The 57,671-nt window shown below is 67.7% G+C and carries 45 protein-coding genes and 2 tRNA genes (2 of these 47 running past the window's edge); 27 read left to right on the forward strand and 20 right to left on the reverse strand.

The genetic code is table 11. From position 1 onward, the window contains the following. Positions 1–29, reverse strand: the 5' portion of a protein-coding gene (locus AACH00_RS02360) for a DUF1841 family protein (protein ID WP_341397331.1). The gene continues 403 nt to the left of window position 1, outside the view; the window shows 29 of its 432 coding nt (coding positions 1–29); it begins with the start codon at positions 27–29; its stop codon lies off the left edge, out of view. Between the two features lie 18 nt (positions 30–47). Between AACH00_RS02360 and AACH00_RS02365 the strand changes: the two genes are divergently transcribed. Then, entirely contained in the window at positions 48–800 is a 753-nt protein-coding gene (locus AACH00_RS02365; protein WP_341397332.1) for a sulfite exporter TauE/SafE family protein, read from the forward strand. Here the strand turns inward: AACH00_RS02365 and AACH00_RS02370 are convergent. Continuing rightward, on the reverse strand, positions 772–1,656 hold the full coding sequence (locus AACH00_RS02370) for an amidohydrolase family protein (RefSeq protein WP_341397333.1): 885 nt from the start codon (positions 1,654–1,656) through the stop codon (positions 772–774). The two genes, AACH00_RS02365 and AACH00_RS02370, sit on opposite strands and share 29 nt — an antisense overlap. Positions 1,657–1,872: 216 nt before the next feature. Between AACH00_RS02370 and AACH00_RS02375 the strand changes: the two genes are divergently transcribed. The 10 genes from AACH00_RS02375 to AACH00_RS02420 all read left to right on the forward strand — a co-directional run bounded on the left by AACH00_RS02375 (position 1,873) and on the right by AACH00_RS02420 (position 14,325). After that, on the forward strand, positions 1,873–2,694 hold the full coding sequence (locus AACH00_RS02375) for a crotonase/enoyl-CoA hydratase family protein (protein WP_341397334.1): 822 nt from the start codon (positions 1,873–1,875) through the stop codon (positions 2,692–2,694). Continuing rightward, complete coding sequence (locus tag AACH00_RS02380; protein WP_341397335.1) at positions 2,691–4,568, forward strand: feruloyl-CoA synthase; 1,878 nt, start codon at positions 2,691–2,693, stop codon at positions 4,566–4,568. Before AACH00_RS02375 ends, AACH00_RS02380 begins: the two co-directional genes overlap by 4 nt. A 16-nt stretch (positions 4,569–4,584) precedes the next feature. Further along, positions 4,585–5,349 carry an SDR family NAD(P)-dependent oxidoreductase gene (locus tag AACH00_RS02385; protein WP_341397336.1) on the forward strand — a complete coding sequence of 255 codons (765 nt, stop codon included), beginning with the start codon at positions 4,585–4,587 and terminating at the stop codon, positions 5,347–5,349. 52 nt (positions 5,350–5,401) lie between these two features. Beyond that, entirely contained in the window at positions 5,402–6,553 is a 1,152-nt protein-coding gene (locus AACH00_RS02390; protein ID WP_341397337.1) for an ABC transporter substrate-binding protein, read from the forward strand. Positions 6,554–6,601: 48 nt separating this feature from the next. After that, complete coding sequence (locus AACH00_RS02395) at positions 6,602–7,639, forward strand: branched-chain amino acid ABC transporter permease (protein WP_341397338.1); 1,038 nt, start codon at positions 6,602–6,604, stop codon at positions 7,637–7,639. Between the two features lies 1 nt (position 7,640). Further along, positions 7,641–9,410 (forward strand): branched-chain amino acid ABC transporter ATP-binding protein/permease, encoded by a 1,770-nt coding sequence (locus AACH00_RS02400; protein ID WP_341397339.1) that lies wholly within the window; start codon positions 7,641–7,643, stop codon positions 9,408–9,410. Position 9,411: 1 nt separating this feature from the next. Beyond that, the gene (locus AACH00_RS02405) at positions 9,412–10,140 is read left to right on the forward strand and encodes an ABC transporter ATP-binding protein (protein ID WP_341397340.1); all 729 of its coding nucleotides are present in this window, start codon (positions 9,412–9,414) and stop codon (positions 10,138–10,140) included. Between the two features lie 53 nt (positions 10,141–10,193). Next, the gene (locus tag AACH00_RS02410) at positions 10,194–11,990 is read left to right on the forward strand and encodes an acyl-CoA dehydrogenase family protein (protein ID WP_341397341.1); all 1,797 of its coding nucleotides are present in this window, start codon (positions 10,194–10,196) and stop codon (positions 11,988–11,990) included. Positions 11,991–12,013: 23 nt separating this feature from the next. After that, positions 12,014–12,529 carry a MarR family winged helix-turn-helix transcriptional regulator gene (locus AACH00_RS02415; RefSeq protein WP_341397342.1) on the forward strand — a complete coding sequence of 172 codons (516 nt, stop codon included), beginning with the start codon at positions 12,014–12,016 and terminating at the stop codon, positions 12,527–12,529. Between the two features lie 320 nt (positions 12,530–12,849). Further along, positions 12,850–14,325 (forward strand): helix-turn-helix transcriptional regulator, encoded by a 1,476-nt coding sequence (locus AACH00_RS02420; RefSeq protein WP_341397343.1) that lies wholly within the window; start codon positions 12,850–12,852, stop codon positions 14,323–14,325. Here AACH00_RS02420 and AACH00_RS02425 read toward each other — a convergent pair. The 6 genes from AACH00_RS02425 to AACH00_RS02450 form a co-directional block, all read right to left on the reverse strand. Further along, positions 14,305–15,207, reverse strand: coding sequence for a hypothetical protein (locus tag AACH00_RS02425; protein WP_341397344.1), 903 nt, complete (start codon positions 15,205–15,207; stop codon positions 14,305–14,307). The two genes, AACH00_RS02420 and AACH00_RS02425, sit on opposite strands and share 21 nt — an antisense overlap. Positions 15,208–15,345: 138 nt before the next feature. Next, the gene (locus tag AACH00_RS02430; protein WP_341397345.1) at positions 15,346–16,971 is read right to left on the reverse strand and encodes a hypothetical protein; all 1,626 of its coding nucleotides are present in this window, start codon (positions 16,969–16,971) and stop codon (positions 15,346–15,348) included. A gap of 105 nt (positions 16,972–17,076) precedes the next feature. Further along, complete coding sequence (locus tag AACH00_RS02435; protein WP_341397346.1) at positions 17,077–18,987, reverse strand: sensor domain-containing diguanylate cyclase; 1,911 nt, start codon at positions 18,985–18,987, stop codon at positions 17,077–17,079. A gap of 120 nt (positions 18,988–19,107) precedes the next feature. Further along, positions 19,108–20,259 (reverse strand): alpha-hydroxy acid oxidase, encoded by a 1,152-nt coding sequence (locus AACH00_RS02440; protein ID WP_341397347.1) that lies wholly within the window; start codon positions 20,257–20,259, stop codon positions 19,108–19,110. A gap of 70 nt (positions 20,260–20,329) precedes the next feature. After that, a complete protein-coding gene (locus tag AACH00_RS02445; protein ID WP_341397348.1) occupies positions 20,330–21,313 on the reverse strand; it encodes a LysR family transcriptional regulator in 984 nt (327 codons plus the stop codon). Positions 21,314–21,328: 15 nt separating this feature from the next. After that, the gene (locus AACH00_RS02450) at positions 21,329–21,766 is read right to left on the reverse strand and encodes a hemerythrin domain-containing protein (RefSeq protein WP_341397349.1); all 438 of its coding nucleotides are present in this window, start codon (positions 21,764–21,766) and stop codon (positions 21,329–21,331) included. 121 nt (positions 21,767–21,887) lie between these two features. On the opposite strand from AACH00_RS02450, the gene AACH00_RS02455 reads away from it, so the two are divergent. Next, entirely contained in the window at positions 21,888–22,307 is a 420-nt protein-coding gene (locus AACH00_RS02455; protein ID WP_341397350.1) for a YbaN family protein, read from the forward strand. A gap of 6 nt (positions 22,308–22,313) precedes the next feature. Here the strand turns inward: AACH00_RS02455 and dinB are convergent, their stop codons facing one another. Next, positions 22,314–23,654, reverse strand: coding sequence for a DNA polymerase IV (gene dinB, locus AACH00_RS02460; RefSeq protein WP_341397351.1), 1,341 nt, complete (start codon positions 23,652–23,654; stop codon positions 22,314–22,316). Positions 23,655–23,891: 237 nt separating this feature from the next. Between dinB and AACH00_RS02465 the strand changes: the two genes are divergently transcribed. The 3 genes from AACH00_RS02465 to AACH00_RS02475 all read left to right on the forward strand — a co-directional run bounded on the left by AACH00_RS02465 (position 23,892) and on the right by AACH00_RS02475 (position 27,358). Beyond that, positions 23,892–25,142 carry a DUF5666 domain-containing protein gene (locus AACH00_RS02465; RefSeq protein ID WP_341397352.1) on the forward strand — a complete coding sequence of 417 codons (1,251 nt, stop codon included), beginning with the start codon at positions 23,892–23,894 and terminating at the stop codon, positions 25,140–25,142. Between the two features lie 91 nt (positions 25,143–25,233). Beyond that, positions 25,234–26,115 carry a DUF6502 family protein gene (locus tag AACH00_RS02470; protein ID WP_341397353.1) on the forward strand — a complete coding sequence of 294 codons (882 nt, stop codon included), beginning with the start codon at positions 25,234–25,236 and terminating at the stop codon, positions 26,113–26,115. Between the two features lies 1 nt (position 26,116). After that, complete coding sequence (locus AACH00_RS02475) at positions 26,117–27,358, forward strand: DUF5666 domain-containing protein (protein WP_341397354.1); 1,242 nt, start codon at positions 26,117–26,119, stop codon at positions 27,356–27,358. 94 nt (positions 27,359–27,452) lie between these two features. Here the strand turns inward: AACH00_RS02475 and argH are convergent, their stop codons facing one another. After that, positions 27,453–28,883, reverse strand: a complete 1,431-nt coding sequence (gene argH, locus AACH00_RS02480; protein WP_341397355.1) for an argininosuccinate lyase — start codon at positions 28,881–28,883, stop codon at positions 27,453–27,455. Between the two features lie 117 nt (positions 28,884–29,000). Between argH and AACH00_RS02485 the strand changes: the two genes are divergently transcribed. From AACH00_RS02485 to AACH00_RS02495, 3 genes are all read left to right on the forward strand, one after another. Then, a complete protein-coding gene (locus AACH00_RS02485) occupies positions 29,001–30,059 on the forward strand; it encodes a sensor histidine kinase (RefSeq protein WP_341397356.1) in 1,059 nt (352 codons plus the stop codon). Positions 30,060–30,069: 10 nt separating this feature from the next. After that, on the forward strand, positions 30,070–30,855 hold the full coding sequence (locus AACH00_RS02490) for a LytR/AlgR family response regulator transcription factor (protein WP_341397357.1): 786 nt from the start codon (positions 30,070–30,072) through the stop codon (positions 30,853–30,855). A gap of 272 nt (positions 30,856–31,127) precedes the next feature. Further along, positions 31,128–32,165: a hypothetical protein gene (locus AACH00_RS02495; protein ID WP_341397358.1), complete on the forward strand. Its 1,038-nt coding sequence runs from the start codon at positions 31,128–31,130 to the stop codon at positions 32,163–32,165. A 72-nt stretch (positions 32,166–32,237) separates the two neighbouring features. Here the strand turns inward: AACH00_RS02495 and ppc are convergent, their stop codons facing one another. Then, positions 32,238–35,084 carry a phosphoenolpyruvate carboxylase gene (ppc, locus tag AACH00_RS02500; protein WP_341397359.1) on the reverse strand — a complete coding sequence of 949 codons (2,847 nt, stop codon included), beginning with the start codon at positions 35,082–35,084 and terminating at the stop codon, positions 32,238–32,240. Positions 35,085–35,163: 79 nt separating this feature from the next. Between ppc and hemC the strand changes: the two genes are divergently transcribed. The 9 genes from hemC to AACH00_RS02545 all read left to right on the forward strand — a co-directional run bounded on the left by hemC (position 35,164) and on the right by AACH00_RS02545 (position 45,736). Next, the gene (hemC, locus tag AACH00_RS02505; protein WP_341397360.1) at positions 35,164–36,138 is read left to right on the forward strand and encodes a hydroxymethylbilane synthase; all 975 of its coding nucleotides are present in this window, start codon (positions 35,164–35,166) and stop codon (positions 36,136–36,138) included. Between the two features lie 25 nt (positions 36,139–36,163). Continuing rightward, a complete protein-coding gene (locus tag AACH00_RS02510; protein ID WP_341397361.1) occupies positions 36,164–37,048 on the forward strand; it encodes a uroporphyrinogen-III synthase in 885 nt (294 codons plus the stop codon). A gap of 37 nt (positions 37,049–37,085) precedes the next feature. Next, positions 37,086–38,321, forward strand: a complete 1,236-nt coding sequence (locus tag AACH00_RS02515) for a uroporphyrinogen-III C-methyltransferase (protein WP_341397362.1) — start codon at positions 37,086–37,088, stop codon at positions 38,319–38,321. A 20-nt stretch (positions 38,322–38,341) separates the two neighbouring features. Further along, positions 38,342–39,592 carry a heme biosynthesis HemY N-terminal domain-containing protein gene (locus tag AACH00_RS02520; RefSeq protein ID WP_341397363.1) on the forward strand — a complete coding sequence of 417 codons (1,251 nt, stop codon included), beginning with the start codon at positions 38,342–38,344 and terminating at the stop codon, positions 39,590–39,592. 69 nt (positions 39,593–39,661) lie between these two features. After that, positions 39,662–39,738, forward strand: a tRNA-Arg gene (locus AACH00_RS02525). 82 nt (positions 39,739–39,820) lie between these two features. Next, positions 39,821–39,897: transfer RNA gene (locus AACH00_RS02530), tRNA-Arg, on the forward strand. Between the two features lie 367 nt (positions 39,898–40,264). Further along, the gene (gene yicI, locus AACH00_RS02535; RefSeq protein WP_341397364.1) at positions 40,265–42,547 is read left to right on the forward strand and encodes an alpha-xylosidase; all 2,283 of its coding nucleotides are present in this window, start codon (positions 40,265–40,267) and stop codon (positions 42,545–42,547) included. Positions 42,548–42,569: 22 nt separating this feature from the next. Then, on the forward strand, positions 42,570–44,459 hold the full coding sequence (locus AACH00_RS02540) for a glycoside hydrolase family 9 protein (protein WP_341397365.1): 1,890 nt from the start codon (positions 42,570–42,572) through the stop codon (positions 44,457–44,459). Next, the gene (locus AACH00_RS02545; protein WP_341397366.1) at positions 44,456–45,736 is read left to right on the forward strand and encodes an MFS transporter; all 1,281 of its coding nucleotides are present in this window, start codon (positions 44,456–44,458) and stop codon (positions 45,734–45,736) included. Before AACH00_RS02540 ends, AACH00_RS02545 begins: the two co-directional genes overlap by 4 nt. Positions 45,737–45,781: 45 nt before the next feature. Here AACH00_RS02545 and mmsB read toward each other — a convergent pair whose 3' ends face one another. The 9 genes from mmsB to AACH00_RS02590 all read right to left on the reverse strand — a co-directional run. Continuing rightward, on the reverse strand, positions 45,782–46,954 hold the full coding sequence (mmsB, locus tag AACH00_RS02550; RefSeq protein WP_341397367.1) for a multiple monosaccharide ABC transporter permease: 1,173 nt from the start codon (positions 46,952–46,954) through the stop codon (positions 45,782–45,784). A 12-nt stretch (positions 46,955–46,966) separates the two neighbouring features. After that, complete coding sequence (locus AACH00_RS02555; RefSeq protein ID WP_341397368.1) at positions 46,967–48,511, reverse strand: ATP-binding cassette domain-containing protein; 1,545 nt, start codon at positions 48,509–48,511, stop codon at positions 46,967–46,969. Further along, positions 48,508–49,578, reverse strand: a complete 1,071-nt coding sequence (gene chvE / locus AACH00_RS02560) for a multiple monosaccharide ABC transporter substrate-binding protein (RefSeq protein WP_341397369.1) — start codon at positions 49,576–49,578, stop codon at positions 48,508–48,510. Before chvE ends, AACH00_RS02555 begins: the two co-directional genes overlap by 4 nt. Positions 49,579–49,613: 35 nt before the next feature. Then, positions 49,614–50,786, reverse strand: coding sequence for a glycoside hydrolase family 5 protein (locus tag AACH00_RS02565; protein ID WP_341397370.1), 1,173 nt, complete (start codon positions 50,784–50,786; stop codon positions 49,614–49,616). Between the two features lie 32 nt (positions 50,787–50,818). Next, positions 50,819–52,393, reverse strand: coding sequence for an alpha-N-arabinofuranosidase (locus AACH00_RS02570; RefSeq protein WP_341397371.1), 1,575 nt, complete (start codon positions 52,391–52,393; stop codon positions 50,819–50,821). Positions 52,394–52,421: 28 nt separating this feature from the next. Further along, positions 52,422–54,014, reverse strand: coding sequence for a GH39 family glycosyl hydrolase (locus AACH00_RS02575; RefSeq protein ID WP_341397372.1), 1,593 nt, complete (start codon positions 54,012–54,014; stop codon positions 52,422–52,424). Positions 54,015–54,058: 44 nt separating this feature from the next. After that, positions 54,059–55,531, reverse strand: coding sequence for an MFS transporter (locus AACH00_RS02580; RefSeq protein WP_341397373.1), 1,473 nt, complete (start codon positions 55,529–55,531; stop codon positions 54,059–54,061). Positions 55,532–55,636: 105 nt separating this feature from the next. Next, positions 55,637–56,725, reverse strand: a complete 1,089-nt coding sequence (locus AACH00_RS02585) for a LacI family DNA-binding transcriptional regulator (protein WP_341397374.1) — start codon at positions 56,723–56,725, stop codon at positions 55,637–55,639. 26 nt (positions 56,726–56,751) lie between these two features. Continuing rightward, positions 56,752–57,671: the 3' portion of a GH1 family beta-glucosidase gene (locus tag AACH00_RS02590; RefSeq protein ID WP_341397375.1), read on the reverse strand. It continues 445 nt past the right edge of the window; the window shows 920 of its 1,365 coding nt (coding positions 446–1,365); its start codon lies beyond the right edge, outside the window — the gene reads right to left on this strand; it ends in the stop codon at positions 56,752–56,754.

The raw sequence follows: 57,671 nt of genomic DNA on the forward strand, positions 1-57,671 counted from the left end.
CGGACGTCGTTTTGTGATGGCTGGAACATTCGAGAATTGTCGCCGCGATGAGCAACTTGATCACTGACCCGGCCTTTTACCTTGTCGCCATCCCGGCGGTGCTGCTGATGGGCATCTCCAAGAGCGGCTTCGGCGCGGGGTTCGGTGCGCTGGCGGTACCGCTGATGGCCCTGGCCGTGCCCGTGCCGCAGGCGGCGGCCGTGATGCTGCCGCTGCTGGCCATCATGGACGCCATGGGCCTGATGGCACTGATCCGCCATGCTGACAGGCCGCTGCTGCGCCTGCTGGTGCCCGCAGGTTTGCTGGGCACCGTCATCGGCACGGTGCTCTTCGGGCTGCTGTCTGCCAAGGTGGTGGCGGGCGTGGTGGGTGCCGTGACGCTGGCTTTCCTGGCGATCCGGCTGGTGTTTCCGCCCCGGGCAGATGCGTCACCGCCGCCGCGCTGGCTCGGTTTTCTGCTGGGCACCACGGCGGGTTTCACCAGCTTCGTGGCCCATGCGGGCGGGCCGCCGGTGGGCTTTTACCTGCTGCCGCAGCGGCTGGCGCCGGTGGTGTTCACGGCCACCACGGCCGTGCTGTTTGCGGTCATCAACGCGTCGAAGTGGGTGCCCTATGCCTGGCTGGGCCTGATCGACACCCGCAACCTGCTCACCTCACTGGTGCTGGCACCGCTGGCGCCGGTCGGGGTGTGGATCGGGCTGAAGGTGGTGCGCCACATCAACCCGGTCTGGTTCTACCGGCTGTTCCACCTCGGCATGGGCCTCACCGGCATCAAGCTGCTGTGGGATGGGCTGCACTGAAGCCCAGCAGGCGCATCGCGTTTTCCTTCAGGATGAGCGGCTTGACCTTGTCCTTGAAGCCGGCCTCGTCGAAGTCCTTCATCCAGCGCTCGGGCGTGATCAGCGGGTAGTCACTGCCGAACAGCATGCGGTCTTTCAGCAGGGTGTTGGCGTACTGCACCAGCTGCTGCGGGAAGTACTTCGGGCTCCAGCCGCTCAGGTCGATCCAGACGTTCGGCTTGTGCAGCGCAAGGCTCAGGGCCTCGTCCTGCCACGGCCAGCTGGGGTGGGCAATCACGATCTGGATGTCGGGGAAGTCGATCGCCACGTCTTCCAGCAGCATCGGATTGCTGTTCTGCAGCCGCAGGCCGCCACCGCAGCGCATGCCTGAGCCGATGCCCGAATGCCCGCTGTGGAAGATGGCGGGCAGCTTGTACTCGGCGATCACCTCATACAGCGGCCAGGCCATGCGGTCGTAGGGCAGGAAGCCCTGCACGGTCGGGTGGAACTTGAAGCCCTTGACGCCGTGTTCCTCGATCAGCCGGCGGGCTTCACGCGCACCCATCTTGCCCTTGTGCGGGTCGATGCTGGCGAAGGCCACCATCATGTCGCTGTTCTTCTGCGCCGCGTCGCAGATCTCTTCGTTCGGGATGCGGCGCCGGCCCAGCTGCGATTCGCTGTCCACCGTGAACATCACCAGGCCGATCTTGCGCTCGCGGTAATAGGCCACCGTTTCCTCGATGGTGGGGCGCAGGCTGGAGCCGAAGTACTTGTCCGCAGCACGGTCGTATTCCTCGCCGTAGCTGTCAAACGGATTGCGGCAGGACACCTCGGCATGGGTGTGGATGTCGATGGCAATGAGCTCAGAGGTGTTCATGGGATCTCGGCTTGCGATGGGTGGGATTTATTTAATTATGAGAACTAAATGACCTGACGGCAAGTGACTGAGGTTGGTGGGGTCATGGCACTTTCCACTCCGCAAATGCAGACCTAGGGTAAGGCCTCATAGGGTTTGTTCTGTCTGTCCGGGAAGGTGGCAATTTAGTTCAATGTAATAAGTAAACAGACACTGCAACCGCCTGAGGTCCCGACCATGTCAGATCACGCCGCCCTGCCTTTTGTTGCCGCCACCGGGGTGCTTGCCACCCTGGACTTGCTGAAGATCGAAACCCAGGGGCCGGTGCTGCACCTGCGCCTGGATCGGCCCGTCAAGCGCAACGCCATCAGCGATAGCCTGATCCAGCAGATCCACACGGCCTTCATCAACCTGCCGGAAGAGATCCGCGCAGTGGTGGTAAGCGGCGAGGGCGCGCACTTCTGCGCCGGCCTCGATCTGTCTGAACTGGTGGAGCGTGACATTGGCGGCGCGGTGCTGCACTCCCGCATGTGGCATGCCGCGTTTGACGCGGTGCAGTTCGGCCGCGTGCCGGTGGTGGCTGTGCTGCACGGCGCGGTGGTGGGCGGCGGCCTGGAGCTGGCCAGCGCCTGCCATGTGCGCGTCGCCGAAGATTCGGCCTACTTCGGTCTGCCCGAAGGCCAGCGCGGCATCTTCGTGGGCGGCGGTGGCTCGGCCCGCATCCCGCGCCTGATCGGCGTGGCTCGCATGAGCGACCTGATGCTGACCGGACGCGTGTTTGACGCCGACGAGGCGCAGCAGATGGCGCTGGTGAACTACCGCACGGCGGATGGCGAAGGCCTGGCCCGTGGCCTGGCGCTGGCGCACCGCATCGCCACCAACGCCCCGATGTCGAATTTCGCCGTGATGCACGCGCTGCCGCGCATCGCTGACCAGTCGCAATCCGAAGGCCTGTTCACCGAGGCCCTGATGGCAGCGGTGGCCGAGAGCACGCCGGAAGCCCAGACCCGCCTGCGCGCCTTCCTGGAAGGCCGCGCGAGCAAGGTGGTGAAGTCATGAGTGCGGCCGTGGATGCGCGCTGGCGCCATGCGCGGGTGGGCGGCTGTGTCGAGGCCGTGCTGGAACGCCGTGCCGATGGCACCCAGGTGCTGCGCTCTGCCGAGCCGCTGGGCTGGTTCCCGGCGCGGCTGACTGACCCGCTGGAGCAATGGGCCGCTGAAGCGCCTGACCGCAGCTTCGTGGCCAAGCGCCACCAGGGCGGCGACTGGCAGCACATCAGCTATGCCCAGATGCTGCAGCGCGCACAGGCCGTGGGCCAGGCGCTGGCCGTGCGCGGCCTGGGGCCGGATCGCCCGGTGGCCATCCTGTCTGACAACGACCTGGAGCACCTCACGCTGGTGCTGGGCGCCTTGTGGGCGGGTGTGCCGGTGGTGCCGGTGTCGCCGGCCTATAGCCTGGTCTCACAAGACTACGGCAAGCTGCGTCACATTCTGGGCACCGTCACGCCGGGCCTCGTGTTTGCAGCCAATGCGGCGTACGGCCGCGCCATTGCTGCGGTGGTGCCTGCCACCACCGAGGTGGTGTTGACCAGCGGCGCGATGGACGACCGCACCATCACCCCGTTTGCCGACCTGCTGGCCACCGTGCCGGGCGAGGCTGGCGCGGCGGCGCATGCGGCCGTGGGCCCTGACACCATCGCCAAGTTCCTGTTCACGTCTGGCTCGACCAAGGCGCCCAAGGGCGTGGTGAACACCCACCGCATGATGTGCGCGAATCTGCAGATGATTCGCCAGACCATGGCCTTCCTGGCCGACGAGCCGCCAGTGCTGGTCGACTGGCTGCCCTGGAACCACACCTTTGGTGGCAACCACAACGTCGGCATCGCGCTCTACAACGGCGGCACGCTGTACATCGACGAGGGCAAGCCCACGCCCAAGGGCATCCAGGAAACGCTGCGCAACCTGCGCGAGATTTCGCCCACCGTGTACTTCAACGTGCCCAAGGGCTTCGAGGAAATCGCGCGGGCCATGTCCACCGACACGGTGCTGCGTGACCGCTTGTTCGCCAACTGCAAGGCCTTCATGTTTGCAGGTGCCGGCCTGAGCCAGGCCGTGTGGGACCAGCTCGATGCCCACGGCGAAGCGGCCACCGGTGAGCGCGTGCGCATCATTACCGGCCTGGGCATGACCGAAACCGCGCCGTCGTGCACCTTCGCGGTGAACACCGATGTGCGCTCGGGCGACATCGGCTTGCCCGCACCAGGCGTGGAAGTGAAGCTGGTGCCCGAAGCCGATGGCGGCCTGCACGGCAAGGTCGAGATCCGCTTCCGTGGCCCGCACGTGATGCCCGGCTACTGGCGCGCGCCGGAAGCCACCGCCGACGCGTTCGACGAAGAAGGCTTCTACAAGACCGGCGATGCGGTGGTGTGGGTCGACCCCGCCAACCCGCAGCGCGGCCTGCGCTTTGATGGCCGGCTGGCCGAAGACTTCAAGCTGTCCACCGGCACCTTCGTGAGCGTGGGGCCGCTGCGCGCCCGCGTGATCGCCGAGGGCGACCCCTGTGTGCAGGACGTGGTGGTGACAGGCCTGAACCGCGACGAGATCGGCCTGCTGATCTTCCCGCGGGCGGACGAATGCCGCCAGCTGGCAGGCCTGCCCGCCGGCACGCCGCTGCCCGAGGTGTTGCACGCCGCACCGGTGCGCGAATTCTTCCAGGGCCTGGCCAACCGCCTCTGGGCGGCTGGCACCGGCAGCGCCAACCGGCCGACCCGCATGCACTTGCTGGCCGAGCCGCCGTCCATCGACCAGGGCGAGGTGACCGACAAGGGCTCGATCAACCAGCGTGCGGTGCTGGCCGTGCGCGCCGCGCTGGTGGAGGCGCTGTACGAGGGCGCTGCCAGCGACCCCTACGTCATCCTGCCGCAAACCCGCTGACCCCGAAGGAACATCCATGAACGTACAAGGACAAGCCGCCCTGGTGACGGGCGGAGGCTCCGGCCTCGGTGAAGCCGTGGCCCGCGAATTGGCCCGCCTGGGCGCACGCGTGGCGGTGCTCGATGTGAATGCGGCCGGTGCGGCGCGCGTGGCTGCAGAGGTCGGTGGCATCGCCTGCACCTGCGACATCACCAACGCCGATGACGTGACTGCGGCGCTGGACGCGGCGGAAGCGGCGCACGGCCCGGCGCGCATCCTGATGAACATCGCTGGCATCGGCACGGCCAAGCGGGTCATTGCCCGTGACGGCTCCCCCGCGCCGCTGGCTGATTTCGAGCGCGTCGTGCGCATCAACCTGGTGGGCACCTACAACGTCATCCGACTGGCCGCGGCCCGCATGGCCCGCCTGGAAGGGCTGGATGATGGCGAGCGTGGCGTGATCATCAACACCGCCTCGGTGGCGGCGTTTGATGGCCAGGTGGGCCAGGAAGCCTATGCCGCCTCGAAGGCCGGCGTGGCCGGCATGACGCTGCCGCTGGCGCGTGACCTGGCCCAGTGGGGCATCCGCGTCAACACCATTGCACCGGGCTTGTTCGCCACGCCGCTGCTGCAAGAGTTGCCCGCCGAGGTGCAACAGTCGCTGGCCTCCTCGATCCCGTTCCCGAAGCGCCTGGGCCTGCCGGCCGAGTTCGCCGCACTGGCCGCCCACATGGTGGCCAACGGCCACCTGAACGGCGAAGTGGTGCGCCTGGATGGCGCCCTGCGCATGGCGCCGCGCTGACCCTGTTTGAGTTCCTTCCCCCGTTCGAGACACAACACGTTTGGAGACTCCCATGACCCGACCCTCCCGTCCGTTTGTTCGCAGCCTGATGACCGCTGCCGTGCTGGGGCTGGCTGCCACGGCCGCCCTGGCTGATCTGACCATCGGCGTCAGCCTGCCGCTGACCGGCCCCGCGTCGGGTCTGGGCCTGCCGGTGCAGAACTACATCAAGCTCTGGCCGACCTCGATCGCCGGCGAGAAGCTCAAGGTCATCGTTCTGGATGACGCCACCGACCCGACGCGCGGCGTGCAGAACGCCCGTCGCTTCGTGACCGAAGACAAGGTCGACGTGATCATGGGCTCGGCCGCCACCCCGGTGGTGATCCCGATGGCCGACGTGGCCTTTGAAACCCAGACGCCGCAGCTGATGATGTCGCCCGGCGTGCTGGTGGCCGGCAAGGACGCCTGGTCGTTCCGCCTGCCCCAGGGCAATGCGGTGATGGCGCATGCGCTGATCGAACACATGAAGAAGCTCAACGTGAAGACGCTGGGCTTCCTGGGCTACACCGATGCCTACGGCGAAAGCTGGCTGAAGGACTTCCAGGACCAATCTGCACTGCTGGGTGGCCCGAAGATCGTGGCCACCGAGCGTTTCGCACGCTCGGACACCAGCGTCACCGCGCAAGCCCTGAAGCTGGTCTCGGCCAACCCGGACGCGATGCTGGTGGTGGCTTCGGGCAGCGGTGCCGCGATGCCGCACAAGGCGCTGATCGAGCGCGGCTACAAGGGCCGCATCTACCAGACGCACGCCGCAGCCTCGCGCGATCTGATGCGCGTGGGTGGCAAGGACGTGGAAGGCTCGTTCGTGGTCTCCGGCCCGGCCGTCGTGCCTGAGCAGCTGGCCGCTGGCCACCCGTCGAAGGCGCTCGCGCAGGACTACGTCAACAAGTACGAAGCCGCGTATGGCAAGGGCAGCCGCAACCAGTTCGGCGCGCATGCCTTTGACGCTGTTGTGGTGCTGGAAAAGGCCGTGCCGATGGCGCTGAAGAAGGCCCGCCCGGGCACCCCGGCGTTCCGTGCTGCGTTGCGTGAGGCGTTCGAAACGATGGGTCGCACGCCGGTATCGCAAGGCGTGCTGAACTACACCAAGGACAACCACTGGGGTTTCACCACCGAAACTGGTGTCATCCTCAAGGTGGTGAATGGCGACTGGAAGGTGGAGTGATCCACCCCCTGAAGCGCCCGTGTTCTTGAACCAGAGGTAGACAGGCCCATGGACTTTTCAATTGCCAGCATCCTGGCCCTGGACGGAGTGACCAACGGTGCGGTGTATGCGCTGCTGGCCCTGGCCACGGTGCTGTTGTTCGCCGTGACGCGGGTGATCTTCATCCCGCAGGGCGAGTTCGTGGCCTTCGGGGCACTCACGCTGGCCATGATGCAGGCCGGCACCGTACCAGGCACCGTGTGGCTGGTGCTGGTGCTGGCCGGCCTGGCCGCGCTGCAGGAGGCGGTGGCGGGCTGGCGCGCACACCGGCCCTTGCGGCACACGCTGCGGGCCGTGCTGGGCGTGCTGGCCTGGCCCGTGGTGGCCGCGCTGGTGGTGCGCTGGGCGGCGCCGCAGCAGTTCCCGCTGGGGGTGCAGGCGGTGCTGACGCTGGCGCTGGTCACCCCGCTGGGTGGCCTGATCTACCGACTGGCCTATGAATCGCTGGCCGACGCCAGCGTGCTGGTGCTGCTCATCGTCTCGGTGGGCGTGCATTTCGTGCTGACCGGTCTGGGCCTGTATGCCTTCGGCGCTGAGGGCTTCCGCAACCCGCCGTTCTGGGACGAGCGCTTCGCCTGGGGCCCGCTCACGCTGTCGGGCCAGACGCTGATCGTCTTCGGCGTCTCGATGGCGCTGATCGTGATGCTGTGGCTGTTCTTCGAGCGCTCGCTCTGGGGCAAGGCCCTGCGCGCCACGGCGGTGAACCGCCTGGGTGCGCGGCTGATGGGCATTTCGTCCACCGGTGCCGGCCGCCTCAGCTTCACGATGGCCGCTTTCATCGGTGCCTTGTCGGGCCTGCTGATCGGACCGACCACCACCATCTTTTATGACTCCGGTTTCCTGATCGGCCTCAAGGGCTTCGTGGCAGCGGTGTTCGCCGGCCTGTCCAGCTACCCGCTGGCGCTGGTGGGCGCACTGGGTGTGGGCCTGCTGGAGAGCTTCGGCTCGTTCTGGGCCAGCGCCTTCAAGGAAGTGATCGTGTTCGGCGCGATCCTGCCGGTGTTGTTGTGGCGCTCGCTGCGCGACCCCCATGTGGAAGAGCACTGAGATGCGCAACCTTTCCAAGTTCATCCTGCCGCTGCTGTGCGCGGCCATGTTGCTGGTGCCGGCCCTGCCGGTGCCCGAGTTCTGGATCACCCAGCTGAACTACATCGGCCTGTATGCGCTGGTGGCGCTGGGCCTGGTGGTGCTGACCGGTGTGGCCGGGCTCACCAGCTTCGGCCAGGCGGCCTTCGTGGGCGTCGGCGCCTACACCACGGCCTGGCTGACCACCGCGATGCAGGTCTCGCCCTGGCTGGCGTTGCTGGTGGGTGTGGCGCTCGCCGTGCTGGTGGCGCTGGTGCTGGGCGTGCTCACGCTGCGCATGTCGGGCCACTACCTGCCGCTGGCCACCATCTGCTGGGGCCTGGCGCTGAACTACACCATGGCCAACATGGAGTTCCTCGGCAAGTACGACGGCATCCTGGGCGTGCCGGCACTGAGCATCGGCGACATGTCGCTGGCCAGCGGCCGATCGATGTATGTGCTGATCTGGGTCACCGCACTTGGCGCGGCCATCGCCGTGATGCATCTGCTGGATTCGCGTCCGGGCCGTGCCATTCGCGCGCTGAAGAACGGCACCACGATGGCCGAGGCCATGGGCATCTCCACCTTCCGCTACAAGATGGTGGCCTTCGTGCTGGCGGCGGTGCTGGCGGCGCTGTCGGGCTGGCTGTTTGCGCACTTCCAGCGCACGGTCAATCCGTCGCCGTTCAGTCTGGCCAAGGGCATCGAGTTCCTGTTCATGGCGGTGGTCGGCGGCGTGGGTCATGTGTGGGGTGCCTTCACCGGTGCGGCCGTGGTCAAGCTGCTGGAAGACCAGTTGCAGGTGATCCTGCCGGCACTGATTGGCAGCAGTGGCAACTTCGAGACCATCGTTTTCGGCCTGGTGCTGATCGGCGTGCTGAAGTACGTGCCGGATGGCCTGTGGACCTTCGTGAAAAGGCTGCTGCCGGCACAACAGCGTGAGCGTGACTGGGTGGGTGCTGCGCCGCTGCCTAGCCGCAGCAAGCCGGTGGCCGGTGAGGTGCTGCTCGACGTCAACAAGGTGCGCAAGCAGTTTGGTGGCCTGGTGGCGGTGAACGACATCAGCTTCACCATCCGCGCGGGCGACATCATGGGCCTGATCGGCCCGAACGGTGCCGGCAAGTCGACCACCTTCAACCTGGTGTCGGGCGTGCTGGGGCTGACGAGCGGGCAGGTGAACTTCCGGGGCCGCAACGTGGCTGGCTGGTCGTCGCGGCAGATTGCCCAGGCGGGCATGAGCCGCACCTTCCAGCACGTGAAGATGATCCCCGAGATGACGGTGCTGGAGAACGTGGCGCTGGGCGGCTACCTGCGCACCTCCAGCGGCACGCTGAAGGCCATGCTGCGCCTGGACCGCGAGGAAGAGCGCCGCCTGTTCGCCGAGGCCGAGGCGCAGCTGCAGCGCATCGGCATGGCCGACAAGTTGCATGAGCTGGCCGGCAACCTGGCGCTCGGGCCGCAACGCCTGATGGAGATTGCGCGCGCGCTGTGCACCGACCCCTCGCTGCTGCTGCTGGACGAGCCCGCCGCCGGCTTGCGCCTGAAGGAAAAGCAGGCACTGGCCGATGTGCTGCGGCAGCTGAAGTCCGAAGGGCTGTCCATCCTGCTGGTGGAGCACGACATGGACTTCGTCATGGGCCTGGTCGATCACATCACCGTGATGGAGTTCGGCACCAAGCTGATCAGCGGCACGCCCGCGCAAGTGCAAGCCAGCCCCGAAGTGCGGGCGGCCTACCTGGGCACGGAACACTGACATGAGCCAATCCATTCTTTCGGTACAGGGCCTGCATGCGGGCTACGGCAAGGCCGAGGTGCTCTCGGGCCTCAGCCTGGAGCTGCCGCGCGGCTCGGTCGTCACCGTCATCGGCCCCAACGGCGCCGGCAAATCCACCACGCTGAATGCGTTGATGGGCGTGCTGCCGTCCCGCGGCCGGGTGATGTTCGACGGCCAGGACATCAGCGACAGCACCCTCGAAGACCGTGTGATGGCGGGCCTGGCGCTGGTGCCTGAAAAGCGCGAGCTGTTCGGCACCATGTCGGTCGAAGACAACCTGGTGCTGGGCGGCTTCAAGCCGATGCGCCAGCGCGTGCCGCAGTGGCGCAGCACGCTCGATGAGGTCTACACCATCTTCCCGCGCCTGAAAGAGCGGCGCGTGCAGTTGGCCGGCACCTTGTCGGGCGGCGAGCGCCAGATGCTGGCCGTGGGTCGCGCCCTGATGAGCCGGCCCAAGGTGCTGATGCTCGATGAGCCCAGCCTGGGCCTGGCGCCGCTGGTGGTGAAGGACATTTTCCGCACCATCACCCAGCTGCGCTCGACCGGCGTGAGCATCCTGCTGATCGAGCAGAACGCGCGGGCCGCGCTCGAAGTGGCCGACCACGGCTACGTGCTGGAGACCGGCGCCGTGGCGCTGGAAGGCCCGGCCAGCGAACTGGCCACCGACTCCCGCGTGATCGACACCTACCTTGGCGCCAAGAAGCACTGAGTTCAGCCACCGGCCTTCGGGCCTGGTGGCCCCCTCCCGAAAGCCCCCTTCCGATGTGGCACTACAGCCCCCCGCTGCGCGATTGGCGCTTCGTGATCGACGACGTGTTGCAGGCGCCCGCCGCCTGGGCCGCGATGCCGGCCTTGGCACACTGCGACGCTGACACGGCCGCGCTGGTGCTGGCCGAAGCCGGCAAGTTCACCGCGGAAGTGCTGGCCCCGCTGAACGGCCCCGGCGATGTGCAGGGTTGCCAGTGGACGGCCGGTGAGGTGCGTACGCCGGACGGTTACGCCCAGGCCTACCAGGCCTTCGTGGACGGGGGCTGGCCCGCACTCGCGGCGCCGGAGGATGCTGGCGGGCAGGGCCTGCCGCACCTGCTGAACGCCGCGCTGAACGAGATGCTGGCCTCGGCCAACCATGGCTGGACCATGTACCCCGGCCTGCTGCAGGGCGCGATGGATTGCCTGTATGCCCACGCCACGGGCACTTTGCGTGAGCGCTACCTGCCGAAGGTGGTGAGCGGCGAATGGCTGTCCACCATGTGCCTGACCGAGCCGCAGGCCGGCAGTGACCTGGGGCTCATCCGCACCCGCGCCGTGCCGCTGCCTGGCACCGCTGGCAGCGCCGAGCCGGCTTACGCGCTCTCAGGCACCAAGATCTTCATCTCGGGTGGCGAGCATGACCTCACGCCGAACATCGTGCACCTGGTGCTGGCCCGGCTGGATAACCCGGCCCACGGCCCGGCGCCGGTGGGCACGCGTGGCCTGACGCTGTTTGTCTGCCCGAAGCTGTTGCCCGACGGCAGCCGCAACGGGGTGCACTGCGACGGCATCGAACACAAGATGGGCATCAAGGGCAGCGCCACCTGCGTGATGCGCTTTGATGGCGCCACCGGCTGGATGCTGGGTGAGCCGCACCGCGGCCTGGCTGCGATGTTCCTGATGATGAACTCGGCGCGCCTGCATGTGGGCCTGCAAGGCCTCGGCCACCTGGAAGTGGCCACCCAGAACGCGCTGCGGTATGCGCAGGAGCGGCTGCAATCGCGGGCGCCCGCACGGCCGGCCGAGGTGCCGGCCGCGGGCGTCGACCCGGTGAGTTTTCACCCGGCCGTGCGCCGCACGCTGTGGCGCCTGAAGGCCCGCACCGAAGCCGGCCGCGTCCTGGCCGCCTGGGCCGCGCAGGCGCTGGACGAGCAGCACGGCCACACCGATGCCGCCGTGCGTGATGAAGCCGGCCACCGCGCCGCGCTGCTCACGCCGATCATCAAGGCGCTGCTCACCGACCTGGGCCACCACGGCGCTGACGAAGCCCTGGGCGTGTGGGGCGGCCATGGTTATCTGCGTGACTGGGGCATCGAGCAGGTGGTGCGCGACAGCCGCGTGTCGATGATCTACGAGGGCACCAACCAGATCCAGGCGCAAGACCTGCTGCTGCGCAAGGTGCTGGTCGACGGCGGCGTGCGGCTGGCCTCGTTGCTGGCATGGGCCTCGGCCCAGTGCGAAGGCAGCGTGCATGCCCCCGCCGCGCGCAGCAGCCTGCAACTGGTGGGCGAGGCGGCAACCCAGCTGAAAGCCGATGCCGCCAACGATGGCGAGTTGCCGTTCCGCGCGGCAGATGCCTGGTTGATGGCCCTGGGCGAAGCGCTGCTGGCCTGCGCCTGGGCCCGCATGGACGCGGTCGCAAGCCAGGTCTTGGCCGCAGGCGAGGGTAACGCTTCCTTGCTGCAGGCCAAGCAGGCCACCGCGCGTTTCCAGTTCACCCACCTGGCCGGTGAGGTGCCACGCTGGCTGAGCGAGGTGGCTGCGGCGCGCCATGCGATCGAGTTCCTGCCCGACGCTGTCGCGGGCTGAGTCGTCTCCTATCATTGCGGCCCATGCCAGCTTCGAAGCCCCTGCCTTCTGCCGCCCCGGTGGCGCCTGCCGCCAAGTCCGCCTCCGCGCCTGCAGCCGCGCTTGATCAGTCCGGCCTGAGCCACCTGGTGGGCTATGCCAGCACGCTGGCCTCGGTGCTGCTGAAAAAAGCCTTCCAGAAACACCTCGGCGCTCTGAAGCTCAAGGCGGTGGAGTTCTCCATCCTGGTGCTGGTGGACACCAACCCCGAGGTCAACCAGAAGCAGCTGGGCGCGGCCATTGACGTGGCGCCGCCCAACCTGGCGATGATCCTCGACCGCATGGTGGAGCAGGGCTGGGTGCGCCGTGAACGCTCGGAGCGCGACCGCCGCGCCCAGCTCATCCGCCTCACGCCCGAGGGCCAGGCTCTGACGACGCGCGCCCGCAAGATCGCGCTCAGCATGGAAGCCGAAGCACTCAAGAACCTCAGCGCGGCCGAGCAGGCCATGTTGCTGGAGTTGCTGCAGCGCGTGGCCCGTGGCCGCGGCGCCGCCCGCTGAGCCGGGTTGCTGCGCCGGCCACGCAGCCGGCAATCTTGAGCCGCCGCACGTAACCGTTGGCACACGCGTCTGGCCGTGATGGCCGGGCTGGGGGCCTGCCCGGCGCCTGCTGTGAACGCCGCCCGACGGGTGCATTTGTGTACTTCGCACATTGGCAAACCGTTACATCAGTGACGAGTCTGCGGCTACTTCTTGCACGGCTCAAAATGAAAAAATCTGCACTGCGGTGAAGTGCGTGCCGGCGAGACAGCGATGTCCCGCCTCCGGGCCTTCCCCGCCCGTCAGCATGAGCCAGCAGAGCCCGGCGACGGCCACAGTCGATGGGACAAGAACCAATGAGTGCAGAGCAGCAGTTGCAGGCTTGGGCGTGCGTGGCGGAGCGGCTTCAGGCCGACGGGTTGGAGGATGCGGCGAAGGCAGAAGACGGCTTGCTGAGCCTGCTGCAGGAAATACGGCAGGAGCGCGGCACCGTGATGCGGGCGCGTGGCCTGCTGGCCGTGTACGGGCGCGTGGCGGGCCTGGTGAGCGCCCCCGCGGCGCTGGATGACCTGCGGCTGGCCCGGCGTGTCTTTCGCAGCAACCAGCGCTGGCAGGAAGAGGCGCGCTGCCTGCAGATGATTGCCGTGGCGCTGCGCGAACGCGGCGCCATGACGGCCTGCGTGGCCGTGGTGCGCCACACGCTGATGATGGGGCTGCTGTCGATGTCGGAACGGGCGGATGTGGCCCACACCGGCGTGCAGGCCCAGATGGCCCTGCTGCAGTTCGACGATGCCGACATCTGGGCCCAGCGCTACATCCGCCCCTACCTGACCGGCGCGGCGCAGGCCACCGACCGCCAGTGCGAGTTGTGGCTGGGCTTGTGCCAGCTGCACCTGCAGCAGTACGAGCGGGCGCTGGCGCGCCGCAGCGTCTACACCCTGGATCTGTCGGCCGACCACCCGCCCGACACGGTGCTGGCGGGCCTTTGCCTGGACAAGGCCCGGCAGAGCCTGACCGCAGCCGCGGCCTGCGCGCAGAGCATGCTGGCGCGCCAGCAGGTGCAGATGCTCGACATGGTGATGAAGGGCCGCGACGGCGACCTGGCCAGTGCGCGCGCCGTGTTCGACGAACTGCGGCTGTCCTGGGCGGGGGCGCCCGCCGCCTTCCAGGTCGCCCTGCAATGGCACTTCGCCGGCGTGCTGCGGGACCAGGGCGTGCCGGAGGCTGCCCTGCGCGTGCTGGGCCAGGGCCTGGAGCTGGCGCGCCGCCACCAGGCCGACCACTGGTTGCCCGTGCTGCTGTTCACCATGGCGCAGCTGGCCCAGGAGCAGGGCCGCGCCCCCCAGGCGGCCGAGTGCTACGAAGCCTTCATCCAGCTGCATGCCTCGGCCCTGCGCAATTCGGTGTCGTGGTTCACCGATGCGGAAGACCTGGCCACCTTCGGCCCGCCGCCTGACCCGGTGGCGATGCAGCCGGCGCCGTTGACCGCGCGGCCAGGCTTTCTGCAGCGCGCGCTGGACCTGCTGGCCGCCAACGACTTCCGGCCGATGGACGTGGACAGCGTGGCTCGCAGCGTGCACGTCAGTCGCCGCACGCTGGAGCAGGCGGTGCGCAAGTTCGAGGACAAGAGCCTGCTGGAGCTGATGCGTGACCGCCGCATGGGCATCGCCATGCACCGGGTGCGCACCACCGACCTGCCGCTGCAGGAACTGGCTCACGCGCTGGGCTACCAGAGCGGCGGCTCCTTCGCCCGGGATTTCAAGAAGGTGTTTGGCCTGGCGCCGAGCGCCGTGCGCTCAGGGCTGGACAGCCGCTGAGCTTGCGGGCGGTGCCGCCACGGGTTCCGCCCGCAGCGGCCGCCACGCCATGGCCACCACCCCGGCCACGCTCAGCGCCACCAGCGCCCGGCCGAAGCGCCGAAGCAGCGAAAAATGCTCGGCTGGCGTCCGCCGGAACTCCCAGCCCTGCTGAACGGCCGCCACGATGCGTGACGTGGCCCAGCCGGTGCTGTTCTGCTCCGCCAGCACGCTGCGGTTGTCAGCGCCGATCTGGCGCGGCGAGGGCAACGCACTGACAAAGGCAATGCCCGCGCGCCGCACCTGCGCCAGCTCATTCACGCTGGTCACCTGGCTGCCGATCATCAGAACGCCCATGCGCCGCGACAGTTCTTCCAGCGCGCGCCACTGAGCCTCGAACAGCGGGTCGTCCACCCGTTGCACCAGCGCGCAATGCAGGTCGATGTGGTGCGGCTTGAACACCATCATCAGCGCCTTGATGGCCGACAGATCATCGGCCTGCCGGAACGACAGGCCGAGCTCGAAACCGCATTCCTCGCAGCGCTGCCCGAACGCCAGCACCGACACGAGGTCATTGCAATGCACGACATGGTGCAGCTCGATCACCACGCGGCGCGCCAGCACGCGCGCGGCCAGCAGTTCCACCACGTCTTCGTCATCGGCATGGGCGATGCTGCGTGCGTCCAGCGCGATGATGAGCCGGCGCACGCTGGCCCGTCTCGGCAACCGTTTCGACAGTCGTTCTCGCCAGGGAAGCCCGAGCGGCAGGGCGCAGAGCTGGCTGTCCTCCAGGTTGTCCCGGATGATCACGCCGGTGATCCGGGTGGCGTGCAGGCTGTCATCGGCCGTGTTGAGCACGGGATGACTGGCGATGCGGTGGGGGTCGAGAGTGATGCGTGGCACGGCGTTTCCTGGAAGCGCTCTCAGCATGCCTCGCGCGTGCGCGCGCCAGCCGCTCGATGGCGGGCGGCGCTGCGGATGTGTGCGGAAACGGTGTGACCGTTGCGGAATTGGCGTGGGTGGCCGGGGCCGACCGGTCGCTCAGTCGAGCCGGACGCGGATGTCGGTGTGCTCGTGCATGCCGATGGCCTGGAACAGCAGGTCGATCAGGCGGTGAACCTGGGTGAAGGCGAGGTCACGCCCGGCCTGGCGCTGGGCCACCACCCAGTTCAGCAGGTCGCTGCCCGCCACGAAGTCGACCCGCACCAGCATGTCGCAACGCAGCTCCACCATTTCCGCACGTTCCACACGTATCGACATGTCATCGAGCATGCGCTGCTGATCGCCCACCAGCTGGCCCGACAAGGCCAGCGTGACGAGCATCGGCGCGCCGGCTTCCATCGAGGTGGCGGCCATGGTGCTCTGGGCGTCGCCGAGGATGGACAGGGTGGCGGCCTCGGTGTGGTGACCGTCGTTCAGCTCGCGGATGCTGCACTGCGGCTCCGGCCAGGCCGGTGGTGACAACTCGTAAGTCACGCAGTAATCAATGCCCAGGGTATCCAGCAGGTCGGCTCGCTTGAGCAGGTGCAGCACCCGCAGCTGGGCCAGCCAGAACACCGGGTCGACGTCGGCCACGCCCACCGGGGCGATGTCATTGAGCACCCGCAGCAGGTGCTGGGTGGCCAGCCAATGCATCGGCACCGCCTGCTCCGCCCACTGGTTGAGCAGACGCAGCAGCGCAGCCGCGCCTTCGGCGTCGACCGTCAGCAGCGGCGACCAGTCGATCAGCCACGGCGGCGGCAACTGCACGGCATGCGAGGCCAGGTGGGCCACGGCGTTGGGGTCGAGCGATGGCGGGCAGATCCAGCCGACGGCCTGGCCGTCCGGGCGCAGCTCCGGGCGCACCTGCTGTTCGGCGATCAGGCCTGGCAGCGAGCGCCAGTCGGGCGGTGATTCGCCGAAGCGGTGGGCGAAGGCCTCGGCGCGCTGCTCGAAGCGCTGCTGCTGGCCGGTGGCCCGGTAGAAGTCGAGCAGGATGGCCCAGGTGTCGGCCTGGCCCTCACGCGGGCCGCCCGGCTCCAGCAGATGCAGAAGGGCTTGCTCGCAGGCGCCAAATTCGGCATTGGCAAACGCCATGACTGGCAGCGACAGCTCGGCGTCCATCGGCCGCTCATGCGCTTGCAGGGCGCTGCTGCGGGCGCCCCAATCGGTGGCGGGCACGCTGCTGGCTTCGCCGGCCGACGAAGGGGACGGGGCGGGGCGGAAGGCCTGGCGAAAGGCGGCGGCGCGGCGCTCGCCACGCAGCTTCATCGGCACCGTGTTGGCAAAGGCCGCTGCCGGTGCTTGGGCTTGTGACAGGCCCGGGCGTCCGGCCTTGGCCAGCAGGCCAGCCAGGCCGTGGCGCGACGCCATCTGGCGCTCGATCGCGTCGATCTTGGCCAGCACGCCGGCCTTCACCACCTGTTCCGGCCAGGCTTCGGCGTTGTCGGTGGGGCGCGTGTGCTCATCCAGCCAGGCGAAATGCTCCGACGACAAGCCCTCGCGGCGCACCGAGCGCAGCAGGTCGAATTCGCGTTTGCGCACCGCGTCATTGCGGCGCTTCTGATCGATCAGCACCTTCAACTGGGTGCGCGAGAGTTCTGACGCCTGAGCGTCGGCCGGTGTGGTGGCGGTGGTCACCTTGTCCAGCATCTGGCGCAACAGGTGTCGGGTATCTGAGCGTTTCATTGCGAGAGAAAGGTGGCGGACTGCCGCGCAAGCCCAGCCAGGGGCGGCACGTTGAATGACGCTTTCATTGTAGGGAAGCCCGGGGCGTGCCTGCTGACGCCGGCATTAACGTGTCGGCGGGATCGCCAATTCGGTCAGCGATTCCGTGGTGGGCACCACCAGGCCGGCGTTCAGCACGACCCGGTTGCGGCCCGCGCGCTTGGCGCGGTAGAGCGCTTCGTCGGCGGTCTTCAGCAGGGAAGCCAGATCGTCCGGGTGGTTGGGCACCAGGCTGCACACGCCGATGCTCACCGTGATGCCGACCGCGCCGTAGCCGGTGTCCACCGCCAGCGCCTGCACGGCCGCGCGCATGCGCTCGGCCACCGCGATGGCGCCGTCCGGACCAGCGCCAGGCATGACCACACAGAACTCCTCGCCGCCGTAACGGGCCACCAGATCGTCCGTGCGCAGGGCCTGGGCCTGCAGCTCACGCGCCACGGTTTGCAGGCAAAGATCGCCCGCCAGATGGCCGTGGGTGTCGTTGAACATCTTGAAGTGGTCCACGTCGACCAAGGCCACCGAGAGTGACTTGCCGGCCACCGTGGCCTGCTCCAGCTCCCGGGCCAGCACGTCGTCGAGGTAGCGCCGGTTCGGGATGGCGGTCAGGCCGTCGGTCATGCTGAGCTGTGACAGCTTGCGGTTCACGGCTTCCAGCTCGATGGTGCGTTCCCGCACGCGGCTTTCCAGCTGCTCGCGGGCCTCGTGCTGCACCCGCAGCGCGGCAGCCTGGGCGGATTCGCGCAGCGACCGTTCTTCATTCAGGCGGGCGGCCAGGCCGAGCGAGATCAGCAGCACCTCGATGGCACTGCCGATCTGGGCGGCATGTTCGGTCAGCAGGTTGCGCTCGATCAGGCCGAACTTGTTGGCGGCCAGGATGGCACCGCCGGCCAGCACGCAGCCAAAGGCCAGCAGGAAGATCTGGCCCGGCTTGTAGCCTTCATTGGCCCGCAGCGCCGCCAGCACCGTGACCAGGCCAATGGCCAGCACGGCTGACACGATGGAGAACTTGATGCCCATCGAATAAGGCAGCACGAATGCGGCGGCTGTTGCCACCAGGTTCATGACCACCAGCGCGCGCACGGCGCTCAGGCGCCAGGCGGGCAGCGGCTGCAACTTCATGAACGTGGCCGCAAACGCGCAGCCAGTGGCCCCTGAGAGGCCGAGCAGCACCACCAGCGCGGTGTCGTTCCAGGCGGTGGCTTCGGGCCACAGGTACTGGAAGCTCAGGCCGGTGAGCGTGGTCAGAAAGGTGCCGATGGCGGCGACCCAGGCCACATACAGCGCATAGACCTTCTCGCGCACCGTGATCAGCAGGATCAGGTTGTAGATGAGCAGGCCGCCCATCACCCCGATGTAGCCGCCATGCAGCAGCATGGCGTCCTGGTCGTGGCTGGCGAAGGCGTCGGGGTCCCAGAGCTCCAGCGGGAACTGCATCGAGCTGCTGGTCTGCACCCGGGCCAGCATCGCCAGTGTGTGGCCTGCCTGCAGGGTGACGGGCACGACGAAATTGCGGTGGCGGATCGGCCGCTCGGCGAAGGCCAGCTTGTCACCGAGATGCTGCTGCTGCTGAGCCTGCTCGCTGCCGTTGTCCGGGTAGGTGGAGAGCCACAGGTCGACGCTGTCGAGCACCGGGTAGCCAATCTCCAGGAGCCGCCGCGTTGAACCATGGCCATCGTGGGTCAGGTTGGCCCGGAACCAGAACACGCTGCGGGTGTAACCAAACTTGGCGTTGTGGTTGCCGGTGGACTGCCAGGCGGATTCCGGCAACTGGCGGATCTGGTCGGCCGTCATGAGGCCGGCCGGATCCTCGAAATAATCCATGGCCACCGCCTCGCGGGCGGGCATGGCGCGGCTGATGGCGGGCAGCGCCAGCAGCAGGCTCAGCAGAAACAGGGAAAGCAGCAGCTGCCAGCGCCGAGCCAGCGCGCCCGGCCACCGCTGCGCCGCGGCCGGCCGGCAAAGGGCGGGGTGGGGCATGGAGGTTGAAGGGGCTTCCACGGGCATGGCATCCATTCCCGGGGAAGCCACACTGGCCGCACAAACCGGGTTCCCGGTCTTATCGGCGGCTTTGGCGCCTTATGAAGCGCCGCGCGTCGCTTATTGCGGAAAGGTACCGGGCAGGAGGATGCGCCGGTCGACATTGTCGAGCCGGGTATGTCCGCAGAACGCCATCGTCAGATCGAGTTCCTTGTGGATGATTTCCAGTGCCTTGGTCACGCCGGCCTCGCCCATGGCGCCCAGGCCGTAGAGGAACGACCGCCCGATCAGGGTGCCGCGGGCGCCCAGGGCCCAGGCCTTGAGCACGTCCTGGCCCGAGCGGATGCCGCCGTCCATCCAGACCTCGATGTCTTTGCCCACCGCCTCGGCGATCGACGGCAGGGCTTCGATGGACGACGGGGCGCCGTCGAGCTGCCGGCCGCCGTGGTTGCTGATGATCACGGCGTCAGCGCCGGACTGCGCAGCCAGGCGGGCGTCTTCCAGGTCCATCACGCCCTTGATGATCAGCTTGCCGCCCCAGCGCTTCTTGATCCATTCCACGTCGTCCCAGCTCAGGGCCGGGTCGAACTGCTCGGCCGTCCAGGAACTGAGCGAAGACAGATCACCCACGCCCTTGGCGTGACCGACGATGTTGCCGAAGCTGCGGCGCGGCGTACCCAGCATGCCCAGGCACCAGCGCGGCTTGGTCATCAGGTTGATGATGTTCGCCAGGGTGGGCTTCGGGGGCGCCGACAAACCGTTTTTCAGGTCCTTGTGGCGCTGGCCGAGGATCTGCAGGTCCAGCGTCAGCATCAGCGCGCTGCACTTCGCGGCCTTGGCGCGGTCGATCAGGCGCTCGACGAAGTCGCGGTCCTTCATCACGTAGAGCTGGAACCAGAAGGGCGCCTGGGTGTGCGCGGCGATGTCTTCGATCGAGCAGATGCTCATCGTCGACAGCGTGAACGGCACGCCGAACTTCTCGGCAGCGCGTGCGGCCAGTATTTCGCCGTCGGCGTGCTGCATGCCCGTCAGGCCGGTCGGGGCGATGGCCACCGGCATGCGGCTGTCGATGCCGACCATCTTCACCGCGGTGCTGCGGTTTTCCATGTTCACGGCCACGCGCTGGCGCAGCTTGATCTTCTGGAAATCGGTCTCGTTGGCGCGGTAGGTGCTCTCGGTCCACGAGCCCGAATCGGCATAGTCGTAGAACATGCGCGGCACGCGCTTTTTGGCCAGTACGCGCAGGTCTTCGATGTTGGTGATCACGGGCATCCGGTTGTCTCCAGGCATTTTTGTGCAGCCGATGCTAGCTGCGCCGCCCGCCGATTGGCCGGAAACTTATTCAGGCCTTGCCGGAAACGAGCGCCAGTCCTTCCGTGGCGGCCTGGGCGCAGGCTTCGCGCAGCCACTGGGCCGTGGCGTGCGCCAGCGGGTGGTCAGCGCAGGTGCTGAGCAGGTAGGCGGTGTCCGGGCGCGCCAGCGGTGTCTGGCCAGCGCCCATCACCGGCACCAGTGCGCCCGAGCGCAGCGCCTGCCGCGCCAGGCTGGGCCGGGCCAGCACCACGCCCTGGGCCTGCAGGGCCGCTTCAAGCGTCAGGCCGAGGTCGATCAGGCGCGGGCCCTGGTCGGGCTCGGGCCAGCTCAAGCCGCAGGCGCGGAACCACGGCGCCCACGGCTCGACCGGGGTGCGCAGCAAGGGCCAGCGGGCGATGTCTTCCGGGCTGTGCAAGTGCGGCTGCTGCGGGCCCAGCTCGGCCAGCAAGGCCGGGCTGGCCAGGGGGATCAGGTGGTCGTGCATCAGCACCCGCTCGGGCGCTGCGCCGGCCAGCGGGCTGTGGCGCACTTCCAGGGTGGCGTCGCTGGCGGGGCTGTCGATGAAGGGCGACGACAGCAAAATCTCAAGTTCGACGTCGGGGTGCGCCTGCGCGAAGGCGGGCAGGGCGGGCACCAGCACCAGGCGGGCGAAGGTGGGCGGCGCGCACAGCTGCACCCGCTGGCGCTGCTGGGCGCTGCGGCGGTGCAGCGGCATGGCGGCCAGCAAGCCGAGGGCGGCGCGCACCTGCTGCAAATATTCCTTGCCGATCGGCGTGGGCACCAGGGCCTTGGCACCGCGCTGCAGCAGCACCACGCCCAGCAACTCTTCCAGCGCGTTGATGCGCTTGCCAACCGCGCTGGCCGTGACGTGCAACTCGTCCGCTGCGCGCTCGAAGGTGCCCAGCCGGACGGCGGCTTCGAAGGCGCGAAGCCCGTCCATGCTGGGCAGGCGCAGCGCGGGCGAGGTCAGCGGGGCGGCGCTGGGGTCGAGGTGGTCAGGGAGTACAGCCATCGTGGCCGCACTCTATCAAGCCGTGGCGCCTTGCTGCGCTTGAGTCGCCGGGTCGAAGCCCACCTGCTCCAGGTGCGAGGCGAGTGCGGCGTCCATCGACAGCACATGCGCATGAAACCAGGCGGCCAGCTCTGGCAGGATGCGGCGCAGCGGGCCGTGGTCACCGTGCTGCTGTGCCAGCACCGCCACCTCCCGCATCACGGCCAGCACGCCGGCATGCTGGCGGATGTGGCAGTTGTCTGGCGCCAGGCCCGCGGCCAGCATCCAGCGGTCTTCCTGGCCGAAGTGCGCCAGGGTGTGTTGCTCCAGCGCGAGCCATGCGGCGAGGCCGGCTTCCGGAGATTCGTTGAGCGCAGCCTCCGTGCGCCCGAGCAACTCGACGAATTCGATGTGGGTCTGGTCGATCTGCGGGTGATCGAGCGTCAGGGCGGTGGACCATTCAAGCAAGGGCATGGCTTCAGCTGTTTCGGGCGGGCCGGGTACGGGCGATTTCGCGAAGCAGCGATTCTTGAAGGCGTGACAAGGCGGTCATTTGCGCTGCATCAAGGTGGGGGCGGGCGGGCAGAATGTCGGCATGTTTGTGCCCACACCCACGGAAAACACCGCTGTCACGGCGCCCCGAACCGCGCGCCATGCCTGGCAGCGCGTGCTGTGGCTGGTGGCGGGCTGGCTGGCCTTGTTGCTGGGTGTGGTGGGCGCGTTTCTGCCGCTGCTGCCCACCACACCGTTCGTGTTGCTGGCCGCCTTCTGCTTTTCGCGCGGCAGTGCCCGCTGGGAGCACTGGCTGATTCACCACCCGCGGCTGGGGCCGATGGTGCGTGACTGGCGCGCCACCCGGGCCGTGCCGCTTCGCGCCAAGCAACTGGCCACGGTGATGATGACCTTCAGCTGCCTCTGGGCCTGGTGGGTCATTCCGTCGGTGTGGCGCTGGGCGCCGGCCATCAGCTGCGCCTGCGTGGCCTTGTGGCTCTGGCGCCTGCCGACACGGCGCTAAAGGGGCTCAGGGCGTCACGGGGCCTTGGGCCAGGTCGCTGCCGTTCATCGCTTCCAGGTAGTCCATCGCGGGTTCCTCGTCGAACAGGTCTGGCTCGCGGGCGAGCAGCGCGTGGCTGGGGGAGCCCGTGCCGGTGCTGTGGCTCGTCGGTGAGCCCCCGGTCGCCTTCGGCCTGGTTCGCGCACCCGAGCGTGCCGGTGCCAGCACCGGTGCATCTGCCCGCGTCAGTCCAGCCACCCGCACGCCCAGCAGGCGCAGGCGCCGGCTCAGGTCGACGCGCTTCAGGCACTGCCCGGCAGCCAGCCTGATTTGCGTACCGTCCGCCGTGGGCGCGGGCAGTGTCAGGTCGCGCGTCACCGTCTTGAAATCATCGAACCGCAGCTTGATGCCCACGGTGCGGCCCACGTAGCCCTTGCGCTGCAGGTCGTCGCCGACGCGCACGCACAGCTCGGTGAAGATCTGGCTGAGCTGGGCGCGGTCGCGCACGGCATGCAGGTCGCGCTCGAAGGTGGTTTCGCGGCTCATCGACACGGGCTCGCTCTCGGTCACCACCGGCCGGTCATCCTGCGCATGGGCGGCGCGGTGCAGCCAGGCGCCGTAGTGGGCGCCGAAGCGTTCCATCAGCCACAAGGGTTCCATCGCGGCCAGCTGGCCGATGGTTTCAATGCCCAGCGTGGCCAGGCGCGCACCGGCCTTCGGGCCGATGCCGTTGATGCGCCGCACCGGCAGCGGCCAGAAGCGGCTGGTGATGTCGTCGACCATCAGCATGGTCAGGCCGTCGGGCTTGTCGAGGTCGCTCGCCACCTTGGAGAGCAGCTTGTTCGGCGTCACGCCGATCGAGCAGCTCAGGCCGGTCCGCCGCTTCACGTTGTTCTTGATGTCGCGGGCGATGGCGCGCACGCCGCCGAGCGGGTCGTGGCCGACGGTGTCCTGCGCGCCGGGCACATCGGTCAAGTCGATGTAGATCTCGTCGATGCCGCGGTCTTCGATCACCGGCGCCAGCTCGGCCACTGCCGCCTTGAAGGCCCGCGAGTAGTGGCGGTACTGGTCGAAGTCGGTGGGCAACAGCACGGCGTCGGGCGCCTTGGCGGCGGCCTTCATCAGGCCCATGCCTGAAAACACGCCCAGCGCCCGCGCCTCATAAGTAGAGGTGGTGATGACGCCGCGGCCGGTGTAGTCACCCAGGCGCGCATAGGTGCGGGTGCCGTCGGCCTGGGTTTGTGGCTGGTGGCGCCGCCCGCCGCCGATCACCACCGCCTGGCCCCGCAGATCGGGGTAACGCAGCAGTTCGACCGACGCATAAAAGGCGTCCATGTCGAGGTGGGCGATGAGGCGGCGGCGTGTCATGGTGGTAACTACTGGATGGATTATCAGCCCGGCCATCGCGAAAACAAACCTGCTTTCCAATGCAGTTTTCGCTTGAAATGTGCGCAAAGCACATTTATAGTGAGACCACGTTGAAGGCGGCAAAGCTCTATCCAGATGTCCTTGTCGTCCTTCCTACCCGTCACTGGCACCCGGCACGGTCCAGTTCAACCACGGTCAGGCTCGCTGTCTGGCCCTTGCTTGTCTCTGGAGGTTTCCATGTTCAATTCAACGACGCTTCGTGCCCGCACCGCCCTCAACAGCCGCTTTGGCCCCAGCCTGCGCTGGGCGGGTGCCGGCGTGTGCCTGTGCGCCCTCGCGGTGCTGGTTGCCTGTGGCGGCGGTGGCGGCGCTGATGCCACCACGGCGGGCAGCAACACCGGCGGCAACGCCACGGCCAGCGCTTACACGTCAGGTGCCATCTCCGGCTTCGGCTCGATCATCGTGAACGGTGTGCGCTTCGACGACAGCAGCGCTGATGTGCTCGACGACGACGGCGTGCGCCACGGCCGTGACGAACTCAAGCTCGGCACGCAGGTGGAAATCGAGAGCGGCTCGCTCAACCGCACCACCCAGCGCGCCAGCGCCAGCATCATCCGCTTTGGCAGTGCACTGCTGGGCCCGGTGGAAGCCATCAACGCGGCCAGCAACCAGCTGACGGTGCTGGGCCAGACGGTGGAAGTGGCCACCACCACGGTGTTCTCCGACGGCCTGTCGGGCGGCCTCAGCGCCATCACCACCGGCATGGTGCTGGAGGTGCATGCCCGCCTCGACACCGCCCGCGCCGTGTATGTGGCCACCCGCATCGAAGCCGAGACCAGCGCCACCGCCTACCAGGTGCGCGGCACCGTGGCCTCGCTTGACACCACCGCCAAGACCTTCCGCATCGGAACCGCTGTCATCAACTACGCCAGCGTGGCCACCGTGCCCACCGGCCTGGCCAACGGCAGCAACGTGCGCGCCAGCCTGCAAACCACGGCCGTCAACGGCCAGTGGGTGGCCACGACCCTCAAGTCGGCTGAGCGCAAGGTGGGCAACCACAGCGAGTCGGAAGTGCACGGCCTGATCACCGCGTTCACCTCCGCCACCGCGTTCAGCGTCGACGGCCTGGCGGTGGATGCCACCAACGCCAGCTTCCCTGACGGACAGACCGGCGTGGTGCTAGGTGCACGTGTCGAAGTGGAAGGCCCGGTCGTGAACGGCGTGCTGGTGGCCACCAAGGTCAGCGTGGAGGACGAGAGCCACGACGGCCGCGGTGAAGACTACGAGTTGCACGGCGCCATCAGCGGCCTGGACACCACCGCCAAGACCTTCACCCTGCGCACGCTGAAGGTCAGCTACGCCAGCGTCACCCTGTGGCGCGGCATCACCGAAGCCCAACTGGCCAATGGCGCCACGGTGGAAGTGAAGGGCTCGCTGTCGGCGGACCGCAGCACGCTCACCGCCTCGCGCATCAGCCGGGAAGACTGAACCCGGCCCATGTCCCCCTGGCGCTGCCGCTCCGGCGGCGCCAGGGCCCGGTCAGGTGTCACCGTTATGATGCCCACAGGTTCAGAAGTACATGTCGCAGCCTGCCGATTCCTCCACCCCCGAGCATGCTGAACAGCAGGCCCTGATGGGTGCTGTCCAAGCGTTGATGTTGCCCCTGGCCCGCCTAGTGGTGGCCCGGGGCGTTGCGTTTGGTGAGGTGGAAGAAGCGCTCAAGCGCGCGATGATTCAAGCCGCCCGCGAAGCCGCGCTGCAGGCCAAGCCCGATGCCTTGCCGCATCGGCTGGTCAGCCGAATCTCCACCGCCACGGGCATCAACCGCCGCGAAGTGACGCGGCTGGTGGATACCCGCTCAGACGTTCGGCCGCCCCGCCGCCCGCTGGCCGTGGAGGTGTACGCCCACTGGCTGAGTGATCCGCGCTACCGCGACCACCTCGGCCAGCCCAGCCCCTTGCCGCGCCAGGGCGTGAGCCTGAGCTTTGAATCTCTGGCCCGTGAAATCACCAGCGATGTGCACCCGCGCAGCCTGCTGGACGACATGCTGCGGCTGGGCTACGCGCGCCTGTCAGAAAGCGGCGACCAGGTCGAAGCCGTGCCCGATGCCTTCGTGGCCAGTGGCGACGTGGTGCGCTCGTACCAGATCCTTGGCTCCAACATCGGCGACCACCTGAGTGGCGCGGTGGCCAACGTGCTGGGCAATGGTCGCCAGCATTTTGACCAGGCCATCGTGGCCGACGGGCTGACCGACGCGTCGATGGACGCGGTGCGCAAGCTCATCGTGGGCCAGTGGCGTGCGGTGTTTGACCACCTGGTGCCCGCGCTTGAGCGCCTGATCAGTGCCGACCGCGAACAACGTCCGGAAGCCGAACGGCAGCGTGTGCTGATCGGCCTTTACAGTTTCAACCAGGCCCAGGAAAACGCCGCCTCCGGCGACCAGCCTGCCGACGAAAGCTGACATGACCCGCATGCCCTTTTTCCGCACTTCGGCTGTCGCAGGCCGCACCCCGCTCTGGCGCTGGTTCCCGATGCTGCTGCTGGCTGCGATGTTGCATGCCTGCGGTGGCGGTGGGGGCGGTGGTGTTGGTGGCCAGGGCACGGGCACCTTCGCCTACACCCAGGGCCCGATCTCGGGTTACGGCTCGATCATCGTCAACGGGGTGGACTACGACGACACCGCCGCCGACCTGCGGGTGAGCAACGAAGATGGCGCCACCCTGACGGCCGCCGACCTGAAGCTGGGCATGACCGTGCAGATCGACAGCAAGGGCATCAACGCCAGCACGCTGACGGCGGTGGCCACCGCGGTGAAGGTCACCAGCGAAGTGGTTGGCCCGGTCAGCGCCAGCGACGTGTCCGCCGGCACCCTGACGGTGCTGGGCCAGACGGTGAACATCACGGCTTCCACCACCTTCGACAGCCGCATCACGGGCGGGCAGGCGGGCGTGGCGCTGAACAGCGTGGTCGAGGTGTATGCCATCCACGACCCGGTGTCGGGCACCTACGCGGCGCGCCGCATCGAGCCCAAGAGTACCGCCACGACCTATGTGGTGCGAGGTGCGCTGAGCCAGCTCGACACCTCCGCACGCACCTTCCGCATCGGTGCTGCCACCTTCGTCTACAGCAGCGGCGCCTTGCCGGCCGACGTGGCGAACGGGGCGATCCTGCGTGTGAAGGTGGCAACCACGCCGGACGCTCAAGGCCGCTGGGTCGTGGGCTCAGGTGGCCGCACCGAGCGCAAGCCGAGCGATGGCTCGGAGGTGGAAATCGAGAGCGTGGTGTCGAGCTACACCAGCAATGCCGCGATGGTGGTGGGCGGCCTGACGGTGAATGCGTCCGGCGCCACGATCACCCCAGCGGGCAGCGTGATCGCAGCCGGCGTTCGGGTGGAAGTGGAAGGCCGCATGCAGAGCGGCGTGCTAGTGGCCACCAAGCTGGAAGTCAAGGGTGGCCCGAGCGACAGTGGCGGCGACGACAACGGTGGCGGCCAGGAGTTCGAGCTCAAGGGCCGCATCACCAGTGTCGACACGACTGCCAAGACCCTGGTGCTGCGCGACGCGGTGGTGGACTGGAGCGGCAGCGTGGTCTATGTGAACGGCACGGCAGCCAACCTGCTGGCCAATGCCAAGGTCGAGATCAAGGGCACCTTGTCGGCCGACGGCAGCCGCGTGATGGCCACGCGCATCGCCTTCGACAACTGAGGTCATTCAGACCTGCAAAAGCAAAGGGCCCCGATGGGGCCCTTTGTCATTCCGTGCTTCTGCCGGCGCGCCGTTCAGCGGCGCCTTGGAAGCATCAGGCCAGGCGTGCCTGGTGCCGTGCGATCTGCGCCCGGGCCTGCGACGGCGCCGTGCCGCCCAGCACATTGCGGGCATTGAGCGAGCCGCGCAGCGTCAGCACCTCGAACACATCGTCGGTGATCGACGCATGGAAGCCCTGCAGCGTGGCCAGCGGCAGTTCGGCCAGGTCCACGCCCAGCTTCAGGCCTTCCTTCACGGCGTGCGCCACCACCTCGTGGGCATCGCGGAAGGGCAGGCCCTTCTTCACCAGATAGTCGGCCAGGTCGGTGGCGGTGGCATAGCCGCGCAGCGCGGCGCGCTCCATGGCGTCGGCCTTCACCACCAGACCGCCGCTGCGGCTGCCGTCGGCGGCCACTTCACCGCCGATCATCTCGGCCATGATGCGCAGCGTGTCCTTCACCGTGTCCACGGTGTCGAACAGCGGTTCCTTGTCTTCCTGGTTGTCCTTGTTGTAGGTCAGCGGCTGGCCCTTCATCAGGGTGATCAGGCCCATCAGGTGGCCCACCACCCGGCCGCTCTTGCCGCGGGCCAGCTCAGCCACGTCGGGGTTGCGCTTCTGCGGCATGATCGACGAGCCGGTGCAGTAGCGGTCCGACAGGTTGATGAAGCCGAAGTTCTGGCTCATCCACAGCACGATCTCTTCCGCCAGGCGCGACACATGGATCATCACCAGCGTGCTGAAGCTGGTGAACTCGATCGCGAAATCGCGGTCGCTCACGGCGTCCAGGCTGTTCTGGCAGACGCCGTCGAAGCCCAGTGCGCGGGCCACGGCTTCGCGGTCCAGCGGGTAGCTGGTGCCAGCCAGCGCAGCGGCGCCCAGCGGGAGGCGGTTCACGCGCTTGCGCACGTCGGCCAGACGCTCGGCGTCACGGGCGAACATTTCCACATAGGCCAGCATGTGGTGGGCAAAGCTCACCGGCTGGGCCACCTGCATGTGGGTGAAGCCGGGCATCACGGTTTCGGTGTGGTCGGCGGCGGCGGCCAGCAGCGCGCGCTGCATGTCGGCCAGCAGCACGCTGATCTGGTCGATCTCGCTGCGCAGCCACAGGCGCACGTCGGTGGCGACCTGGTCATTGCGGCTGCGGCCGGTGTGCAGGCGCTTGCCCGCGTCACCCACCAGTTGCGTCAGGCGCGCCTCGATGTTCAGGTGCACGTCTTCGAGTTCCAGCTTCCACTCGAACTGGCCGGATTCGATCTCGGCGCGGATCTGTGCCATGCCGCGCTGGATGTCGGCGAGGTCTTGCGCGCCGATGATGCCTTGCGCAGACAGCATCGCCGCATGGGCCAGGCTGCCTTCGATGTCGGCGGCCCACATGCGCTTGTCGAAGAAGACGCTGGATGTGTAGCGCTTGACCAGCTCGCTCATCGGTTCTGAAAACAGGGCCGACCAGGCCTGGGACTTCTTGTCGAGTTGGTTGGTGCTCATGCGCGGGGCAGACGTTGGGAGAAAGGCTGCATGGCCGCCTTGGAAGGCGGGCGAAACCCTGATTTTAGGCGGGCCGCTTGCCGCTGGCCGCTCGGGGCGGACAGAATGGCTCTTGTGATGGCCTCCAAAGACCCCGGCCCGAGCAGTGTCTGGAGCGACCTGCGCGATGCGCTGACCCAGCCCGACCCCGAGACCACCGGGCCGCTGACCTTCTGCGCCAGTGGCCCGGTGGTGCGTGCCTTGCTGGGCGTGCATGTGCCGATGGCACTGGCCCTGTGCTGGGTGGCACCCGGCCCGGCAGTGTGGGGCCAGTGGCTGGCCGAGGGTGCCACGCTGGCAGTACCGGCCTGCCTGGCCTGGCTGCTGTGCATGTGCGTGTTGCTGGCGCGCTGGGCGCCGCTGGCCCATGCCGCGCCGATGGTGCAGGGCGCCGCGGCGGCCACCAGCGCCGCGGCCATCACCGCGCTGGTGTGGTGGCCGCTGCACCGGGCGGGCCTGGCGCCGGGCGATACCGGCGCGCTGCCACCCACGCTGTGCGGCGCCGCCTGGGGCTGGGCCTTGTGGCAGGTCGAGCGCTGGCGCCAGCGGGCGCGCATGCCTGCCGCCGCCGCCGCCCGCCTGGCCGATTTGCAGACCCGCATCCGGCCGCACTTCCTGTTCAACACGCTCAACAGCGCCATCACCCTGGTGCAGCTCGACCCTGACCGCGCCGAAGAGCTGCTGCAGAACCTGTCGGACTTGTTCCGCGCTGGTCTCGGCCAGCTTGACCAGCCGACCACCGTGGCGGCCGAGGTGACTCTGAGCCAGCGCTATCTGGCGATCGAGCAACTGCGTTTTGGCAGCCGCCTGGAAGTGGACTGGGACCTCGACCCCGCCGCAGCCCACGCGATGCTGCCCATCCTCGCCTTGCAGCCGCTGGTGGAAAACGCGGTGCGGCACGGGGTGGAGCCCAGCGACAAGGGCGGTCGCATCGAGGTGCGCACCCGCCGCCGGCGCGACCGCGTGCTCATTTCCGTCACCAACTCCGTCCCCGAGGGCCCGACCCGCCATGGCCACGGCATCGGGCTTGCGAGCGTTCGCCAACGGTTGCGTTTGCTGCATGATCTGGATGCCGATTTCCGCAGTGGATTGATCGAAGATGGACGCTGGCGCGTCAGCATCGGCGTGCCGGCTTGAGGGAGACGACATGAGCATGGACGCACTGCGCCTGATGCTGGTGGACGACGAGCCACTGGCGAACCTGCGCATGAAGCGCCTGATTGACGATGGCGCCTGGCCCGGCGCCGAGGTGGTGGCCACCGCGGGCAGCGCCACCGAAGCGTTGCACCTGCTGAGCAGACAGCCGGTGGATGTGTTGCTGATGGACATCCACATGCCCGGCATGGACGGCCTGGCGCTGGCCCGGCGCCTGCGCGAAGCGCCGCAACCCAGCGCCGTCATCTTCATCACTGCCCACGCCGAACATGCCCTGCAGGCCTTCGAACTGGATGCGGTGGATTACCTGACCAAGCCTGTGCGCCTCAGCCGCCTTCAAGATGCCCTCACGCGGGCTTCCACCCGGCTGGGCCGCCAGGTTCCTGTGGCCGCCTCACCGGCCGCCGCGGCAGAACCGGCGATGCTGGTGGTGAGCGACCGCGGCCGGGTGCTGCGCATTCCGGTGGACGAAGTGGTGTACCTGCGCGCCGAGATGAAATACGTGACGTTGCGCACCACCCGCCACAGCTACGTGCTCGACGACGCGCTGTCGGATCTGGAGCAGCGCCTGGGCGAAGCAGTGGTGCGCATCCACCGCAACGCGCTGGTGGCCAAGGCGGCCGTGCGCGCGCTGGAGCGGCGTGCCATGCCTTCGGACGACGGTGACGACGGCCCGGATGCCTGGGCGGTGCGCCTGGCGCCGACCGACGACTGGCTGGCCGTCTCACGCCGCCAACTGGCCGCCGTGCGCCAGGCGCTGGCGGAGGAAGGCCTTTGAGGCAGCGGGGCGGGCCGTGCGGGCGGTTGCTTGCCGGGCGCGCGGATTGGCGTGTCATTGCTGTGTTGGCCGTGGCGCTGGTGGTGGTCGGCTGGCTGCTGTTGCGCGACGTCGGCCCCCGCGCAAGCTCATGGGGCGGCGTGGTGTTGGCCAGATTGGGCATCGCGCCTGAGACTTTGCTGGCCGCAGACGAGCGCGCGTCAGCCCCTCAAGCGAGCCCGAGGGTTGCAGTGCCGGCGGACGATCCCTGCGGGCCGGGAGCCGCACCCGACATGCCCGAGACCGCCTTGGTCAAGGCCAGCCGGCGTCTGCGTGACGATGTGGTGAATGCGTTGGCGGCCAGCCCGGATGTGAGCGATCAGGCCACCGCTGCGCTGCTGTCGATCACGCCGTTCATGGATGACCTGCCCACCTCGGCGTGCACTGACAACCCTGCCTGCCTGCAGAAGTGGACCGACAAGCAGATGTCGCGCGAGCGCGTAAATACGGACGCGGTGGTGCAGCGTCTCGCGGCGCTCGCCGATCGTTCTCGATCGCCCTACGTGTATGAAATGGCGATGCTGGGTTGCCGGGAACTGGTCAAGGGTTCGGTGGCTGCCACCGAGGCCTGCAACAACCTCTCGCTGGAGCGCTGGTCTTCGCTGGATCCGCACAATGCCGTGCCTTGGCTGGCGCTGGTGGAGCGGGCGCAGCAGCGTGACGACAAGGCGGCCGTGGACAACGCGCTTTACCAGGCAGCCACGGCGACGAAGAGCGGCGGCGTGGCCAGCGAGCTGATGCGACGCGTGCTGGCGCAGGTGCCGACGAATGACACCCACCGTGATTTGCAGGCCGACATGGCTGCACGCGCGTTTGGTGTGGCCGTACTCGACATGATGGGGTCGGGCCACATGACCGCCATGGGCCTGTGCCGTGACGAACACATGGCCGACAGCAACCGGCGGCAAACCTGCCACCTGCTGGGGGCGCGGTTGCTGGCGGACTCAGACACCATGCTGCAGAGCCGTCTGGCGCTGGCGCTGGTCAAGCGCACGGGCTTGGGCTCCAGCGAATTCACCACCAAGGTCGACGAGTTGGATGCCTTGGATTGGGCGGTTCGGCAGCGCTCCGGTGAGCTGGAGCATCCGTCCGATGGGCAGGGCTGCCGCGCCACCATGGCCGCGCTGCGCTACTTCGGCGAGATGGCGCAGTCGTCCGAATTGGGCGTGGCACGCCGGACGCTCGATGACCACCTGCGTCGCTCCGGGCAAACCGTGGCGGATGTGGCGCGCCAGTCTCGCCAGTCCCGCGACAAGGCAGCGGCACCATGAACACAAGGCCGGCACCCCGCAAGGTGTCGGCCCTGTGTTTGCCGCTGCTAGAGAAGCAGCGCGCCTGAAGCCTCAGCCCGTGTTGCGCAGCCCCGCCGCGATGCCGTTGATCGACAGGTGAATGCCGCGCTGCAGGCGCTCGTTCACCGGGTCGCCTTCGCGCTTCTTGCGGTAGCGGCGCATCAGTTCCACCTGCAAGTGGTTGATGGGGTCGAGGTAGGGGAAGCGGTGCTCGATGGAGCGCGCCAGGCTCGGGTTCGATTGCAGGCGGTCGTCCTCGCCGGTGATCAGGGCCAGCGCGGCGTGCGTGCGCTCCCATTCCTCGCGGATGGCGGTGAAGATCTTCTTGCCCAGGCGCTTGTCCTCGACCAGCTCCACATAGCGCGCGGCGATGCGCAGGTCGCTCTTGGCCAGCACCATGTCCAGGTTCGACAGCAGCGTGCGGAAGAACGGCCACTGGCGGAACATCTTCTGCAGCAACTCCAGGCGCTGGGCGCGGCCCTTGCCCTCGTCACCCAGGAAAGCTTCCACGGCAGAGCCGAAGCCGCACCAGCCCGGCAGCGCCACGCGGCACTGGCCCCATGAGAAGCCCCAGGGAATGGCGCGCAGGTCTTCGATGGCACGGGTGGCCTTGCGCGAGGCCGGACGCGAGCCGATGTTCAGCTCGGCGATTTCGCGGATGGGCGTGGCCGAGAAGAAGTAATCGGTGAAGCCCGGGGTGTCGTACACCAGGTCGCGGTAAGCGGCCATCGAGCCGGCGCTCAGCACTTCAGCGGCTTCGAGGAAGGACTTGGGCGGCGCCTTGGTCGGGTGCAGCAGCGTGGCTTCCAGCGTGGCTGCCACCAGGGTTTCCAGGTTGCGCCGGCCGATTTCCGGGTGGGCGTACTTCGAGGCAATCACCTCGCCCTGCTCAGTCAGGCGGATCTGGCCGTTCACAGTGCCCGGGGGCTGGGCCAGGATGGCCTGGTAGCTCGGGCCACCGCCGCGGCCCACCGTGCCGCCACGACCGTGGAACAGGCGCAGGCGAATGCCGTGCTGCTCACGCAGGCTGGCGAACATGTCCACCAGCGCGATCTCGGCACGGTAGAGCTCCCAGTTGCTGGTGAAGAAGCCGCCGTCCTTGTTGCTGTCGGAGTAACCCAGCATCACGTCCTGCTCGCCACCGCCGCGGGCCACCAGGGCGGCCACGCCGGGCAGGGCGTAGAACTCTTCCATGATGCGGCCGGCGTTGCGCAGGTCGGCAATGGTTTCGAACAGCGGCGAGACGATCAGATCGGCCGTGGCGCCCTCGGCCAGCACGCCGCGCATCAGGCCGCATTCCTTCTGCAGCAGCAGCACTTCCAGCAGGTCGCTCACGTCTTCCGTGTGCGAGATGATGTAGTGGCGGATGGCCTCGACACCGTAGTCCTGTCGGCCTTGCAATGCAGCTTCAAAGATGGCCAGCTCGCCCTGGGCCAGGGCGGAGTAATCGGCACCGCGCACACGCAGGTTGCGGGCGTCGTTCAGCAGACGCACCAGCAATTCGCGGCGGCTGTTCTCATCAAGGGCGCTGTAGTCGGCCTCGATGCGGGCCACGCGCAGCAGCTCGGCCACCACGGCCTCGTGCTGGTCAGAGCTCTGGCGCAGGTCCACCGTGGCGAGGTGGAAACCGAACACCTGCACCGCGCGCATCAGCGGGGCCAGGCGCGGGCCCACCAGCGCCTGGGCATGGTGGGAGCGCAGCGAGCGCTCGATCACCTGCAGGTCAGCCAGGAACTGCTCAGGCGCGGTGTAGGGGTTCTGCGGTGCCACGGCGTGGCGCAGCGCCTCGGTGCCGGTCAGCTCATGCAGCGTGGCGGCCAGTCGGGCATACACGCCGATCAGGGCGCGGCGATAGGGCTCGTCTTCGCGGTGCGGGTTGCGGTCGGGCGAGGCCTCGGCCAGGGCCTGCATCTCGGTCGAGACCGGGGCCAGCATGGCCGAGATGGACAACTCGGCACCCAGCGTGTGCACTTCCGTCAGGTAGTGGCGCAGCGCGGTTTCAGCCTGGCGCGACAGGGCCATCTTCAGCGTGCTGGCGGTCACGTTCGGGTTGCCGTCGCGGTCGCCGCCGATCCAGTTGCCCATTCGGAAGAAGTTGCTCACCTGGTGGCCCGGCAAGGCTTCTTCCACGTCGCGGTACATGCGCGGAATCTGGCGCAGGAAGGTCGACTGGTAATACGACAGCGCGTTCTCGATCTCGTCGGCCACCGTCAGCTTGGTGTAGCGCAGCATGCGCGTCTGCCAGAGCTGGGTCACGCGGGCGCGGATCAGTTCCTCGTTGTCCTGCAGTTCACGGGCACCACGCAGTTCGTCGCGCTGGCTCACCAGCTCGGCCACGGCGCGTTCGGCATCCAGGATGCTCTTGCGCTGCACTTCGGTGGGGTGGGCGGTGAGCACCGGGGAGATGAAGGCCTGGTCGAGCGCGGCCGCGATGTCGGCGGCGCGGTGGTCGGCCCGGGCCAGCTTGTCGAAGCAATGGGCCAGCGAGCCTTCCTGCGTCGTGCCTTCGGCGTCATGCACGGCACGGCGGCGCACATGGTGGCGGTCTTCGGCGATGTTGGCCAGGTGCGAGAAGTAGCTGAACGCCCGGATCACGCTGACGGTCTGGTCGGCCGAGAGGTTCTTCAGCAGACGGTCCAGCACACGGCCGGCGGAGGCGTCCTTCTTCAGGCGGTAGGCCACCGAGAGCTGGCGCACGCGTTCGATCAGCTCGAAGGCATCGCGGCCTTCCTGTTCGCGGATCACGTCACCCAGAATCCGTCCGAGTAACCGGATATCTTCAACGAGCGGCTTGTTCTTCTCCGCTGCGTCACTGACGGACTTTGATTTAGCAGGGGCCGAGGCCCGCTTGCCGGGCTTGGCCGGTGACGAGGACTGCGATGTGGTGGCGCGCGACATAATGGCTCCAGATGATGTAACCCGATTACCAATCGGCAATCGTATCAGGTTCGGCCCGGGAGGGGATAATTCGGTCACCATGAATCCTCAGACCGCCGTGAACGCCGCTTCTCTCGCTCAGCCCGTGATCATTGCCACCCGCGAAAGCCGACTTGCCCTGTGGCAAGCCGAGCATGTGCGTGACCGCCTGTTGGCTGACCTCGGCCTGCGCGCCGACCTGCTGGGCATGACGACCCGCGGTGACCAGATCCTGGACCGCAGCCTGTCGAAGGTGGGCGGCAAGGGCCTGTTCGTGAAGGAGCTGGAACTGGCGCTGGAGAGCGGCCAGGCGCACCTGGCCGTGCATTCGCTGAAGGACGTGCCGATGGAGTTGCCGGAAGGCTTCTCGCTGGTGGCCGTGATGGAGCGCGAAGATCCGCGCGACGCATTTGTATCGAACCACTACGACAACCTCGACGCGCTGCCGCAGGGGGCGTGCGTGGGCACCTCCAGCTTGCGCCGCGTGGTGCAGCTGAAGGCCCGTCGGCCGGACCTGCGCATCGAGCCCCTGCGCGGCAACCTTGACACTCGCCTGCGCAAGCTCGATGAAGGCGGCTACGACGCCATCGTGCTGGCAGCGGCCGGCCTGAAGCGACTGGGCCTGGCCAACCGCATCCGTTCGGTGTTCGAGGTGGACCAGATGATTCCGTGCGCCGGCCAGGGCGCGCTGGGCCTGGAGGTGCGCACCGGGCAGGTGGCGCTCGCCGCGGCCTTGCAAGCTTTCGTGCACCAGCCCACCTGGCTGGCCACCCATGCCGAGCGGGCGGTTTCGCGTGCATTGGGCGGCAGCTGCAGCGTGCCGCTGGCAGCCCATGCGGTGATTGACGCTGCGGGCGTGCTGCACCTGGACGTGGCGCTTGGCCACGCCGGTGATCCTTCGCAGCCCTTGTTGAAGGGGCACCAGCAGGGCCTGGTGAGCACCACGGCGGAAGCGGAAGCCCTGGGCGAGGCGGCAGCCGCCTCGCTGCGGGCGTTGGGCGGTGACGCCTACCTGGCCGGCAGCGCTGCTCTCTGAAGCGCGAAGCACGCAGGGCCACCCCGTGAGTGAACCCACGGACATCGAAGCCCGGCAGGAAGGGGGGCGGCGCGTGTTGCTGGCCATCGTGACAAGGCCTGAACCGCAGGCCTCGGCCTGGGTCAGCAAACTGCGTGCCCGGGGTGTGCAGGCGGTGGCTTGTCCGCTGCTGGTGATCGGGCCGGCGCCTGATCCGGCGGCGGTGCGGGGCGTGATGACCGCTTTGTGCGCCCCTGACAGCGTCATGTTTGTCAGCCCGAACGCGGCGGCGCAGTTCTTCGCTTGCCGGCCGTCACATTGGCGTTGGCCGGAGGGCGTGCAGGCGCTGGCGACGGGCCCCGGCACGGTGGCGGCCTTGCTGGAGGCGGGTGTGCCGGAGGCGCTCATCGTGGCGCCGCCGGTGGCCTCGGCCCAGTTTGATTCTGAAACACTGTGGGCGCAGGTGTGTCAGCAGCCCTGGGCTGGCCGCCGCCTGTGGGTGGTGCGGGGCGAGGGCGGCCGTGACTGGTTCAGCACCACGGCCCGCGCGGCGGGTGCTGACGTGCAGTGGGTGCAGGCCTACGCCCGCTCGTCGCCCGCAGCCAGCGACGCTGTGCTGCAACGCTTGCAGGGCCTGCATGCCATGGGGCCGCAGGCGGTCTGGCTGCTCAGCAGCTCTGAGGCGGTGGACCACCTCGAAGCGTTGTTGCCCGGAGTGTCTTGGGCGGCCGGGGTGGCGGTGGCATCGCACCCGCGCATCGCCGAGCGTGCGCATGCGCTCGGGATGGGCTGCGTGCTGGATGTGCGGCCCACCGTGGACGCGGTGGTGGATGCGGTGACGGCACTGCAGGCGACAGCCCCGGATACGAGTGCTTTGCGGCACCAGTGTGGCGCCGCTGCTGCGCCCGACCTGCCTGTTGGCGGGGCATGACGCCCTTTGTGGGTGCGCTCTATACAATCGAAGCGACATGGTGAGCGCTTCTGACAACACCCCTTCCGACCTGCCCGCAAGCCAGCCTCTGGTGCCGCCGGCAGCCCCTGTGTTCGATGCGGGGGCGGCAGCGCCTGTTCCGCCATCGCCACCGCCACCACCCGCACCCCCTGCGTCTCCGCCATCCGCGCCGTTCCCGGCCGTGCATGCCGTGGTGACGCCCGGTGCGCGTGGTCAGGTCTGGGTGCTGGGGGCCGTGGCGCTCACGGCCTTGAGCGTCGTCAGCCTGGCCTTGGTGTGGACCACCCAGCAACGCGTCAAATCGCTGGAGCAGGAGCTGGTGCGCCGCCAGCAGTCCAGCCAGGATCAATCCACCGAGGCCCGGCTGATGGCCCGCCAGGCGCAGGAAGCCTCCGCCGAGGTGGTCGCCAAGCAAGCCTTGCTGGAAGCGCGGGTGGCCGAATCGGCCCTGCAACGCACACAGGTCGAAGAACTCATCCAGTCCTTGTCGCGTTCCCGCGATGAAAACGTGTTGTCTGATGTGGAGGCCGGTTTGCGCGTGGCCCAGCAGCAGGCGGCCATCACCGGCAGCCCTGAGCCCACGGTCGCTGCGCTCAAGCAAGTGGAAGAGCGCCTGGCGCGCTACAACCAGCCGCGCCTGGAGCGTGTGCGCCGCGCGGTGGCCCGTGACCTGGACCGCGCCCGCAGCGTGGCCGCGGCCGACTTGCCCGGCTTGTCCATCCGGCTTGATGAAGCCGTGCGTCTGGTCGATGAGCTGCCCTTGCTGACCACACCCGAGCGCCGCCCCTTGCCCGCGCCCAAGCCCGTGGCGGCAACGGCTGCCAAGCCGGCCTCGTCGGCTGATGCTGCAACTCAAGGCATGGTGGCCAGCTGGCTGGGCGCTGCGTCGGCGTTCTGGGACCGCGTGTCCGCAGACGTCTGGCAGGAAGCTCGCTCGCTGGTGCGCGTGACCAACATCGACCAACCCGAGGCGATGCTGGTGTCGCCCGATCAGGGCTTCTTCCTGCGTGAGAACCTCAAGCTGCGCTTGCTGAATGCGCGGCTGGCCTTGCTGTCCCGGCAGTTTGACCAGGCCCAGACCGACCTGCAGCAGGCCCACGTGGCGCTCGACCGCTACTTCGACCGCAGCTCGCGGCGGGTGGTGATGGCCCAAGACCTGGTTCAGCAGGTGGCCGCCCAGAGCCGGCAGGTGCAATTGCCCCGCCCCGATGAAACCCTGGCGGCCCTGGCGGCTGCCAACGCGGGCCGCTGAGGCCCGGCGGGAAGGCGCACATGCGGTCGGTGGTGTGGTTGATTCTGGTGTTCGTGGGGGCCGTCGTGGCCGCCACGGTGTTGGGGCGCAATGACGCGCTGGTGTCGTTCTTTTACGGGTCGACGCGGCTGGACATGTCGCTCAACCTGTTCCTCATCAGCCTGCTGGCGCTGGTGTTTCTGCTGTTCTCCGGTTTGCAGGCCATCAATGCCTTGCTGAGCCTGCCGGTACGGGCGCGCGAATGGCGCGCGCTCAAGCGTGAGCGGGCAGCACACGCCGCGTTGCGTGAAGCGCTGGCCGAGCTGCTGGCGGCGCGTTATGCACGTGCCCAGCGTGCGGCTGAGCGGGCGCTGCTGCTGCAGGCCGAGGCCGAAGTGCTGCATGACGATCTGCAGTTCACCGCATTGGCGCAATTGATTGCCGCAAATGGCTTGCATCGTCTGCAAGACCGCCGCGGCCGCGATGATCGTTTGCAGCTTGCGCTGGCCCTGGCGCAAAGCCGCAAGTCGACCGGCCCGAGCGTGGCCGAGGGCGCCTTGCTGCTGAGCGCCGAATGGGCCCTGGATGACCGTGACGCCACCCGCGCGATGCGTGAGTTGCAGGCGCTGCCCGCCGGGGTGGGCCGGCGCACGCAGGCCTTGCGCCTGCGTCTGCAAGCCACGCGCCAGCTGCGTCAGCCGCTGGAGGCGCTGCAGACCGCGCGTCTGCTGGCCAAGCACCAGGCGTTCTCGCCGATGGCCGCGCAGTCGCTGCTGCGTTCACTTGCCATCGAGGCACTCAACGACGCCCATGACGACCAGCAACTGCAGCAGGTCTGGGAGCGGCTCGACAACGGCGTGCGGCGTGATGCCTTCGTGGTGGCACGTGCTGCCCGCCGCGCGCAGGCGCTGGGCAATGTGGCGCTGGGCCGGCAATGGCTGCAGCCGCTGTGGGAGCAGATCGGCCGCAGCGAGGCCGACGAGCGCCTGCAACTGGCCATGGCGTTGGTGGATTGCGCACCGGGCCTGGGCAGCGATTGGCTGCCGCGCATCGAGGCCGCGTTGGCGCAGTTCGGCCATGAGCCGGCGCTGGTGGCTGCGGCCGCCATGGCCTTCGCTGATCGTCAGCTGTGGGGCAAGGCCCGCCGGCCACTGGAGCAGACGGCCTCAGCCGCGTCGCTGCCGGCTGCCGTGCGTCGTCAGGCGCTGCGCTGCCTGGCCGGGCTGGCGCGCGAAGAGGGGCACGAGGATCGGGCGGCCGCTTACGACCAGCGTGCCGCCATGATCGATTGAGGCCATATTCAAGTTCCTTGCAAATAGTTGGCATGAAGTAAAAACCCATGCTATACTGCGAGGCTCAGCGCGGCTGTAGCTCAGTTGGATAGAGTACTTGGCTACGAACCAAGGGGTCGTGGGTTCGAATCCTGCCAGCCGCACCAAATAAAACCGAATCAGTATTCGTCAACGGAATACTGATTCGTTCTTCGGGACGTTCCGCAAAGTGCGAGCCGAAGAGCCATTGCGGCTGTAGCTCAGTTGGATAGAGTACTTGGCTACGAACCAAGGGGTCGTGGGTTCGAATCCTGCCAGCCGCACCAAATAGACGAGGGTCAGCATGAAAATGCTGACCCTTTAGTCGTTCTGGCGTCTGCTCTTTCAGGTATGCCGGCCTATCCCGGTTTCAGCCAGACTCAGGGTTCTCGCCCGTATGTCGCGCGCTGTAATTCGATTACGCTTCGCACGTTTCAAATATCGGCACCAAACAGGCACGGCTGCGCCCCACAGCCACCGCTGGTGCTGAACCCATTTGACATTCCTGAATTTTCGCTAATTTAACGATAAATCACCCAATGTGCAAGCGCCGGATCGCCATCAAGCCGGCTGAAGCCTGCTGCAGCGCGAACTGAGCACCGCAAAAGCCCGCACATCACCACGCCAACTCCTCAAACCTCAGAGACCCAACCCATGAAATTCACTGACGGCCAGTGGCTGCTTCAACCCGGCGCAGCCGCCCACTACGCCAGCGAGGCCTACGCCGTGGAAGCCCACGCCGACCGCATCGTCGTGCTCGCCACCTCGCGCCCCATCAAGCACCGTGGCGACACCCTGCAGGGCCCGACACTCACCGTGACGCTGCAATCGCCGATCGAAGGTGTGATCCGCGTCAGCGTCGAGCACTACAGCGCCTCGCAGCCCCAGCGCCTGCATGTGCCGATGCCGGGTGCCGGCACACCGGAAGTGCAGGTGGTTGAAACCGACAGCCACGTCACGCTCACCTCGGGCGCCATCAGCGTCGACGTGCGCAAAGGCGAGGGCTGGCAGATTACCTTCCGCGAAGGCACGCGTGTGCTCACGCGCAGCGACTGGCGCAGCCTCGGCTATGTGCAGTGGGGCCCCAAGGGCAACTTCGTGCATGAGCAGCTCACGCTGGCTGTCGGCGAAACGGTTTATGGCCTCGGTGAGCGGTTCACGCCGTGGGTCAAGAACGGCCAGGTCGTCGAGAACATCAACAAGGACGGCGGCACCGCCTGCGAGCAGGCCTACAAGAGCATCCCGTTCTACATCACCAACCGCGGCTACGGCGTGCTGGTGAACGAGGCTGGTCCGGTCTCGTTCGAGGTGGCTTCTGAAAAGACCACCCGGGTGCAGTTCAGCCGCGAAGGCGAAAGCCTCGACTACTGCGTGATCGCCGGGCCGACCCAGAAGGACGTACTGCAACGCCTGACCGCCCTGACCGGCCGTGCCCCGCTGCCCCCCGCCTGGACCTTCGGCCTGTGGCTGACCACCTCGTTCACCACGCAGTACGACGAGGCCACCGCCACCCATTTCATCGATGAGATGAAGCGCCGCGATCTGCCGCTGAGCGTCTTCCACTTCGACTGCTTCTGGATGCGTGAATTCCAGTGGTGCGATTTCGCATGGGATCCGCGCGGCTTCCCCGAGCCCGAGGCGATGCTCGCCCGCCTGCATGCCAAGGGCTTGAAGATCAGCCTCTGGATCAATCCGTACATCGCTCAGAAGTCCCCCCTGTTCGCAGAAGCCGCCCGCGAGGGTTACTTCATCAAGCGCACCAACGGCCACACCTTCCAGACCGATCTCTGGCAGCCGGGCATGGCCATCGTCGATTTCACCAACCCGGCCGCCGTGGCCTGGTACCAGGGCCACCTGCGCCGCCTGCTGGCGATGGGCGTCGATTGCTTCAAGACCGACTTCGGCGAGCGCATTCCCGACAAGGACGTCACCTACTTCAACGGCGCCGATCCGGTGGAGATGCACAACCTCTATGCACTGCAGTACAACGAGGTGGTGTTCGACGTGCTGCGCGAGGTGCGCGGTGATGCCGAAGCCGTCGTGTTCGCCCGCTCCACCTACGCCTCGGGCCAGCGCTTCCCGGTGCACTGGGGCGGTGACTGCTGGTCGAACTTCGAGTCGATGGCGGAAAGCTTGCGCGGCGGCCTCTCGCTCACCAGCTGCGGCTTCGCCTTCTGGAGCCACGACATCGGCGGCTTCGAGGGCAGCCCTCCGCCGGCTGTCTACAAGCGCTGGATCCAGTTCGGCCTGCTGTCGTCGCACAGCCGCCTGCATGGCAGCAGCTTCTACCGCGTGCCCTGGCTGGTCGACGAAGAAAGCTGCGACGTGCTGGGCAAGTTCACCCGCCTGAAGCACCAGCTGATGCCGTACCTGTACACCAAGGCCGTCGAGGCCACGCAGACGGGCGTGCCCATGATGCGCTCGATGGTGCTGGAGTACCCGGGCGATCCGGCCTGTACCACGCTCGACCGTCAGTACCAGCTCGGTGAGCACCTGCTCGTGGCGCCCGTGTTCACTGAATCCGGCGAGGTGGATTTCTACCTGCCAGCCACCGCAGCCGGCGGCCGCTGGACGCACCTGCTGACCGGTGAGCGCAAGGCCGGTGGCCAGTGGCACCGTGAGCAGCACGACTTCCTGAGCCTGCCGCTGTACGTGGCGCCGAACACCGTGCTGCCCTGGGGCGCTGAAACCGAGCGCCCCGACTACGACTACACCACGGGGGTGACGCTGCGCGTGTTCGAGCTGGCCGATGGCGCCACGGCTGCCTTCACCGTGGTGGCCATGGACGGCACCATCGCCGCCGTGGGCGAGGTGAGCCGCCAGGGGCAGCGCTTTGATGCGCACATCACCAGCGGCGCGCTGGTCGACTGGTGCATTGAGGTGGATGGCCGGCGCAGTTCGGTCACCCGCGCCACCTCGCTGGCCTGGACCGCCTGATGCACCGCCGGCCCCCATCACCATGAGTCGCTCGTTCAACCTCAACAGCCTCGGCCAGGCTGTGGTGCTGGTGGCCATGGCTGCCGGCACCGGCTGGCTGGCCGCAGGTGAAACGCCGGTGGCGGCGCCAGCAGGGCCTGGTGCCGCACCGCCCGGTGCCGCCTCGCCCGCGCCAGTGCCTTCCCCGGCCCCGGTGGCCCTGATGAACCAGCTCGGTTTTCTGCCGGGCGCATCCAAATGGGCCGTGCTGCCGGCGGCTGCCGGCGAGCAGTACGAGGTGCGGCGTGCCGACACCGGACGGGTGGTGCTCAAAGGCGACGCAACCGCCGCTGCGCTCTGGGCCCCATCGGGTGACCAGGTACGCTTGGCCGATCTGTCGGCGGTGCAAGCCCCGGGCCGCTATGAGCTGCGCTGGTCTGCGCCCACCACGTCGCCGCAGCCATCAGCAGCCAGCCACAGCTTCACCATCCATCCGAAGGCCTATGAGGCCCTGGTCGACGCCAGCCTCAAGGCTTTCTATTTCAACCGCGCCGGCACGGCCCTGCTGCCGCAGCATGCCGGCGCCTGGGCGCGCCCGGCCGGCCATCCTGACACCCGCGTGCTGGTGCATGCCTCGGCAGCCAGCCCCGGCCGCCCCGCAGGCACGGTCATCAGCAGCCCGAAGGGCTGGTATGACGCGGGCGACTACAACAAGTACATCGTCAACTCCGGCATCAGCACCTACACCTTGCTGGCCGCCTGGGAGCATTTCCCGGCCTTCTTCAAGCCCCGTGGCATCGGCATTCCGGAGACCGGCAACGGCATCCCCGATGTGCTCAACGAGGCCCTCTGGAACCTCGACTGGATGCTGACGATGCAGGACCCGGCCGACGGCGGGGTCTATCACAAGCTCACCGATCTGCGCTTCGACGGCATGCAGTTGCCACACCTCTCCAAGGCCGAGCGCTATGTGGTGCAGAAGAGCACGGCGGCCACGCTGGACTTCGCCGCCGTGATGGCGGTGGCCAGCCGGGTGATGGCCAAATTCGAGGCGCAACGGCCGGGCCTGTCTGCGCGCATGCTGGCGGCGTCCCGGTCGGCCTGGCAGTGGGCGCAGGCCCACCCTGATGTGGTTTACCGCCAGCCCGCGGATGTGGTGACCGGCGAGTATGGCGACGGCAAGCTCACGGACGAATACGCCTGGGCCGCCGCCGAGCTCTACATCACCACCCGCGATGAGCTGTACCTCGGCGCCCTGCGCAGCCTTGCGCCAGCCATGGGTGTGCCCGGCTGGGGCGACGTGAATGGCCTGGCCTGGATCTCGCTGGCGCATCACCGCGCCCACCTCACGCCGGCAGCGGCACAACTGGGCATCGAGCGCCACGTCACTGATCTGGCGCGCAGCCTGACCGCGCGCTGGCAGGCCTCCGCATGGCGCCTGAGCATGGTTTCCGGAGACTTCGTCTGGGGCAGCAATGCCGTGGCACTGAACCAGGCGATGGTGCTGTTGCAGGGCTATCGCCTGACGGGTGACGAGCGCCAGTTGGCCGCCGCACAGGCCCTGCTGGACTACGTGCTGGGGCGCAACCCGATGGCCCTGGCGATGGTGACCGGGCAGGGCACGCGCTCGCCGCTGCACCCGCACCACCGCATTTCCGAAGGTGACGGCGTGGCCGCCCCGGTGCCCGGCTTCATCGTCGCCGGGCCCAACCCGGGCCGGGAAGACCAGAAGGACTGCCCTGTGCCCTACGCCTCAGCCGCGCCGGCCAAGGCCTACCTCGACCACGTCTGCAGCTATGCCAGCAACGAGGTCGCCATCAACTGGAATGCCCCGCTGGTGTATGTCGCCACGGCCCTGCAGGTGCTGACCCCCGTTCAGCCCGCGCACACCCGGCGCTCAAGCCACCAGGCCACCACACCCACCCTGCCATGAAGTCAGCCAACCGCCACCCTTTGACCTGGGTCCCCAGCCTTTACCTGGCCATGGGCCTGCCGAACGTGATGGTGGGGGTGGTGGCTGCCATCCTCTACAAGAATCTCGGCGTGTCCAACGAGGACATCGCGCTCTACACCTCGCAGATGTACCTGCCCTGGGTGCTCAAGCCCCTGTGGTCGCCCTTGCTGGAGCCCTTCCAGACCAAGCGCTGGTGGGCCCTGTGCATGCAGCTGGTGATGATGGCTTCGCTCGGCGCGGTGGCCTTCTGCCTGCCGCTCGACAGCTTCTTCCAGGCCTCGCTGGCCTTCTTCTGGATCACCGGGTTTGCCTCGGCCACGCAAGACATCGTCGCCGACGGCATCTTCATCACCACCATGCCGCTGAAGGACCAGGCGCGTTACGCCGGTCTGCAAGGCATGTGCTGGAACCTCGGTGCCGTGGTGGGCTCGGGCCTGCTGGTGTCGCTGACGGGCTGGCTGCACAACCAGCTGGGCTGGAGCTGGGTGCAGTGCTGGATGAGCGTCATGCTCGCCACCGCCGCGATGATGGGCCTGTTCGCCGCATGGCACTGGCGCACGCTGCCGGCGGGTGCGCCGTCTGCGCTGCAGGGTCGGGGTCTGGCGGCGTCGGGCACGGCGCTGAAAGAAGCCTGGGTCAGCTTCTTCGCCAAGCCGCAGATCTGGATGATGCTGGCGGTGATCTTCTTCTACCGCTTCGGCGAAGGCTTCATCGAGAAGTTCGGCCCGCTGTTCCTGCTCGATGCCCGCAGCGCGGGTGGGCTCGGGCTGAGCAATGAGTCGATGGGATTTCTCAACGGCACCGCTGGCACGCTGGCCTTCATCGCGGGTGCGTTCCTGGGTGGCTTCATGGTGGCCCGGTGGAGCCTGCCTCGCACGCTGGTGCTGCTCAGCCTGGTGCTGAATCTGCCGCACGTCACCTACTGGTTGCTGAGCCAGCAGCTGCCCACCGCCATGGCCTGGATCGGCGTGCTGGTGGCCATCGAGAAGTTCGGCTTCGGCATGGGCTCGGTGGGCCTGATGCTCTACATGATGCAGCAGGTGGCGCCGGGGCCGTTCAAGATGACCCACTACGCCTATGCCACCGGCGTGATGGCCCTGACCAAGTGGTCCACCGGCACCGTCAGTGCCTGGGTGTTTGCCGCCTGCGGGCAGCGCTACACCACGTTTTTCAGCCTGGTGCTGGCACTGTCGGTGGTGCCGGTGGTGCTGGCTTTCTTTGCGCCCTTCCCGCAGAGCGAGCAGTGCGAGCCCTGAAGCCTGAAGACCCGCGGGCCTTCAGGCATTCAGGGATTCAAGCCCTCAAGCCTTCTGCTTGTTGAAGACATCGACGCACACGGCGCCCAGCAGCACCAGGCCTTTGATGACCTGCTGGTAGTCGATGCCGATGCCGAGGATGGACATGCCGTTGTTCATCACGCCCATCACCAGCGCGCCGATCACGGCGCCGGTGACCTTGCCCACACCACCCGAGGCCGACGCACCGCCGATGAAGCAGGCGGCGATCACGTCCAGCTCGAAGCCGAGGCCGGCCTTGGGTGTCGCGGTGTTCAGGCGGGCGGCAAACACCAGCCCGGCCAGCGCCGCCAGCACGCCCATGTTGATGAACGACAGGAAGACCAGCCGTTCGGTGCGCACGCCAGACAGGCGGGCGGCCTTCTCGTTGCCACCCAGCGCATAGATGCGCCGGCCGATCACGGTGCGGCTGGCCAGGAAGTCGTAGGCCACCATCAGCACCAGCATCACCACCAGCACATTCGGCCAGCCCTTGTAGGTGGCCAGCTGCCAGCTCAGCGCCAGCACGGCAGCGGCGAACAGCGCATGGCGCGCGCCAAACACCAGCCACGGCTCCACCGGCATGCCATGTTGCAGGTGCTGGCTGCGCTTGCGCCAGGCCGTGGCCAGCATCGCCACGGCCAGCGCCAGGCCCAGCAGGCATGAAGTGACGCGCAATTCCTCGCCGGCCAGTGGGTCCGGCAGAAAGCCGGCGCTGAGCAACTGGAAGTCTTCGGGGAAGGGGCCGACCGACTGGCCCTGCAGCAGCGCCAGGGCCAGGCCCTTGAACACCAGCATGCCGGCCAGCGTGACGATGAAAGAAGGGATGCGCAGCCAGGCCACGACCGCCCCCTGCGCGGCGCCGATGACGCCGCCCACCACCAGGCACACCAGCGAGGCCGGCAGGAAATGCCAGCCGTGCTCGACCATCAACACCGCAGCCAGCGCGCCGATGAAGCCGCACACCGAGCCGACAGACAGATCGATGTGGCCCGCCACGATGACCAGCAGCATGCCCAGCGCCATGATGACGATGTAGCTGTTCTGCAGCACCAGGTTGGTCAGGTTCAGCGGCTGCAGCAGCGTGCCGTCAGTGGCCACCTGGAAAAACAGCATGATGGCTGCCAGCGACAGCAGCATGCCGTACTCGCGCAGGTGCCGCTTGAGAAATTCGCCGGACGCCGCCGACTGTTTGGACACGTCATTCACCACTCAAACTCCCGCGCGCACGATGGCGCGCATGATCTTTTCCTGGGACGCCTCGGCGGCATCCATCTCCGCCACCATGGCGCCTTCGTTCATCACGTACAGCCGGTCGCACATGCCCAGCAGCTCGGGCATCTCCGACGAGATCATCAGGATCGACAGGCCCTCGGCCGCCAGCTGCGCCATCAGCGAATAGATCTCGAACTTCGCGCCGACATCAATGCCGCGCGTCGGCTCATCGAGGATGAGCAGCGACGGCGCGCAGAACAGCCACTTGGCCAGCACCACCTTCTGCTGGTTGCCGCCTGACAGATGCAGCACGTTCTGGCTGACGCCGGCACAGCGCGTGGCCAGGCGCTGCGCAAAATCACCCGCCACCTGGAACTCGGCGCCCTCGCTCAGCACCCCGCGGGCCGACACCCCGGCCAGGTGCGCCAGCGTGGTGTTGAAGGCAATCGATTCGTTCAGCACCAGGCCGAGTGACTTGCGGTCTTCGGTCACGTAGGCCAGGCCTGCCGCCTGCGCCTTCTGCACGCTCGACACATCCACCGGCTGGCCATTCAGCAGCGCTTCACCGCTGATGCGCTGGCCCCAGGAGCGGCCGAACACGCTCATCGCCAGCTCGGTGCGGCCCGCGCCCATCAACCCGGCAATGCCGACGATCTCGCCGCGGCGCACCGTCAGGTTCACGCCCTTCACCACCTCGCGCTGCGCATCAGCGGGGTGGCAGGCGCGCCAATCCCGCAGCTCAAAGAGCACCTCGCCCGGAGCGGGCGTGCGCAGCGGATACCGGCTGGCCATGTCGCGCCCCACCATCGCACGGATGATGGTGTCTTCGCTCACCGGGTCGCCCGGGCGGGTGGCCAGCGTGGTGATGGTGCTGCCGTCGCGCAGCACCGTGATGGCATCGGCCACCTTGGCGATCTCGTTGAGCTTGTGCGAGATCAGGATGCACGACACGCCCTGCGCCTTCAGCTCCAGCAGCAGGTGCAGCAGTGCTTCGCTGTCCTTGTCGTTCAGGCTGGCGGTGGGCTCGTCAAGAATCAGCAGCCGCACTTTCTTGGCGAGTGCCTTGGCAATCTCCACCAGCTGCTGCTTGCCCACGCCCAGCGTGCCCACCAGCGTGTCGGGCGCTTCAGCCAGGCCCACGCGCTGCAACAGCGCGCGCGCCCGTTGATGCGCCGTGATCTCGTCGATCACGCCGAAGCGGGCGGGCTCATGGCCGAGGAACAGGTTCTGCGTGATGCTCAGCAGCGGCACCAGCGCCAGTTCCTGGTGGATGATGATGATGCCGTGGCGCTCGCTGTCGCGGATGCCCTCGAAGCGTTGCACCTGGCCGTCATAGACGATGTCGCCGCCGTATTCGGGGTGCGGGTAGACGCCGGAAAGCACCTTCATCAGCGTGCTCTTGCCGGCGCCGTTTTCACCCACCACGGCATGGATCTCGCCGTGGCCGACCACCAGGTTCACATCCGCCAGCGCCTTCACGCCGTGGAACTGCTTGGAGATGTGCCGCATCTCCAGCAATGCCGATGCCGATGCTGCGGTCATCGAACCTGGCTTTCCTTGTAGAAGCCGCTGTCCACCAGCACCGGCTTCCAGTTGCTGCCGTCCACCGCCACCGGCTTGAGCAGGTAGGCGGGCACGATGCGGGCGCCGTTGTTGTAGGTCTTGGTGTCGTTCACCTCGGGCTGGCGGCCGCTCATCAGCGCGTCCACCATGTTCACCGTGACGCGGGCCAGCTCACGCGTGTCCTTGAACACGCTGGCGGCCTGCTCGCCCTTGATCATCGACTTCACCGACGGAATTTCCGCGTCCTGGCCCGACACCACCGGGCAGGGCTGCTGCTTGCTGCAGTAGCCCACGCCCTTGAGTGACGACAGCACGCCGATCGAGATACCGTCATACGGCGACAGCACCGCATGCAGGCGTTCCTTGCCGTAATAGGCCGACAGCAGGTTGTCCATGCGGGCCTGGGCCAGCGATGGGTCCCAGCGCAGCGTGCCCACCTTCTCCATGCCCAGTTGCTTGCTGCGCACCACCAGCTTGCCGCTGTCGAGGAAGGGCTTGAGCACGCTCATCGCGCCGTCGTAGAAGAAGAAGGCGTTGTTGTCGTCGGGCGAGCCACCGAACAGCTCGATGTTGAACGGGCCCTTGCCGGCCTTCAGGCCCAGCCGGTCCACGATCGAGGTGGCCTGCAGCACGCCGACCTGGAAGTTGTCGAAGGTGGTGTAGTAGTCGACGTTCTTCGTGCCGCGGATCAGCCGGTCATAGGCGATGACCTTGACCTTCTTGTCGGCCGCCTTCTGCAGGGTGCCCGACAAGGTGCTTCCGTCGATGGAGGCGATCACCAGCACCTTGGCGCCCTTGGTGATCATGTTCTCGATCTGGGCCAGCTGGTTCGGGATGTCGTCGTCCGCGTATTGCAGGTCGACCTTGTAGCCGCGTTCACGGAACACCTTGACCATGTTGTCGCCGTCGGTGATCCAGCGGGCCGCGCTCTTCGTCGGCATTGAAATGCCGACCAGGCCCTTGTCCTGGGCAAGAGCGGACTGGGTCAGCAGGCTGGTGGCCAGGCCGGCGGCCAGGGCGAATGTCGTCAGGGTTCTGCGTTGCATGGATGGTCTCCTTGTGTGATGTGGGTGTTGTCGGTTCAGCGATCAGCGCTGACGATGGCCTTGATGACGGCGGGGTAGGCCTGGCGGCCGGTGTGTCGGTCAAAGACGCCCATGCCGTGCTCGCCCGTGCCGCCGTTGTCCCAGTACACCGGCACCATGCCGTTGGCGATGGCGACGCGTGCCACATGGCCGTTCCAGGCCTCGCGGTATTTCTCGGAGCCGGCGCGGGTGGTGCGGGCAATCACGCCGAACTCACCCAGGATCACCGGCACGCCGCGGTCGGCGAACCGCGCCTTCATCCGCGCGAACTGCTGGCTGACATGGGCCTCGTCACCCCAGTTCGCCACGGCCGTCTTGTCGGTGGCGCCAGCGCCCCATTGCCACACGCTGCCCTTGTCATCGAGCGCAAATTCATACGGGTCGTAGAAGTGCACTTCCATCATCAGCCGCTCGCGGGCGCTGTCTTTCGGCAGCACCACGAAGTTCAGCGTGTGCTCGATGTTGGTGTTGAACCCCTGCACCACTAGGTGCCGCGTGGCGTTGTTGCCGCCGGTAGCGCGCACGGTATCGACGAACAGCTGGTTGAAGCCGTTCTGCACCTTCACGTTCTCGGGCTTGGGCGTGCCCCAGTCACCGTCCACCATCACCTCGTTGGTACCGGCGAACAGCAGGAAGTCGTCGTGGTCGCGGAAGTGCGTGGCGATCTGCTTCCACAGCGTCACCAGCCGGGCATTGGCCATGTCCTGGGCGGCGTAGGTCGGCTGCATCCAGCCGCCGTCCCAGTGCATGTTGATCATCACGTACAGGCCGGCCTTGCGCGCATAGCCCACCACCTCGCTGACGCGGGCCATCCACTCGGGGCGGATGCGGTCTTGGGCGTCGGCATGGTCGTGCCAGGCCACCGGGATGCGGATGGTCTTGAAGCCGGCGGCCTTGACGGCGTCGATGAAAGCCTGGGTCACGCGCGGATTGCCCCAGGCGGTTTCGCCACCGATGGCTTCCAGCGAGTTGCCCAGGTTCCAGCCGGTGCCCATCTGGCGTGCCAGCTGGGTGCTGGTCAGCTCGCGCATGGCGCCAGCCTTGGACTGGGCTTGAGCGGTGCCACTGGTGGTGGCGAGCGCAGAGATGGCAGCGAGCGGGCCGGCACTGGCTGCACCGCCAGCCAGGGTCAGCAGGCGGGTCGTGAAGGTGCGTTTGTTCTGGTTCATGGGCGCTTTCGAAAAGGTGGGGGCGTGGGGTGTCAGGGCGTGGCCAGGCGCACCACCACGATGGAGCGGGGCGGCAGGTCGAGCGTCAGGCCCTGCGGCCCGGGGTGGGCGGCGTAGGGCGCGGGTTGCACGTGGCCGGGGCGGTCGAAGGTGTTGTGGCTGTCCATGGCTGGGGCGGTCAGCACACGGCCCGTGGCGGCTTGCTGCAGTCCGGTGCGCACGCTGGCGGGCCGGGTGGGGTCCAGGTTCACCAGCGCCAGGTGGGTGCTGCCATCGGCGGCGCGCGCGGCCGTCACGTCCACCGCCGGCAGGCTGATGTCGCCTTCGGTGTAGCGGGGGCTCTGCAGCGTCAGCTTCAACGGCGTCGCGCCCTGGAAGGGCAGGTACAAGTCGAACAGGTGGTAAGTCGGGGTCAGCAACATGCGTGGCCCGTCGGTCAGCACCAGGGCCTGCAGCACGTTCACCATCTGTGCCAGATTGGCCATCTTCACGCGGTCGGTGTGCCGGTGAAAGACGTTGAAGGTGAGGGCGCCCACCATCGCGTCGCGCAGCGTGTTCTGCTGGTAGAGGAAGCCAGGGTTGCTGCCGGGTTCCTGGTCATGCCACATGCCCCATTCATCGACATACAAGGCCACGCGGCCGGCCGGGTCGTGGCGGTTCATGATGGCGATGGTCTTGGCGACGTGCTCTTCCAGGCCGGTGGTCACCTCCTGCAGGGTCTTGGCCCAGCGCTGGCGGTCAAAGCCTGTCGCCAGGCCTTTCTGCTCCCAGGGGCCGGGCACGGTGTAGTGGTGCAGGCTGATCGCGTCCATGTCGTCGCGGGCCATCTGCATCATCACTTCGGTGACGCGCTCGTTGCCTTCGCCGTCGCCCGAGGCCACGCGCACCACCGGCGCCCGCAGGAAGGTGGCGTACTGCCGGTGCAGGTCGGCCGCGTACTCGGGCCGCATGTGGCCGCCGCAACCCCAGCTCTCGTTGCCCACGCCGAAATAGCGCACCTTCCACGGCTTGTCGCGGCCGTTGCGGCGGCGCTCGTTCGCCAGGGCAGACGGGCTGTCCGAGGTCATGTACTCCAGCCACTGCGCCATGGCCCGTGGCGGCATCGAGCCCATGTTCCCGGCGATGTAGACCTCGGTGCCCAGCTGCTCGGCCAGGTCCATGAACTCGTGGGTGCCCACCCGGTTGTCATCGGGCACATTGCCCCAGACCTTGTTCAGCCGGACTGGCCGTCTGGAGGGCGCGCCGATGCCGTCGCGCCAGTCGTAGTCATCGGCGAAGCAGCCGCCCGGCCAGCGGATTACCGGCACCTTCAGGCGGCGCAAGGCGCCCAGCACGTCATTGCGCCAGCCGCGGGTGTTCGGGATGCGTGACTGCGGGCCCACCCACAGGCCGCCGTACACCCCGGTGCCCAGGTGCTCGACAAAGTGGCCATACACCGTGGGCTCGATGCGCGGGCCGGCGGCTTCGGTCAGCAGCGTCAGCGAGGCTTCGGCTGGTGTGATCGTGGCTGTGGTGGCAGCCTCGCAGGGCGAAGCTGCCAGCAGCACCAGCGTGGAGAGGGCTGCCAGGGCTGACCGAGTCAGCGCAGCATGGTGGGTTGGGAGCATGGTGGCTTGCGGGTGGGTGAGGGCGCCGTCAGGGGCTGCCGAGGCGCTCGAAGGTGACGAGCGCGATGTCGTTGCTGCGCATCGGCAGCTTCCAGTCCAGCTGGCCGGCCGGGCCCACCCGAACCACGCGGGTGGTTTCGGGGCGGTCGGTGGTCAGCGCATGCAGGCGGCGGATCTGCCCGGCGTTCGCGTCGGCCGGTGAGCCCATCTTCAGCCAGGCGGTGTAGGCATCGTTGGCTTCATGGCCGGTGCGGCGAACGGTGATGCGCCACGTGCCGGGCTGGAGCTGGCTGAGCGAGAGCTGCACCGGTGCGGCCGGCACGCTGGGCACCGGCTTGCCGTAGAACGGCCGATTGCTCATCTTCTGGTCCGGGGTTTGCCAGTCCCACACCAGCACGCGGGTGTGGCGGCCTTCGGTGGCAGCAATGGTGTAGCCGTCGGTGGACGGCACTTCCAGGCCCTTCACCTCGTTGAGGTACTTCCAGGCGAACCAGGCGGGCTTGCGCACACCCTCGCGGGTCAGCAGGCCGAAGCCGCCGTGGAAGGTGGCATTGGGCGGGCCGGGCTCCTCGAACAGGTCGGTGTAGGTCCAGTAGCTCATGCCCTGCGCCAGGCCCTGCGTCTGCTTGAGCTTGGTCAGGATCCAGGGTGCGCTGATGTAGCTGTCATGTACCTTGTCGCGCGGGTTGTAGCTGGTGCTCCACTCGGTGAAGAACAGCGGCAGACCGGGGAAGGCCGATGCACTGATCTGCTGGCGTACCCGGCGCACATCACCCACGATCGAATCCGGCGATGGCGACAGCTGGGTGTCTTCCACGCCCTTTTCATCGAGGAAGCCACCGTCCACGCCGTAGCTGTGGGTGGTCACGAAGTCCACCGGCACCTGGTTCGTCTTGGCGTAGGCCAGGAAGGGCTCGACCCAGTCGGCGCCAGCGGTGGACGGGCCGCCTACGCGCAGGGCCGGGTCGATGGCCTTGATGGTGCGGGCGGTGTCGGCATAAAGCTGGAAGTAGGCTGCCTGGTCGGCGTGCTCCCAGAAGCCATCGAGGTTGGGCTCGTTCCACACCTCGAAGTACCAGCTGCGCACTTCCTCGGCGCCGTAGCGGGCCTGCAGATGCCGCACGAAGTCATTCACCAGCGCCCGCCAGGCTTTCGGCTCGGGGTGCGAGGTGTTGCCCTTCCAGTAGAAGATCGACTGCTTCGAGGTGGCCATGGCCTCGGGCGTGAAGCCCAGTTCCACGAAGGGGCGCACGCCTGCCGCCAGCAGCTTGTCGTACAGGCGGTCGATGCCGCTGAAGTCATGCAACAGCTTGCCGTTGCTTTCGCGGACCGTGCCCAGCACGTCGTGGAAGATGGCGTGAAAGCGCACGGTGCGAAAGCCCAGTTCCTTCACGGCCAGCTTCAGGTGCGCCTGGCTGTCATCGCGGATCAGCGTGCCGGGGTAATCGGCGCCGACTGAAAGATCGAAGGACCGGTCGACCGGCGCGGTGGCCTTCGACACATCCAGCTTGATCACGCGGGGCGCGGGGGTGGCGGCGGCCACGGCAGACGTCGTGGCGGCCAGCGTCACCAGGGCCAGCGCCGCAGCGACGGAGCGGGCCTGTTGTTGGAGCTTGTGCATGGGAGGAGTGCGCAGGTGTTGCTTGGCGGTGGTCAGGCGCTGGTTCAGACCTGGCCGCGGCGGGCTTCGAGCGCGAGGCGGATTTCCGTCAGGCGCTTTTCGGTCAGCTGGAAGCGCAGGATCACGATCAACGCGATCAGCAGGCCCACCACCGGGATGCCGGTCAGCAGCACGCGGATCATGGTCAGGGCGTCTTCGCCCTGCACCGGCAGCTTGGCGTCGAAGCCGGTGAACTGCAGGATCCAGCCGGAGGCGCCATTGCCCAGCGCCAGGCCGACCTTGGTGATCCACGACTGGCAGGCGGCGAACGAGCCTTCGCGGCGTTGGCCGGTTTCCAGCTCGTCGTGGTCGATGACGTCGGCCATGGCCGAGCCGTAGATCGTCCAGAAGCCCGCGCCGGTGAAGGCCACGCTGCCGCTGGCCAGCAGCTGCAGCATCGGCAGCTCGGGGTTGTAGAAGAACCAGTCGCCGATGAAGGCGCAGATGGCCAGGCTCAGCACCGTGGCCAGTGCATTGCGCTTGCCCCAGCGGCGTGCCACCCAGCCGGCAAACGGAATGCCGGCCAGGCCCATCACCATGCCGGCCAGGCCCATGGCCGAGTTCCATTGCGTGCCCAGTGCCACGTCACCCTTGCAGACGTAATACAGCGTCGTGTAGTAGCCCAGCATGCCCACCAAGGCGGTGGCCATGGCATAGGCCAGCATGGTGCCCAGCAGGATGCGGAAGGGGCCGTTGGCCAGGGTGCGGTAGAGGGTGTCCTTGAACGGCACCTTGTCGTGTCGCTTGACGACCAGGGTCTCGTAATAGCGCTCTCGCACCAGGAAGAAGATGGCCAGCGACAGCGCCACCATGATGGCGCCCAGGATGCTGCAGTACACCTGTGCGCCAAGCAGGATGTCGGGCTTGCCGTTGGCGTCGTTGAAGATCGCCATGGTGGTGAACTGCGCGGCCACGAACATCGCCAGTTCCGGCAGCTTCTGGATGGCGTTCTTGATCGACATCACGCTGGTGCGCTCGTGATAGTCGGGCGTCATCTCCGAGCCCAGGCTGGCCCAGGGCATGTTGAAGCAGCTCATCACAGGCACGTACACGGCCATCGAGATCAGGATGAAGACGAAGTACTCCTGATCGCTCCAGCCCCGGCCCACGGCGAACATCAGCGGCAGGCCGATGCCGGCCAGCACACCGCCCACGAGGATGAACGGCCGCCGGCGACCCCAGCGGGTGCGCGTGTTGTCAGACAGCCAGCCGAAGAAGGCGTCCGAGGCGGCGTCGATGAAGATCTTGATGCCCAGCGCCGTCGAGATCAGCCCCGGCGACATGCCTAGGAAGACGTTGAAGACGTGGAAGGCCAGCGACTGATAGAGCCAGTGCCCCCACATGTCCAGGAACGAGCCCAGGCCGTAGCCGATCTTCTGCGGCAGCGGCACGCGGTCCGGAATGCGGTCCGGGGCGGTGCCTGTGCGGGGGGCGGCGGCGTCGTTGGCGGCGTCAGCGGCGGCGGTGAGGGTAGACATCAGGAAGGCCTTTGTATTTATCGCTAAAGCAGCGCGGGGTCGTCGCGGCAGCTGGCTTGTCTCGGAACGCTTGTCTGGGCGTCGTGTGGAACTCTGTCGGGTCGGTCAGGGAATCAGCACCGTGTCTGCCGGCGGCGCAGACAAGGTTTGACCGGGCACCAGCTCGGTCGGCAGCAGCACCTCGGTGGCCTGGCGTGCAGGCTGGCCGCGGTGCTTGGCTTCAATGGCCTGCATCAGCAGCGACACCGCCTGGTGGCCCATGTCGCGCAGCGGTTGCCGCACCGTGGCCAGGCGGGTGGTGCGGGCCAGCAGCGTGTCGTCGAAACCGACCACCGACACGTCTTGCGGCACCCGCAGGCCCAGGCCGGCCAGGATGTCGATGCAGCCCAGCGCCACGGCGTCGTTGGCCGCGAAGATGGCCTCGGGCATCGGCTGGCCGCGATGGCGCTCCAGCCACTCGGTGAGCACGCGGCGGCCGGACGAGGCGGAGTAGTCGCTGTGCAGGATCTGCCCCGGGTTGACGGTCAGGCCTGCCTCGGCATGCGCCCGCCGGAAACCGTCGATCCGGCGCTGGGCGCCGCTGCTGGTGTTCGGGCCGGCCAGGTGCAGCACGCGGCGGTGGCCCAGGCTCAGCATGTGCGCCACCATCGCATGCGCACCGGCCTCTTCATCAGACGCCACATTGCCCACCCCCGGCATCGCATGGTTGGCGTGGATCGCCACGAACGGCGTGTGGTCGGGCAACTGCGCCGCGTCGTCGGGGTTGATCAGGGGGGCCAGCAGGATGAGGCCGTCGATGCGGCCGTCGCAGATCGCCGGCAGGCGGCTGCCCACCTGCTGCCAGTCGGGCATGGCGAACACGGTGGTGTTCTGCCCGGCTGCGGCGGCGGCTTCGATGACGCCGTTGAAGACTTCGAGGAAGTACTGGTTCAGCTCGTTGCCCGACAGCGTGGTGGCCAGCCCGATGGTGTTGAGCCGGCGCTCGGCCAAGCCGCGCGCGGTGGCGTTCGGGCGGTATTGCAGCTTGTCGGCCGCCGCCAGAATGCGTTGCCGCGTCTCGTCGGAGATGCGGGTGGAGGTGCGTGCACCATTGAGCACCGTCGAGGCGGCCATGGCAGAAACACCGGCCTCCCGGCCGACATCGGCCAGGGTGGCGGCGTGCCGGGCTTTGCGGGGCTTGGCTTGATCAGACATCGGGCAGGGGCTGGCGTCGAAGAGGGTCAAAGGATGGTGCGCAGCCGCATCACTTCAGCAAAGTAGCGGGCCGAGAGCTTGGGCGTGCGCACCAGGGTGTCAAAATCGCAGTGCACGATACCGAAACGGCGCTCGTAGCCGTCTTCCCATTCGTAGTTGTCGATGAACGACCACAGGAAGTAGCCGTGGATGGGCACGCCGTCCGAGATCGCACGGTGCACTTCGCGCAGGTGGTTGCGCAGGTAGTCGCGGCGATGCAGGTCGAGCACCTCGCCGTTCACCACGGGTTCGGTGTCGTAGCCGCAGCCGTTCTCGGTGATGAAGATCGAGCTGTGGCCATACAGCTCCTGGCACATGCGCGGCGCCCAGTAGATCGCCTGCGGAATCAGGTTCAGCCAGTAGCTGTCGGCGCGCGGGTAGTTCACCGGCAGCGGCAGGGCTTCGAAGGCCGCGCCGCTGTTGTCCTTCGGCGCGCGCACGTAGGTGGCGGTGTAGATGTTCAGGCCGAGGAAGTCGGTCGGCAGGCTGATCAGGTCGAAGTCACCGGCCTGCACCTGCGGCGCATCGGTGCCCACGCGCTCCAGGTAGGCCTGCGAGTAGCCCTTGCCGTGCATCGCGCCGAGGATGTGCGCATTGCGTTCGACGAACCAGGCCTTGGCCGCGGCGATGTCGGCCGGGGTTTCGGTCACCGGCACGGCCACGTCGCAGTTGTCGGTCAGGCCCACGCGGGCACCCGCGCCGCCGAGCTCGCGCACTGCCTTCACGGCATGGCCGTGGCACAGCAGGGCGTGGTGGTAGGTCTGGTTCACCACCGCGTCGCTTTCCTTGCGGCCCGGTGCCTTGGTGCCCCAGCCATAGGCCAGCAGCGTGAAGCAGCGGATCTCGTTGAGCGTGATCCAGTTCTTCACCACCGGCGCCAGCGCGGCCACGACGGTGCGGGCGTACT

Origin of the sequence: Ideonella margarita (assembly GCF_038066635.1) — a bacterium.
In the GTDB taxonomy this organism is placed as follows: Bacteria; Pseudomonadota; Gammaproteobacteria; order Burkholderiales; family Burkholderiaceae_C; genus Ideonella; species Ideonella margarita.

Bases quoted from the DNA above. Each gene is read 5' to 3' on its own strand.
- AACH00_RS02365 (WP_341397332.1), top strand. From the start codon at position 48: ATGAGCAACTTGATCACTGACCCGGCCTTTTACCTTGTCGCCATCCCG.
- AACH00_RS02370 (WP_341397333.1), bottom strand. From the start codon at position 1,656: ATGAACACCTCTGAGCTCATTGCCATCGACATCCACACCCATGCCGAG.
- AACH00_RS02375 (WP_341397334.1), top strand. From the start codon at position 1,873: ATGTCAGATCACGCCGCCCTGCCTTTTGTTGCCGCCACCGGGGTGCTT.
- AACH00_RS02380 (WP_341397335.1), top strand. From the start codon at position 2,691: ATGAGTGCGGCCGTGGATGCGCGCTGGCGCCATGCGCGGGTGGGCGGC.
- AACH00_RS02385 (WP_341397336.1), top strand. From the start codon at position 4,585: ATGAACGTACAAGGACAAGCCGCCCTGGTGACGGGCGGAGGCTCCGGC.
- AACH00_RS02390 (WP_341397337.1), top strand. From the start codon at position 5,402: ATGACCCGACCCTCCCGTCCGTTTGTTCGCAGCCTGATGACCGCTGCC.
- AACH00_RS02395 (WP_341397338.1), top strand. From the start codon at position 6,602: ATGGACTTTTCAATTGCCAGCATCCTGGCCCTGGACGGAGTGACCAAC.
- AACH00_RS02400 (WP_341397339.1), top strand. From the start codon at position 7,641: ATGCGCAACCTTTCCAAGTTCATCCTGCCGCTGCTGTGCGCGGCCATG.
- AACH00_RS02405 (WP_341397340.1), top strand. From the start codon at position 9,412: ATGAGCCAATCCATTCTTTCGGTACAGGGCCTGCATGCGGGCTACGGC.
- AACH00_RS02410 (WP_341397341.1), top strand. From the start codon at position 10,194: ATGTGGCACTACAGCCCCCCGCTGCGCGATTGGCGCTTCGTGATCGAC.
- AACH00_RS02415 (WP_341397342.1), top strand. From the start codon at position 12,014: ATGCCAGCTTCGAAGCCCCTGCCTTCTGCCGCCCCGGTGGCGCCTGCC.
- AACH00_RS02420 (WP_341397343.1), top strand. From the start codon at position 12,850: ATGGGACAAGAACCAATGAGTGCAGAGCAGCAGTTGCAGGCTTGGGCG.
- AACH00_RS02430 (WP_341397345.1), bottom strand. From the start codon at position 16,971: ATGAAACGCTCAGATACCCGACACCTGTTGCGCCAGATGCTGGACAAG.
- AACH00_RS02435 (WP_341397346.1), bottom strand. From the start codon at position 18,987: ATGCCCCACCCCGCCCTTTGCCGGCCGGCCGCGGCGCAGCGGTGGCCG.
- AACH00_RS02440 (WP_341397347.1), bottom strand. From the start codon at position 20,259: ATGCCCGTGATCACCAACATCGAAGACCTGCGCGTACTGGCCAAAAAG.
- AACH00_RS02445 (WP_341397348.1), bottom strand. From the start codon at position 21,313: ATGGCTGTACTCCCTGACCACCTCGACCCCAGCGCCGCCCCGCTGACC.
- AACH00_RS02450 (WP_341397349.1), bottom strand. From the start codon at position 21,766: ATGCCCTTGCTTGAATGGTCCACCGCCCTGACGCTCGATCACCCGCAG.
- AACH00_RS02455 (WP_341397350.1), top strand. From the start codon at position 21,888: ATGTTTGTGCCCACACCCACGGAAAACACCGCTGTCACGGCGCCCCGA.
- dinB (WP_341397351.1), bottom strand. From the start codon at position 23,654: ATGACACGCCGCCGCCTCATCGCCCACCTCGACATGGACGCCTTTTAT.
- AACH00_RS02465 (WP_341397352.1), top strand. From the start codon at position 23,892: ATGTTCAATTCAACGACGCTTCGTGCCCGCACCGCCCTCAACAGCCGC.
- AACH00_RS02470 (WP_341397353.1), top strand. From the start codon at position 25,234: ATGTCGCAGCCTGCCGATTCCTCCACCCCCGAGCATGCTGAACAGCAG.
- AACH00_RS02475 (WP_341397354.1), top strand. From the start codon at position 26,117: ATGACCCGCATGCCCTTTTTCCGCACTTCGGCTGTCGCAGGCCGCACC.
- argH (WP_341397355.1), bottom strand. From the start codon at position 28,883: ATGAGCACCAACCAACTCGACAAGAAGTCCCAGGCCTGGTCGGCCCTG.
- AACH00_RS02485 (WP_341397356.1), top strand. From the start codon at position 29,001: ATGGCCTCCAAAGACCCCGGCCCGAGCAGTGTCTGGAGCGACCTGCGC.
- AACH00_RS02490 (WP_341397357.1), top strand. From the start codon at position 30,070: ATGAGCATGGACGCACTGCGCCTGATGCTGGTGGACGACGAGCCACTG.
- AACH00_RS02495 (WP_341397358.1), top strand. From the start codon at position 31,128: ATGCCCGAGACCGCCTTGGTCAAGGCCAGCCGGCGTCTGCGTGACGAT.
- ppc (WP_341397359.1), bottom strand. From the start codon at position 35,084: ATGTCGCGCGCCACCACATCGCAGTCCTCGTCACCGGCCAAGCCCGGC.
- hemC (WP_341397360.1), top strand. From the start codon at position 35,164: ATGAATCCTCAGACCGCCGTGAACGCCGCTTCTCTCGCTCAGCCCGTG.
- AACH00_RS02515 (WP_341397362.1), top strand. From the start codon at position 37,086: ATGGTGAGCGCTTCTGACAACACCCCTTCCGACCTGCCCGCAAGCCAG.
- AACH00_RS02520 (WP_341397363.1), top strand. From the start codon at position 38,342: ATGCGGTCGGTGGTGTGGTTGATTCTGGTGTTCGTGGGGGCCGTCGTG.
- yicI (WP_341397364.1), top strand. From the start codon at position 40,265: ATGAAATTCACTGACGGCCAGTGGCTGCTTCAACCCGGCGCAGCCGCC.
- AACH00_RS02540 (WP_341397365.1), top strand. From the start codon at position 42,570: ATGAGTCGCTCGTTCAACCTCAACAGCCTCGGCCAGGCTGTGGTGCTG.
- AACH00_RS02545 (WP_341397366.1), top strand. From the start codon at position 44,456: ATGAAGTCAGCCAACCGCCACCCTTTGACCTGGGTCCCCAGCCTTTAC.
- AACH00_RS02555 (WP_341397368.1), bottom strand. From the start codon at position 48,511: ATGACCGCAGCATCGGCATCGGCATTGCTGGAGATGCGGCACATCTCC.
- chvE (WP_341397369.1), bottom strand. From the start codon at position 49,578: ATGCAACGCAGAACCCTGACGACATTCGCCCTGGCCGCCGGCCTGGCC.
- AACH00_RS02565 (WP_341397370.1), bottom strand. From the start codon at position 50,786: ATGAACCAGAACAAACGCACCTTCACGACCCGCCTGCTGACCCTGGCT.
- AACH00_RS02570 (WP_341397371.1), bottom strand. From the start codon at position 52,393: ATGCTCCCAACCCACCATGCTGCGCTGACTCGGTCAGCCCTGGCAGCC.
- AACH00_RS02575 (WP_341397372.1), bottom strand. From the start codon at position 54,014: ATGCACAAGCTCCAACAACAGGCCCGCTCCGTCGCTGCGGCGCTGGCC.
- AACH00_RS02580 (WP_341397373.1), bottom strand. From the start codon at position 55,531: ATGTCTACCCTCACCGCCGCCGCTGACGCCGCCAACGACGCCGCCGCC.
- AACH00_RS02585 (WP_341397374.1), bottom strand. From the start codon at position 56,725: ATGTCTGATCAAGCCAAGCCCCGCAAAGCCCGGCACGCCGCCACCCTG.